Origin of the sequence: Agromyces sp. NPDC060279 (assembly GCF_042726785.1) — a bacterium.
GTDB lineage: Bacteria > Actinomycetota > Actinomycetes > Actinomycetales > Microbacteriaceae > Agromyces.
In genome coordinates this window covers 105,766-162,479 of record NZ_JBHXBK010000007.1, presented here as the reverse complement: position 1 = coordinate 162,479, position 56,714 = coordinate 105,766, and the positions used below count along the sequence as shown (strand labels likewise).

Below are 56,714 nucleotides of genomic sequence, written 5' to 3'. Positions count from 1 at the left end.
CGAGCGGCGAGAGCTTCTCGTTGCGCGAGAGCGGCAGCACGGCGGCCTTCACCGGGGCGAGGCGCGGGTCGAGCTTCAGCACGGTGCGCTGGTCGGTGCCGCCCTTCGCGTTCTGCACCTCCTCGACGTGGTACGCGTCGACGAGGAACGCCATGAGTGCACGCGTGAGGCCGAACGCCGGCTCGATGACGTAGGGCACCCAGCGCTCGTTCTTCGACTGGTCGAAGTACGAGAGGTCCTTGCCGGAGTGCTTCGAGTGCGTCGACAGGTCGAAGTCGGTGCGGTTCGCGACGCCCATGAGCTCGCCCCACTCGCCGCCGGCGAAGCCGAAGCGGTACTCGATGTCGATCGTGCGCTTCGAGTAGTGGCTGAGCTTCTCCTGCGGGTGCTCGTAGCGGCGGATGTTCTCGGGGTCGATGCCGAGGTCGGTGAACCAGTCCCAGCAGTGCTGGATCCAGTAGTCGAACCACTCCTCGTCGGTGCCGGGCTCGACGAAGTACTCCATCTCCATCTGCTCGAACTCGCGCGTGCGGAAGATGAAGTTGCCGGGCGTGATCTCGTTGCGGAAGCTCTTGCCGATCTGCGCGATGCCGAACGGGGGCTTCATGCGCGCCGCCTGCAGCACGTTCGCGAAGTTCACGAAGATGCCCTGCGCGGTCTCGGGGCGCAGGTAGTGCAGGCCCGACTCGTCGTCGACGACGCCGAGGTAGGTCTTCAGCAGGCCCGAGAACGCGCGCGGCTCGGTCCACTGGCCGCGGGTGCCGCAGTTCGGGCAGACGATCTCGGCGAGGCCGCCCTCGGGCTCGCGCCCCTTCTTCGCCTCGAAGGCCTCGACCAGGTGGTCCTCGCGGAAGCGCTTGTGACAGCTGAGGCACTCGATGAGCGGGTCGCTGAAGACCTCGACGTGGCCCGACGCCTCCCAGACCTGCTTGGGCAGGATGACGCTGGAGTCGAGGCCGACGATGTCGTCGCGCTGCTGCACCATGTAGCGCCACCACTGGCGCTTGATGTTCTCCTTCAGCTCGACGCCGAGGGGGCCGTAGTCCCACGCCGAACGCGAGCCGCCGTAGATCTCGCCGGCTTGGAAGACGAATCCACGATGCTGGGCGAGGGTGATGACGGCGTCGAGCGTGCTGGGTGCGGCCACGGTGGCTCCAATGGTCGGTGAAGGGGTTCACCTGCAATCCTACGGAAATCCGTGGCGCCTCGGCCCCTGCCCGCTACCCTGTGGTCAACGCCGGGGGCTGGGGGGGTCGCATGCTGGACGCGCTGCTCGAGGTGAGCGTGGTCGACGGCTGGTTCCCCATCGCCCTCGCGGTGCTCGCGGTGCTCCTGCTGCTCTACCTGCTCGGCCGCGAGCGCAGCGGCGGCTGGGTCATGACGGCGTTCATCGTGCTCATCGTTGGCGGGCTGATCGGCGGCGCGGTGCTGTGGCTCTGCGCCAACTTCCTCGACCTCTTCGGCGGGCCGGTCGCCGACGCCGCCTGGCTCTGGGTGCCCCTCGCCTCGGGCGCGATCCTGCTGGCGATCTGGAACCTCTGGCGGTCGCGCTGGTGGCGCAAGCTCGTCGCGATCCTCGCCATCCCGGTGTTCGCCGTCACCGCGGCGGTCGGCGTGAACGCCGCCTACGGCATCGACACCACGATCGGCGCGATGCTCGGCATCTCGACGGCGGATCCGATCGACATCCCGCCGCCGGACCCGGCCGAGACGAGCGATCCCGCCGAACCGCTGTACGCCACCTGGCAGCCGCCCGCCGATCTGCCGGCGCACGGGGAGACGGGGCTCGTGCCGGGCGGCATCCCGACCACGAACTCCGGCTTCGACGCGCGCGCCGCGCAGCTCTACCTGCCGCCGGCCGCCCTCGTCGCGGACGCGCCGCGGCTGCCGCTCGTGATCATGATGATGGGCCAGCCGGGCGACCCCGACCCGCAGTTCATCGCGAAGGTGCTCGACGAGCACGCGGCGGCGCACGGCGGCCTCGCCCCCATCGCCCTCGTCATCGATCAGCTCGGCGATCCGGCCGACGATCCCATGTGCCTCGACACGGACCTCGGGAAGGTGGAGAGCTACGTGATGCAGGATGTCGTGCCCTGGGCCCGCGAGCACCTCGACGTGCTGCGCAGTGCCGCGAGCTGGACCGTCGCCGGCTACTCCAACGGCGGCGGCTGCGCCGCCTACTTCGGCGCGAAGTACCCGGAGGTCTTCGGCAACATCCTCGCGGTCTCTCCCGTCGAGTACGCCGGCGCCGAGCATCCGCAGGACACGCTGCGCGACGTCTTCGGCGGCGACCAGGCCGCCTACGACGCGGTGAAGCCCGCGAACATCATGGCGGCGAAGGCGCCCTACCCGGACTCGACGGCCGTCTTCACGGCGGGCGAGAACGACCCGGCCTACGTCGCGAGCGCCGAGGCGCTGGCGGATGCCGCGACGGTGGCCGGCATGGCGACGACGACGTTCATCGTTCCCGGTGCCGACCACGGCGTCTCCGCCCTCCTCGGCGGCCTCGACGAGGGCTTCGACGTGCTGTACCCGCGACTCGGGCTGGTGGCGCCGTGAGCGCGGGTGCGGGTGCGGGCGCGGGGGCGGCGGCTGGCGGGGCCCAGCACCGGGGCGACGGCGGTGGAGCCCAGGCGGTGCTCGACGCCGAACCCGTCGGGCGGCTGAGGTCGACCGGCGAGGCGCTCGGGCAGTTCGCCCGACGCATCCCCTTCAGCCTCGGCTTCGCGGCCCTTCTGATCGTGACGGCCGTGCTCGCCGGCACCGCCGGCGGCCCGCCCTCGCACGTGACCGAAGCCCAGTGGGCCGCCGGCGTGCTGACGACGATCGACGCCGGCCGGTGGTGGACCGTGCTGAGCGCGCTCGTGATCCCGTGGGACCCGTTCCAGCTCGTCGCCGGGGTGCTCGCGAGCGTGCTGCTCCTCGGCATCGCCGAGCGCCGGATGGGCACCGCCCGCACGGCGCTCGCGCTCCTCGTGACCGGCGCGATCGGCGTGCTGCTCGGCGTGGTGCTGCAGTGGATCGGCTCGCTCGCAGGGGAGTGGTGGGCGAGCGGCACCTCCGTCGACCTCACGCTCGACCCGCTGACGGGTATCGCCGGGGCGCTGATCACGGCGACCGCGTTCATGGGGCCGCTGTGGCGGCGGCGGTTCCGGGTCGTGACCCTCGCGTTCCTCTGCATCTTCGTGCTGTACGACGGCGACTCCTCCGACGTGTACCGGCTCATCGCGGTGCTCGTCGCCGGCCCCTTCGGGGCGCTGCTCGCGCGCGACGCCTCCGTGCTCCGCATCCCGCGCAGCTCCCATCGCGAGACGCGGACCCTCGTCGCCGCCATCGTCGCCGTGACCGGACTCGGCCCGGTCGTCGCGTTCGCGACCCGCACCGAGCTGACCCCATTCGCCTTCGGCTCCTTCCTCTTCGCCGACCAGCCCGTCGACCTCGACACCGTGGAGCGCAGCTGCGGCGACGCGGCCCCGCTCGCCGAGGACTGCCTGCGCCAACTCACCCTGCTCTCGGCCCAGGGCGTCGGCATGTTCCTGCTGTCGTTCCTGCCGGTCGTGCTGCTGCTGCTCGCCGCCTGGGGGCTGCACCAGGGCCGGCGCTTCGCGCTCTGGCTCGCCATCGCGGTGAACGCGGCGGTGCTGCTCTTCGCCCGGCCCGCCTTCGAGGTCACGAACGAGCTCGGCGACCTCGATTCGGGCGACTGGTCGGTGTTCGACCTCGGCGAGCTGCTGGTCTGGCTCGCGGCGATCGCCCTGCTGCCGATCGCGGTCATCGTGCTGCTCATCGTGACCAGGCGGCACTTCCGCATCCGCCTGGAGCGGCGGGCGCTCGGCCGCTTCGTCGCGATCGTCGTCGGCTCGTTCGCGGTGCTGGCGGTCGGCTACTTCGCCGTCGGACTCGCGACCATCCACGAGTACTGGCCCGCGGCGACGCCCGGCGACGTCGCGCTCGACACCCTCAAGCGCTTCGTGCCGCCGCACTTCCTCGCCGCCACCGACCCGATCGTGCTGCCGGGGCACGACTTCGCGAGTTTCCTCTACGAATGGGTCGGGGTGGCGTTCTGGACCGTCTTCGTCGTCGCGGCGATCCGCGTCATGCACCGGCCGGCCGGTCCCGCCGCCGACGGCGATGCGGCGCGGCTGCGGGCGCTGCTGCACCGCCACGGCGGGGGCACGCTCGGCTTCATGACGACGTGGCCCGGCAACACGCCGTGGTTCAGCGCCGACGGCGACGCGGCCGTCGCCTACCGCGAGATCAACGGGATCGCCATCACCATGTCCGACCCGATCTGCGCCCCCGAGCGCCTCGCCGACACGGTTCGCGAATTCGCGGCCTTCTGCGACGCGCGCAACTGGAGCCCCGTCTTCTACAGCGTGCACGACGAGCTGCTGCCCGTGTTCGACGAGCTCGGCTGGCAGCACATGTCGGTCGGCGAGGAGACCGTCGTGCGCACGACCGGCCTCGAGCTCACCGGCAAGCCGTGGCAGAAGGTGCGGCAGGCCCTGAACCGCGGGATCAAGGAGGGGATGACGACCGTCTGGGCGAGCTGGGACGAGCTGCCCCGGCCCACGATCGCCGAGATCACCGCCATCTCGGAGGAGTGGGTCGCCGAGAAGGAGCTGCCGGAGATGGGCTTCACCCTGGGCGGGATGGCGGAGCTGAAGGACCCCGAGGTGCGGCTCATGCTCGCCGTCGGCCCCGACGGCCGCCTGCAGGCGGTGACGAGCTGGCTGCCGGTGCACCGCGACGGCGACGTCGTGGGGTGGACGATCGACTTCATGCGCCGGGCCGACGGCTCGATGAACGGGATCATGGAGTTCCTCATCGCCTCCGCCGCGCTGCACATGAAGGAGGCCGGGGCCGAGGTGCTGAGCCTGTCGGGCGCGCCGCTCGCGACGAAGCCGCTCGCCCCGGGCGAGGAGCCGCCCCCGCCCACCGCGATGAGCCGGCTGCTCGAGTGGCTCGGGCGCACGCTCGAGCCGGCGTACGGCTTCTCCTCGCTGTTCCGGTTCAAGGCGAAGTTCAACCCCGAGTACCGCACGATCTCAATGAGCTACGCGGACCCGCTGATGCTGCCCGCGATCGGCATCGCCGTCGGCAAGGCGTACCTGCCGGAGGTGTCGCCGAAGGAGGCGATGGCGCTCGTGCGCACCCTCACCCGCGCGGAGTGAGCGCGGGTGTGGTTCGCTGAGCTCGTCGAAGCGCTTCGACGAGCTCAGCGAACCAAGGCTCGCTTCGACAGGCTCAGCGAACCAAGGACGCTTCGACGGGCTCAGCGGGCCAGGGGCGTCAGGGCTTGCCGAACAACCCGACGCCGTAGTCGTGCAGCAGCTCGTACGCCTCGGCGTAGGTCTCGGGCTGCTCCTGGTCGGGCGCGCCGTACTTCGCGAGCAGGATGCCGAGCAGCCCCCGCGCCGGCGGGCTGAGCGGCTTGTCCTTGTGCGTGTGGGCCGGATGCGGGGCATCCTTCTCGGGATTCGGCGGCGTGTACTGCGGGCGCGTCGTCGGCCAGTCGGACGGATGCCTCGGCTGCTCGAGGTTCACGACGTCGAAGAGATCGTTCACGCCGACGTCCCGCCGGGTGAGCGGCTTCAGCCCGTGCAGGCGGCTGAGGGTCGACACGACGGAGGCGTGCTGCATCTCGGTGTTCACCACGGTGCCGGAGCGCGTGTAGGCGGAGACGGCGATGGCCGGCACGCGGCATCCGAGCCGGTCGAACTCGAAGCCCATCTCGCCCGGCTTCGCATCCTCCTGGGGCGGCACCGCCGCGGGCGGGGGTACGTGATCGTAGGTGCCCCCGTGCTCGTCGAAGGTGATCAGCAGCATCGTGTTCACCGCGTTCGAGCCGTTCGGCGAGGCGCTCTGCTTGATCGCGGTGTAGATGTCGTGGATGAGTGCCTCGCCGGCGCGGACGTCGGAGACGGCGCTGTCGAGCACCTCCTGCCCGTCGACGTCGCTCTCCCGCAGCACGCCGAACGGCGGGTGGAAGTCGTTGTGGTTGTAGATCATCCGCGGCTCGATGAAGGCGTACGCCGGCAGGGTGCCGCGCTTCACGTCCTCGTAGAAGTCGGCCATGGTCGCGAAGCGCTCGGTGCGCCAGTACTTCTCGAGCACGGGCGCGTGCAGTACGCCGGTGAAGGACACGATCTGCAGTTCGTCGAAGTAGACGCGCCACGGGATGCCCGCCTCCTCGAGCCGGTTGAAGATCGTCGGCGAGGCCGGGGCGTCGAGCCACTTGCGGTAGCCCCCGCCGCCCTGGTTCGTGACGAAGCCGTGCGAGGTCGAGGCGTGGAAGAAGGAGCGGTTGCAGAATGTCTGTGACGGCACCGCGCAGTACCAGTGGTCGAACACGGCGAACTCGCTCGCGAGGGTCGAGAGCACGGGCAGCATCTCGGGCGAGAAGGAGCCCATGATCTGCCGGGCCTCGGCGGCCGTCGGCTCGGCGCCCTTCTTCAGCCGGCGGTAGTTGACGTGGTAGTCCTTCAGGAAGCCGCTCATCTTCGGCTGCTCGCCGCGCTTCGGGGCGTTGTAGGGCGGCAGCATCTCGTCGACGAAGAGCTCGGCGTTCGTCGCCGGGTCGATCGTGTCGAAGATCTGGGTGTTGACGTGCGGGTACTCCTCGCCCGGGTCGGGGTCGGGCTTGCTCATGATCTCGTCGGTGGGGCCGTCGTAGACGTGGGCGGCGACGCGCGTGCCGTCGGGGCCGACGTTGCCGTAGTCGCCGAAGGCGAGGCCGTCGAAGTCCTGCCCGGCGGGCAGCGTGTCCGGCGTGTAGAGCCAGCCGAGCAGGTTGTCGAAGGAGCGGTTCTCGCCCATGACGACGACGAGGTGGTCGAAGCCTGGCTCCGAGCGCGGCACGAGGCCGGCGAAGTCGTCGGTGCCTTCGGCGAAGCCCGCGCGGTGCCCGATCGCCGCGCCGATCGCGGCCCCCGCGCCGCCGCCGACGACGGCGCCCGCCGCGGCCGCCCCGCCGAGCTTCAGGAAGTCGCGTCGCGACCGGCGGCGCTCGCCGGGTGAGGACGGGGTGGATGCCGCGGCGCCCGTGTCGGTGCCCGCGCCCGGTTCGTCTCGTTCGGTCATCGGTGCCCCCTCGTCGAACGCGGCGGCGGCGCCGCGTGCTTGCGAGTGTAGCCAGGGCGGGCGTGCGCGCCGGCGCGGGACTCGGCGTTCAGCCCGCGAGGCGGGCGGCGGCGTGCTCGCGGCGCAGGATGCCGTAGAAGGCCATGTCGAGCCAGCTGCCCTCGTCGCGGTCGTACTCGTGCTCGACGAAGGTCGCTTCGTGCCGCATGCCGAGCCGCTCGCAGAGCTTCGCGGAAGCGGTGTTGGCGGCCACGAGCTCGGCGATCACGCGATGGGCTTGAAGCGTGTCGAAGCCGAAGGCGAGCACGGCGCCCGTCGCCTCGGCGGCGAAGCCGCGCCCCTGAAACTCGGGGTGCAGCACCCAGCCGAGCTCGAGCCGCGCGTGCTCGACGCTCGCCACCCGCACCATGACGTCGCCGATGACCCGGTCGCGCCCGGGGGCGCCGGGGGAGGGCTCGCCGGTGAGGACCATCGCGAAGTGCACGTTGTCGCCGTCTTCCGCCAGGAGTCGGCTGCCAACACGGCGCATGGTGTGCTCGTGCGCCTCGTCGCGGCTGCGCTCGGGCCAGGGGATGTAGCGGAGCACCTCGGGCAGGCGCTGGTACTGCCACACGTCGTCGCTGTCGTCGGCGGTGAGCGGGCGGATCAGCAGGCGCTCGGTGACGATCGGCCGGCGCTCGATCGCCTCGACGTCGAACGGCAGGGCGAGGGCCGGCCGCTCGCTGGGCAGTGCTGAGGTGGAACTGGCGGCGGCGTCGTCGGTCATGGCACGACGCTACCCGCAGCAGGCGACATCGGCAGCGGCCGGGGGCGGGCGAAGCTCAGTGGGCGCAGCTCAGCGGGCGTCGTCGGCGCGAACGCCGAACAGCGCGTCGAGCGCCTCGATCCAGGCGCGCTGCTCGCCCGAGCGGGCGAACTCGCGCGAGCGCACCATGGGCGTGTGCAGCAGCACGCCGGCCATGTGCCGCAGCGCCTGCTCGACACGACCGTCGGGGTCGCCCGCGCCGCGGCTCTTCGCCCGTTCGATCTCGGCGTCGAGGATGCCGCCGACGTGCGCGCGCAGCGCGACCACGGCGGGCGCGAGGTCGAGCTCCTCGCCCACCGCGCCGAAGTTGCGCGCCGCGCTGTTGACGAGCTCGCGGGCGGCCTCGGTCGCGCCGAGCTCCTCGAGCGGGGCGTGCCGGCGGATCGTCTCGAGGTCGAGCAGCTCGACGCCCTCCACCTCGACGACGTCGGTCGCGACATTGCGGGGCATGCCGAGGTCGACGACGAGCTGACGGGCGCTGCGGGCGGCGCCGGGCACGGGGCACCAGGCGCGGAACTCGGCGAGCACGGCGGAGGCCTCGGCATCCCTCGGCGCGACGTGCGAAGCGGCGAGCGTCGCCTTTCCGCCCGCGAGCAGCACCCGGTCGACCACGTGGTGGTCGGCGGTGGTGCAGGTGATGATGACGTCGGCGGCCGCCGCGGCCACCGCGTAGCCGGCGTGGCTCACAGCCTCGATGCCGTGCGTGCGGGCGAAGCGCTCGGCGCGGCCCGAGGGGGAGTACACGCGCACGTCGTGCGCACCGCGGTCGCGGAGCGCCGCGAGCGAGGCGCCCGCGTACTGGCCCGTGCCGACGAGCAGCACGCGCGCCTTGCTCCAGTCGGCCACCCGGGAGGAGGCGAGCTCGAGTGCGAGGCGCACGAGCGAGCGGCCCGCGCTGCCGACCCCCGTGCGGTTCTTCACCGTCCGCGAGGTCTGCGAGGCCCGCTGGAAGAGGCGCTCGAGCTCCGGGGTGGTCGTGCCCTCGTCACGGGCGCGCTCGAGCGAGCGGCGCACCTGCCCGGCGATCTCTCCCTCGCCGACGACGACCGACTCCAGGCCCGAGGCGACGGAGAACAGGTGCCCGGCGACGGCGTTGCCGTGGGCGAAGTCGAAGGTGCTGCGCAGCTCGTCGGGCTCGAGGCCGGCGACGTCGCCGACGGCGCGGATCGCCTCGTGCACGATGGGCACGGGCGACTCGCCCTCGGGGGCGGCGAGGTCGAGGTAGGCCTCGAAACGGTTGCAGGTGGCGACCACGACGGCGCCCTGCAGGGCGGCGTGGCCGTCGATGATGCGGCCCGCCGCGGCGTCTGCGGAGGCGGAGAGCCGTTCGAGCATGTCGAAGCCGGCGTTCTTGTGGCTCGCGGAGAGGCAGATGAGCACCAGAGGATTCTACCCGCCGTAGAGTGCCCGCCGGACTCGCCGCGACATACGGTGCACGAGGGGGCGGCTCGTCGCCCTCGTGCTAGTGCCGCGCCGCACGACGCGCGGCTCGGCGCGGCGAGGTCGCGACGTCGACGAGCGCCGCGGTGCTCGCGGTGACGACGGGGATCGGGGTCGTGCTCGTCGGCGGCTCCAGGCCTTCGTGCTCGAGCGCGGTGCGGTGCAGCGCCTTCCACGACCGCACCACCGCGTAGAAGGGGGCGTCGGTCACAGCGAAGACGCCGGGCTGCTCGCCCGCGAGCAGGAGCGGCAGGGCGATGCTCGTGCCCTGGCGGCGCACCCGCACGATGACGACCGGCGCGGGTCGGGAGCCGGCGATCAGCTCGTCGGGCCGGATGCTGCGCACTTCGCGCCAGGCGACGTGCGCGGCGCGGCGCGGGCGTGCGCCGCCGTTCCAGAACGACAGCCCGGCCTGGTCGGCGACGATCGAGTAGCGCGTCGCGAGCGGCACCTCGCAGCCGGGCAGCTCGGCCAGGGCGTCTTCGAGCTCGCGGTGGCGCAGGCCGCAGGAGATCCCGCCCTCGAAGCGCGCCTCGAGCGCGCGGCGCCTGGCACGGTTGCGGGCGAGCAGCGCGAAGCGCAGCGCGATCGTCGCGAGCGCCAGCACGCCGACGGCGGCGAGGAAGACACCGGCCGCCGCCGGCCCGTTCACCGAGGGCAGGGTGTCGATCAGCTCCTCGAGCATCGGCCCGGTGGCCGCCAGCACCGCGACGACCGCGACGGTGGCCGCGGCGACCGTCATGGTGAGCGCGAGCCGGTGCTCGCCGGGGCGGTCGTCGGCCGGGGTCGGGAAGGCGGACTGGGGCGTGACGATTCGGGACACGTCGTCTCTCTCCGTGGGGCGCGGAGGCGCGTCGACGTCGCGGTCGACGCGTCGTCGCACCACTGGGGGATGGCGCAACGGCACCGATGCTAGCGCGGACCGCCCGGAAAGGTAAGGGCTCCTTGCAAAACTCCTCACCCGGGCGGGCGAGTGGGCGGGCCGCCGCGGGTCAGGGCGCACGCTCAGCCCGGTGCGGGACAATGGCGGGGTGATGCTCGACACCACCCACCCCCTGCAGGCCGGCCTCACCGCCGATTCCCGTCTCGTCCGCGCCTACGGCGGCGAGCGCCCCGAGACGACGCCCGTCTGGTTCATGCGCCAGGCCGGTCGGTCGCTCCCCGAGTACCGCGAGCTCCGCGTCGGCACCCGCATGCTCGACGCCTGCCTCGACCCCGAGATGGCGGCGGAGATCACGCTGCAGCCCGTGCGCCGGCACGGGGTGGACGCCGGGATCTTCTTCAGCGACATCGTCGTGCCGCTGAAGCTCGTCGGCGTCGACGTCTCGATTGAGCCCGGCCGCGGCCCGGTCTTCGCCCGCGGCTACGCCGACGCCGAGGGCGTCGCGGAGCTCACCAAGATCGACCCCGCGCTCCTCGACGAGCGCGCCGAGCCCATCGCCGAGGCCGTGCGCCGCACGGTGGCGGAGCTGAACGAGACGGCGCCGTCGGGCGCCGAGTCGGGCGCGACCCCGCTGATCGGCTTCGCCGGTGCCCCCTTCACCCTCGCCGCGTACCTCGCCGAGGGCGGCCCGTCGAAGGACCACCTCGCCGCGCGCACCCTCATGCACGCCGACCCCGGCGCCTGGCGGGCGCTGATGGACTGGACCGCCGAGCTCACCGGCCGCTTCCTGCGCACGCAGGTGCTCGCCGGCACCTCCGCCGCGCAGCTGTTCGACTCGTGGGCCGGCGCGCTCTCGCTCGCCGACTACGAGCGCCACGTCGCGCCCGCCTCGGCGAAGGCGCTCTCCTTCGTGCACGACCTCTCGTACGAGCGCCGGCTCGGCGACGGCACCGGCAGCAGCACGACCGTGACCCGCAGCGTGCCCGTCGTGCACTTCGGCGTCGGCACCGGCGAACTGCTCGGCGCCATGCACGACATCGGCGTCGACACCGTCGGCGTCGACTACCGCATCCCGCTCGACGTCGCCGCGGAGCGCGTCGGCGGCGACGTCCCCCTGCAGGGCAACCTCGACCCCGCCCTGCTCGCGGCACCGTGGCCCGTGCTCGCCGACGCCGTCCGCGACGTGCTGCGCCGAGGCCGCAGCGCGCCCGCCCACGTGTTCAACCTCGGCCACGGCGTTCCGCCCGAGACCGACCCGGCCGTGCTGACCCGCGTCGTCGAGCTCGTGCACGAGGCCGGAGCGTGAGCAGCGATCCCGCCGGGCTCGACCCGGCCGCGGCGGCGGGCGAGCCGGTCGAGCCCGAACAGCGGCGCAGCGACGTCGTGGTCGTGGGCGGCGGGGTCGCCGGGCTCGTGGCCGCGCTCGAGTGCGCCAAGATCGGCCTGTCGGTCACGGTCGTCGAGCGTCAGGACGAGCCGGGCGGATGCGTCGGCCGCATCGAGCTCGATGGGCTCTCGCTCGACTCCGGCGCCGAGTCGTTCGCCACCCGCAACGGCTCCGTCGCCGAGCTGCTCGAGTCGCTCGGCCTCGCCGACGACATCGTCACGCCGAACCGCGCCGGCGCGTGGCTCGTCTGGGGCCCCGGGCTTCGGGCGGCGCCGCTGCCGAAGACGGGCGTGCTCGGCATCCCCGCCAACCCGCTCGGCGACGACGTTCGCGCCATCATCGGCTGGGGCGGGGCGATCCGCGCATATGCCGACCGGCTCATGCCGATCCTCCGCATCGGGCGAGCCGACAGCGTCGGCAAGCTCGTGCGGTCCCGCATGGGCGCCGCCGTGCTCGAGCGCCTCGTGACGCCGATCTCCTCCGGCGTCTACTCCGCCGACCCGATGGATCTCGACCTCGACCTCGTCGCCCCCGGCCTCAACGCGGCGATGACCCGCGCCGGCTCGCTGTCGGGCGGCGTCGGCGAGCTCGTGGAGACCCGCCGTGCCGGCAGCGCCGTGCTCGGACTCCGGGGCGGCATGCATCGGCTGGTCGACGCGCTGCGCGCCGAACTCGCCCGCTTCGACGCGGTCGTGGAGACGGGCCGGGAGGTCGTCGAGCTCGAGCGCAGCGGCGCGACGGACGACGCGGGTTCGAACTGGCGGGTCCGCGCCCTCGGTCCCGAGCGCGACCTCGTGATCGACGCGCGCTACGCGATCCTCGCCGCCCCGGCGCAGACCTCGCGCCGCCTACTCGGTCAGGCGGTCGAGGGGTGGGCGGATGCCTCGGACTGGCCGAGCGCCGCCTCCGTTGAGATCGTCACGCTCGTGCTCGACGCCCCCGCGCTCGACGCGGCGCCCCGCGGCACCGGCGTGCTCGTCGCGGCCGACGCCGAGGGCGTGCAGGCGAAGGCCCTCACGCACTCCTCGGCGAAGTGGCCGTGGCTCGCCGCCGCGGCGAACGCGAGCGGCGGCAGCGGTTCGCGCCACGTCGTCCGACTCTCGTACGGCCGCGCCGGCGCGGCGAACCCCCTCGAGGGGCTCGACGACGAGGCGGTCGCCCGCCTCGCCGTCGCGGATGCCTCGGCCCTCCTCGGCGTGCAGCTCGATGCCGCAGCGCTCGTGGCATCGGGCCGCACCGCCTGGCGCGACGCGCTCTCGCACGCCGCACTCGGCCAACGCGCCAGGGTCGCCGAGTTCGAGGACGCGCTGGCCGCGGAGCCCGGCATCGAGGCGACCGGTTCGTGGGTCGCGGGCACCGGGCTCGCCTCGGTCGTGCCGCACGCCGTCGAGGCCGCCGCTCGCATCCGTCACCTGGCGGTGCAGGAACGGCAGTAGCCGGACGGCCTCGCCGGAACGGCGACCCGGCTCAGGCGCGGGTGGCGGCGAGCTGCGCGGCGGTGAGCTCCCGATCGGCGTAGACGAGCCGGATGGCCGAGGCATCCGGATTGCCCGCGTCGGGGGCGCGGTGCCTCAGCGTCAGGCCGACCTTCTCGGCGACCCGGGCCGAGGCCGTGTTGTGCTCCAGCAGGTAGGCCACGATCGGCAGCTCGGGCCGGCGCAGCCGGGCCGCCTCGACCGCGGCCCGCGAGAGCTCGGTCGCGAGCCCGCGGCCCTGCGCCTCGGGGCGGAAGCGGTAGCCGAGGTTCCAGTACGCCCCGTCGTCGCGCCCGCGGACCGCGCAGCCCCCGTGCCCGATGACGAGTTCAGGGTCAGTCGCCTCGCGGATCGTCCATGCCCCGAAGCCCTCCGACCGCCAATCGTCGAGCCAGCGTTCGAGCACCTCCGCCGTGCGCCCGAGGTCGCGATGGCGGCCGGAGGGCAGATGGGTCCAGGTGCGGGCGTCGCCGTAGATCTCGTGCAGGGCGTCGAGGTCGTCGGCGGCCGTCGGGTCGAGCAGGAGGCGTGCGGTGCGCTGCGGCATGCCTGGAGTGTAGGCATCCCGACCGACACGGCGAGTTCATGACCGAAACGGAATATTTGCGTCAACCCCCCTTGCGCCCATCTGCTCGGGGTCTACCCTGGGAAGGGTCGCCGTGCCGAAGGCGGCAGAACATGGGGTGGAAATGAAGGGCAAGATCCTCTTCGTCGTCGGCCTTGGTGTGGGCTACGTGCTCGGCACCCGAGCCGGCCGCGAACGGTACGAGCAGATCAAGCGCGCGGCTGAGGGCGTCTGGAACCAGCCGGCCGTGCAGCAGGGCGTCAGCACCGTGACCGACTTCGCCAAGGACAAGCTCGGCGACGTCTCCGACACCGTGCTCGACGCCGCCAAGTCGTTCATCGGCAACGCGACCCGTGGTTCGGGCGCCACGAAGTCCGAGGTGCGCCAGGCCGCCGAGGCCGCCAAGCGCGGCGTCTCGAAGACGGCGAAGGCCGCGAGCTCGGCCGTCGAAGACGCCGCCGACGCGGTCGGCGATGCCATCGACGCGGCCGCGGAGACCGCCGAGAAGGCGGCGAAGCCCGGCACCCAGAAGCGCACCGCGGCCAAGAGCGGCGCAGCGAAGAAGCCGGGCGGCACGAGCGGCCGTTCGGCGGGCTCCGACTCCTAGGAGGGCGGCACGATGACTGCACCAACAGAAGACGAACGCTCGCTCTTCACCCTGATCGGGCAGCTGCCCGACACGGTGTCGAGCCTCGTCCGGGCCGAGGTCGACCAGGTCAAGGCCGAGTTCAGCTACAAGGCGAAGCACTTCGGCATCGGCTCCGGGCTCTTCGTGACGGTGCTGGTGCTGCTGCCGTTCCTGGTGTTCTGCCTGCTCGCGGCGGCGATCTTCGCGCTCGCGCTCGTCATGCCCGCGTGGGCTGCGGCGCTCGTCGTCGCCGGTGCGATCCTGCTCGTGATGGCGATCCTCGTGGGCATCGGCATCCTGAACTTCAAGCGCGGCGCGGAGCCGCTCGAGTCGATCGACAGCCTCAAGGCCGACCTCGATGCACTGAAGGGAACGGGTGACTATGACCGCCGCTACTGACGCGCACGGCGCCGGCTCCAAGCGCGAGCAGAAGACCCGCGAGCGCAACCTCGGCCGAGTCCAGGCCCGAGCGGCCGTCGTCGACGCCCGTGCGGAGTTCGCCAGCACCCTCAACGCGCTCGAGGACAAGCTCAACGTGCCGAAGCAGCTCGGCATCCGCGTCGACCGCGCGAAGGTGAAGGCCAGGGCGTTCGCCGACCGCAATCCCGCCGGGGCCGTCGCCGTGGCGATCGGTGCGGTCGTCGTCGTCGCGGGCGTCGTCGCCCTCGTCGTGCGCGCCGCCGTCAGCGACGACTGAGCCGCGGCGTCATGCCGGCGCCCACCGCCGTCGAGCGGATGGCCGATGCGCTCCGCGACGAGATCCTGAGCGGCGCGCTGCCCTCGGGGGCTCCGCTCCGCGAGGAGCAGGCGGCCGAACGCTTCGGGGTGTCGCGGCACACGGTGCGCGCGGCGTTCCAGCGGCTCGTGGCCGAGCGGCTCGCCGAGTCGGCGCCCTACCGCGGGGTGCGGGTCACCGAGTTCGACCATGCGCAGGTGCTCGCGCTGCAGCAGCTGCGCGAGGCGCTCGAGGTCGAAGCCGTGCGCATCGCGGGCGACCGGTTCGGTGCGCACTGGCCCGAGGCGGCGCTCGCCCCGGCGATGCTCGCCCTCGACGAGCTCGCCCGGCTCGCCGTCACCGAGGAGGCGCTGCGTCCGCCGGGGGAGCGCGAGACGACGCCGGCCTGGCTCGAGGCCGAGCGGCTGCACCTCGAGGTGCACCGGGCGATCGTCGCCGCGAGCGGCAGCCCCAGGATCGTCGAGGCGCACGCCGCGCTCGGGGCCGAGCTGCGGCTCTTCCTGCTGCACATCCGGCGGCACTACAGCCTCGCCGAACTCGTCGTCAAGCACCGCGAACTGCTCGCCGAGGTGCAGGCTGAGGGCGTCGAGGCGATGCGGCGGCACATCGCCCACTCGACCGGGCTCCTGCTGGGCTCGCCGCCGCTCGACGGGGAGTGACGGCCTCGACGGGAGTGACGGCCCCGACGCGGAGCGGACGGCTCAGGCCGTGAGCAGCGCGTACCAGATCAGCAGCATCGTCGCCGCGAAGCCGACGCCGTAGTTGATCGCGAGGAACCAGCGCCAGCCGCCGTTCGCGCGCGCCGACTCCGCGTCGCTCACCGAGCGGTACGGCCACGCCGCGACGAGGTACGGCACGGCGAGCACGGCGGCGAGCGGCCCCGGCCACGAGGTGCCGAGCATCAGCACCCCCGCCAGCAGCCAGAACCCGATCGCCAGCCGGGTGGTGCGGCGGGCACCCAGCGCGGTCGCGATCGAGCCGATGCCGGCCTCGCGGTCGGGCACGACGTCCTGCACCGCGCCGAAGGCGTGGCTCGCGACGCCCCACACGAAGAACGCGAGCAGCAGCAGCACGAGCTGCGGGGTCACGGTCGCCCCGGCGAGGGCGAGCCCGTAGCAGGCGGGCGAGACGAAGTGCGTGCTCGAGGTGAGGGAGTCGAGGCCCGGGATCTCCTTGAACCTGAGGCCGGGCGCCGAGTACGCCACCACGGCGAACAGGCTGAGCGCCAGCCAGGCCCACGACCACGGACCGCCGAGCAGCACGAGCCACACGACGAACGGCAGAGCGAGGGCGACCGCGGCGATGAGCACGGCGCGATGCCGGGCGCGCGGCAGCAGGGCGCCCTCGACGCCGCCCTTGCGCGGATTCCTCGCGTCGGACTCGAAGTCGAAGACGTCGTTGATGCCGTACATCGCGAGGTTGTAGGGCACGAGGAAGAAGACCGTGCCGACGACGAGGGCGACGTCGATCTCCCGCACGGTCAGCAGGTACGCGGCCGCGAACGGGAACGCCGTGTTGATCCAGCTGAGCGGGCGCGACGCGGTGAAGAGCGCGGGGAGCAGGCGCTGGCCGGATGTCTCGGCGCCGACGGCGCTCATCGGCGGCCTCCCCGGGGTGCGCGGGCGGGCCGGTCGCGGGGCGCCGAGGCATCCGCCCGACCGAGCAGCGTCCACAGCGCGGAGCAGAGCAGGAGCGCGGCGATCGGGTAGGCGAAGTCCTCGATCGGGGCGAGCCCGAGCCGCGGGCCGAGCAGGGGGGCGTCGGCGTAGTCGAACAGGCCCGCGGCGATCATCAGCGAATCGAACACGGCGGTGAGCAGCACGAGGCCGCCCGCCGTGAGCGCGAGCGCGGCCGCATGGCCGGCGGGCGCCCGGCGCCACGCGATCGCGGCGAGCACCGCCGAGACGGCGAGGAACGGCAGGCACAGCACGGCGTAGCTCATCGGCGGGCCTCCTCGGCGGCGGAGTCGGCGGAGTCGGCGGAGTCGGCGGGCCCGGCGGCGGGATGCACGGATCGGTGTGCGCGCAGGCGCAGCAGGCCCGTGTAGCCGACCATCGCGAGCTGGCAGAGGAAGACGAGGAACACGGGCTCCTCGATCGGCAGGTGCGGCGCGAGCAGCAGGCCCGTCGAATAGGCGTTCGGTTCGCGGAAGAAGATGCCGAGCGAGATGCCCCACAGGTCCCAGGCGAGCAGCATCGCGACGCCGACGGCGACCACGACGGTCGCCCGCAGCGGCGCCCGCCAGAAGAACAGCCGGTAGCGCGCGTCGACGAGCGCGACGCAGGCGATCGAGGCGAGCAGCAGCCCCAGGTGGAGGAAGCTCATCCGGTGCGCTCCCGGTCGAGCGGGTCGGCGTGCAGCGGGTCTGGGTGCAGCTCCTCGCTCGGCTCCGGGAGCGGGCCGGGGGCGTCCTCGCCACGGACGGCCTTCGCGACGAGCTCGGCGCTGATCAGGCACATCGGCAGGCCGATGCCCGGGATCGTCGTCGCCCCCGCGAAGTACAGCCCCTCGACGCTCGGCGACACCGTGCGGCCGCGGAACATGGCGCTCTGCCGCAGGGTGTGCCCCGGGCCGAGCGCCGAGCCGCGCCAGGAGTGGAACCAGTCCTCGAAGTCCGCGGGCCCGATCGTGCGGCGCACGAGGATCCGCTCGGCGAGGTCCGGGATGCCGGCCCACTCGGCGAGGGTCGCGATCGCCCGGTCGGCCGTCTCCTCGACCGCACGGTCGCCCCGGCCGTCGACGCCGCCGGCGCCGATCGCGGGATCGGCTGGCACCGGCACGAGGAGGAAGAGGTTCTCGCAGCCGGGCGGCGCCACGCTCGGATCCGTCGCGCTCGGCCGGCACACGTAGAACGACGCCGGGTCGGGGATCGCCGGGCGCGAGCCGAACACCCGCTGGAAGTTCGTGCGCCAGTCCGCCGTGAAGCACAGCGTGTGATGGGCGAGCTCGGGCAGCCGTCCGTGCACGCCGAGCATGACGAGCACCGCACCGGGGCCGGGGTCGCGGCGCGACCAGGATGCCTCGCTCCGCGTCCGCGCTCGGGGCGGGAGCAGCTCGGCATCCGTGTGGTGCAGGTCTGCGGCGGAGACGACGAGCTCGGCCTCCACGAACTCCTCGGTGCCGGTGCCCGGCCCGCCGGCCGGGCCGTGGTGCTGCACCCGCACGCCCGTGGTGCGCCCCCCGGCCGTCTCGATGCCGAGCACGCGCGCGCCGGTGACGAGCTCTGCACCGGCCCGGCGCGCCAGTCGGGCGACGCTCGCGATGATCTCGCCGAAGCCGCCCATCGGGTAGAAGACCCCGTCGGCGAGGTCGAAGCGGCTCATCAGGTGGTACATGCTCGGTGCCCGCTCGGGCGAGGTGCCGAGGAACACCGCCGGGTAGCCGAGGATCTGCCGCAGCCGCACGTCGTCGAAGGAGCGCCCCACCATGCGGTCGAGCGGTTCGAGCAGCAGCTTCGCGAGCCGGCCGAGGCGCCGCCGGACGGGCGCGGCGAGCAGCGCCCCCGGGCGGGCGAAGTCGGTGTAGAGGAAGTGCGTCATCGCGAGCCGGTACGTCTCGTCGGCGGAGTCCAGGTGCCGGGCGAGCGCGGCGCCGGCGCCCGGTTCGATCGACTCGAAGAGGGCGATGGATGCCTCGCGCTCGGCCCGCACGTCGACCGGCTCCGCGTAGCCCTCGAAGTACACCCGGTAGCCGGGGTCGAGGCGCACGAGGTCGAGCTCGTCCGCGGCGGTCGTGCCCATCAGCCGGTAGAAGTGCTCGAACACCTCGGGCATGAGGTACCAGCTCGGCCCGGTGTCGAACAGGAAGCCGTTCGCCCGCCAGCGCCCGGCCCGGCCGCCGAGCTCGTCGCGGGCCTCGAAGAGCCGCACCTCGTGGCCGTCGCGGGCGAGCAGCGCCGCGGTGGCGAGTCCGGCGATGCCGCCGCCGATGACGACCGCGCGGCTCACGGCCGGCCTCCGCGGGCGATCACGCGGGCGACGATGGCGAGCTTTCGCGGCGCGGGCACCCGGACCCGCCGGGTGACGAGCTCGGCCGCGGGCGTACGGCGGAGCCGGGCGGAGAGCTCACCGAACAGCCCGTGGGCGGCGGCGACGGCGACGCGGCAGCCGCGCGGCAGCTCGGCGATCACGGCGGCCGCCTCGGCGAGTTCCGCATCGATGCCGTCGAGCAGGCGCAGCTGCTGGGCCTCCGAGAAGTGCGCCGGGTCGACGCCCGGGAAGTAGCGGCGGCCGCGCAGCGAGGCATCCTCTCCGAGGTCGCGCAGGAAGTTGACTCGCTGGAACGCCGAGCCCAGCGCCCGCGCACCGCGCTCCCAGCGGGCGTCGCGCGCGGCGTCGGGGGCGAGGCCGAGCGCGAAGCCGCGCAGGCACATCAGGCCCACGACCTCGGCCGAGCCGTAGACGTACTCGTCGAGCTCGCGCTCCTCGGTGAACGCGATGGGCTCGAGATCGCGTCGCATCGACGCGAAGAACGGTCGGGTGAGCTCCTGCCCGAAGCCGCTGCGGCGCGCCGCCCGGGCGAAGGCGTGCACGACGAGGTTGGCGCTGTAGCCGCTCTCGAAGGCGGCCTCCGTCTCGGCCTCGAGCGCGTCGAGCAGCTCGCGGCGGCGCTCGCACGGCAGGCCGGCCTCCTCGGCCGGGCCGTCGACGAGCTCGTCGGCGATGCGCACCAGGGCGTAGACCTCGGCGAGGTGCTCCCGCACGGCGGGCGAGCAGAGGCGGCTGGCGAGGCCGAAGGAGGTCGAGTACGCCCGGATGACCCGGGCGGAGCCCTCGGCCGCGGTGCGGTCGTAGAGGGCGAGGCCGGTGGCCGGGGCGGGCGGCGCAGCGGTGCGCTGGGCGGTGCGGGTGCTCACCTGGACCTCCTGGTGGCTTCGGCGGCGAGGCCGAGGAGCTCGGCCTCGAGCGCGGCGGGCAGGTTCGCCGAGGCGATCGCGGTGCGCGCCGCGGCCGCCTCCTCGGCGATGCGCGACTCGACGCGGGCGCGGGCGCCGCTCGCCTCGATCGCCGCGCGCAGCGGGCGGGCGCCCGCCTCGTCGAGGTCGGGCCTGCCGAACGCGCTGGAGGCCGCGACCCACGCCGCGTGCCCGCGGGCGTAGGCGATGAGCAGCGTCTCCTTGCCCTCGCGGAGGTCCCCGAGTGCGGTCTTGCCGGTCACGCGCTCGTCGCCGTAGACGCCGAGCACGTCGTCCTGCAGCTGGAAGGCGACGCCGAGTCGACGGCCGATCTCGCCGAGCCGCTCGACTGTCGCGCGCGGGGCGCCGGCGAGCAGCGCCCCCGCCCGGAGCGGCGCGCTGAAGGAGTAGCAGGCCGTCTTGTCCTCGATCATCGCGAGGATGTCCGCCTCCCCGGGCCGTACCCCGGCGGCGTGCCGCACGTCGGCGTGCTCGCCCGCCGCAGCGGCGAAGACGCACTCGTCGAGCACGGCGAGGATGGCGCGCCGGCGCTCGGCCGGCACGTCGAGGCCGGCCACGACGGAGTGCGCCGCCGCGATCAGCAGGTCGCCCGCGAGGATCGCCGAGGCCTGGCCGTAGGCGTCCGCCCGCTCCCGCTCGAGTCCGCGCAGTGCGGCGTCGAGCGCGAAGCGGCCGGCGACGTTGGGCTCACCCCGGCGCACCAGGTCGCGGTCGATCACGTCGTCGTGGACGAGGAAGGCGGTGTGCAGCAGCTCGAAGGCGGCGGCGAGGGCCACGGCCTCGGCGGCGCACGCCGGACCGGCGTCGGCCGGCTCGGCGACGGGCGCGAGCGCGTCGTAGGCGCCCAGCACGAGCCGGGGGCGGATGCGCTTGCCCCCGCTCGCGGCATCCCGCGCCGCCGCCCAGAGCCGCCGGTAGTCGGCGGCGTGCGCGTCGGCGCGCACGATCGCGTCGTCGAAGAAGCCGCCCAGGTAGCGCTCGACCTCGGCCTGCCTCGGCGGGGTCGCCACGGTCGCCACGAGGCTCACGAGACGAGCGCTTCCGTGCGCAGGCGGGCGTCGGCGTGGCCGCCGAGGAAGGGGAGGAGCTGGGCCTGCAGCACCAGCCAGGGGCTGAACGCCCAGGGCGCGGCGCGGACCGCGGTGGCCAGCTCGGCCGGCTCGACCCAGGCGAGGTCGAGGACCTCGTCGGGATGCGGCGTCGGCACCGAGCTCGTGCGTGCGGTGTAGACCGGGCAGATCTCGTGCTCGACGATGCCCGAGGCATCCGTCGCCCGGTAGCGGAAGAACGGCAGCACCGGCTCGACGTCGCGGAGCTCGAGACCGAGCTCGAACTCGGCCCGCCGGCGCACCGCGTGCGGCAGTGGCTCGGCCGGGGCCGGGTGCCCGCAGAAGGAGTTCGTCCACACCCCGGGCCACGCGACCTTGCCGAGCGCGCGCCGGGTCACGAGGAGCCGGCCGTCGTCGTCGAAGACGTGGCAGGAGAAGGCGAGATGGAGGGCCGTGTCGGCGCCGTGCACGCTCGACTTGGGGGCGGTGCCGATCTGGTTGCCGGCCTCGTCGAGGAGCACGACCTGCTCGACGGGGGCCCCTGGCGCCTGGATCGGCGTGATGCTGAGGTCGGTCATGTCGGCTCCTTCGACCACTCCGGTGGCGAGGTGCCCGGTCGAACCCCTCGCCTCGGCGAATATCTCGCCTGGCTAATGAGTAGCTTAGCAAGAATCCTCTTGCCTGGCTAGAATCTCGATATGGCAGATGAGCGTGAGCGCAGCCGGCGCGTGGAGTCGGCGATGCACGACCCGCGCATCGTCGACCGCGACGAGGAGCTCGTCGACCGCAGCGGCCTCGCCGACGAGGAGGTCGACCAGGTGGTCCGCGTCATGCAGGCCCTGCGCGGCTGGCACGCCGCCGCCGAACGCATGAGCGAGGCCTCCCGCCGCTACATGCAGCTCAACCAGACCGACATGCGGGCCATCCGCTTCCTCATCGCCGCACGCAACCAGGGCATCGTCGTGACGCCCGGCGCGCTCGCCGAGCACCTCGGCATCTCCAGCGCCTCGACCACGAAGCTGCTCGACCGGCTCGAGCGCGGCGGCCACGTCACCCGCTCGCCGCATCCGAGCGACCGCCGCGCCCTCGCGATCGCCGTCACCGAGCACACCCGGCAGGACGCCCGCGAGACCGTCGGCCGCCAGCACGCCCGTCGCTTCGCCGCCGCAGCCGCCCTGGCACCGGCGGAGCGCGAGGTCGTCATCCGGTTCCTCGACGCGCTCGCTGCGACCGGGCAGGACTGAGCGGCCCGGAATTCCGCGCCGTCCGGCGGAGCCAGGGCCTCCCTTTTGGACCTTCCGGGGGAAAGAGGGAGACTGGGGGTATGTCTTCCCCCGCTGCCGAAGGGGCAGCCGACGAGCTCCGTCACGCGTCCGAACCCGAGCAGTCGCCCGAGGGCTACACGCTCTTCGCCGTGCTCCGAAAGGACCCCGCGCGCCCCGATGACCTCGACGGGCGCGATGTGCCGCGCTTCGTCAGCGAGCTCGACGGCGTGATCGCGCTCGTCGAGAACGAGGGCGTCACGGTGCGCGGGCTCTACGACGTCTCCGGCCTCCGTGCCGACGCCGACGTCATGATCTGGCTGCACGGGGCCACCGCCGAGGGTCTGCAGTGGGCGCTGCGCGAGCTGAAGCGCAGCCGCCTGCTGCGCGCGCTGCTGCCGACGTGGAACGCCATGGGCGTGCACCGCGACGCCGAGTTCAACAAGGCGCACGTGCCCGGCTTCCTGCGCGGCATCGAGCCCAAGGCGTGGATGACGATCTACCCCTTCGTGCGCAGCTACGAGTGGTACCTGCTCGACCCCGCCGAGCGCTCCCGCATGCTCGCCGAGCACGGCCGCAAGGGTGCCTCGTTCCGCGGCGCGATCGCGAACACCGTGAGCGCCTTCGCCCTCGGCGACTACGAGTGGCTGCTGCCGATCGAGTCCGACGAGCTCACCGAGCTCGTCGACCTCATGCGCGAGCTGCGCGCCACCGACGCCCGCATGCACGTGCGCGAAGAGGTCCCGTTCTACACCGGTCGACGCATCTCGACCGCCGAGCTCGTGGAGGTGCTGCAGTAATGGCCGCGACGAACCTGGGCTCGACGGGAGCCGCAGCGCCCGAGCGCGAGGCCGCCCGCGGCCGCAAGCCGGCCCCCGCCGCCGAGGCGTACTGCGCCTCGGGTGCGTGCGTGCCCGGCGCGACCGAGCCGGCCCAGTCGGGCCCCGAGCACGTCACCGAGCCCGTCGCGTACGACGCGATCCTGCTGGCCGGCTTCGGCGGGCCCGAGGGGCAGGACGACGTCATCCCCTTCCTGCGGAACGTCACGAGCGGCCGAGGCATCCCCGACGAGCGCCTCGAAGAGGTCGCGCACCACTACCGCCACTTCGACGGCATCAGCCCCATCAACCAGCAGAACCGCGAGCTGAAGGCCGCCCTCGAGGCGGAACTCGCCCGACGTGGCGTCGAGCTGCCCGTGATCTGGGGCAACCGCAACTGGGACCCCTACCTCAACGACGCGTTGAACGAGGCGAACGAGCGCGGCTTCACCAAGCTCATCGCGATCGCCACGAGCGCGTACAGCTCGTATTCCAGCTGCCGCCAGTACCGCGAGGACTTCGCCGACGCGCTCGCCGACACCGGCCTCGGCGAGACCATCCAGATCGACAAGGTGCGCCAGTTCTTCGACCACCCCGGCTTCGTGCAGCCGTTCATCGAGGGCGTGCGCGACGGCCTCGCCGAGCTCGAGCGCCGGGTGGCCGACCTCGACCGCACGAGCGGCGTCGAGGTGCTCTTCGCGACCCACTCGATCCCGTCCACCGACGCGGCCAAGTCCGGCCCGGCCGAGCGCGGCTTCGGCGAGGGCGGCGCCTACGCGGCCCAGCACCGGGCCGTGGCGGAGGTCGTCATGCGCGAGGCCGGCGCCAGTGACGTGCCCTGGCAGCTCGTCTACCAGTCCCGCTCCGGCCCCCCGTCGATGCCGTGGCTCGAGCCCGACATCAACGACGCCATCGCCGAACTGCCCGGCACGGGCCGCAAGGCCGTCGTCATCGTGCCGCTCGGCTTCGTGAGCGACCACATGGAGGTGCTCTGGGACCTCGACAACGAGGCGCTCGAGAGCTGCGAGGAGCACGGGCTCGAGGCGGTCCGCGTGCCGACGCCGGGCACGCACCCCGCCTACGTCGCGGGCCTCGTCGACCTCGTGCTCGAGCGCGTCAACGGCACGCCGACCGAGGAGCGCCCGGCGATGACCGAGCTCGGCCCCTGGTACGACGTGTGCCGCCCGGGCTGCTGTGAGAACGTCCGCCTCGGCTTCCGCCCCGCACTCGCCGGGATCGCGCCGTGACCGAGGTCATCCGTGTCGGCACCCGGGGCAGCGCCCTGGCCGTGGCCCAGACCCGCTGGATCGCCGAGCGCATCGCGAAGGCCGCCGGCGGCGCCGAGATCGAGCTCGTCGAGGTCACCACGCACGGCGACACCTCGCGTGCCTCGCTCAGCGAGATCGGCGGCGAGGGCGTCTTCGCCGCTGCCCTGCGCGAGTCGCTGCTCGCCGGCGACTGCGACGTCGTCGTGCACTCCCTGAAGGACCTGCCGACGTCCGAGCACGAGGGGCTGCGTCTCGGCGCGGTGCCCAAGCGCGCCGATCCACGCGACGCGCTCTGCGCCCGCGACGGCCTCACCCTCGCCGAGCTGCCCGAGGGCGCCCGCGTCGGCACCGGCTCGCCGCGCCGCATCGCGCAGCTGCGCTCGGTGCGCCCCGACCTCGAGGTCGTCGACCTGCGCGGCAACGTCGACACCCGGCTCGGCAAGGTGGCGAGCGGCGAGCTCGACGCCGTCGTGCTGGCCGCCGCGGGGCTCGGCCGGCTGGGCCGGCTCGAGGCGGCGACCGAGCTGCTCGAGCTCTCCGACTGGCCCACCGCGCCCGGCCAGGGCGCCCTCGCCGTCGAGGTCCGCCGCGAGCGCGGCGAGCGGGTGCTGGAGCGCGCGCTCGAGGGCGTCGACCACCGCTCAACCCGGGCCACCGTGCTCGCCGAGCGGCTCGTGCTCGCCGGGCTCGAGGCCGGCTGCTCCGCGCCGATCGCCGCGAACGCCTTCATCGAGGACGAACTTCTCTTCCTCACGGCCACCGTGTACAGTGCCGACGGGGCGCGCAAGCTGACGAGTTCTCACGCTGCGACCCCCGAAAGCCGCTCGACCGCCGACCTGGCCGAGGCGGCCGGCGACGTCGCCGAGCGCGTCGTCGCCGAACTCCTCGGCAACGGTGCCGCAGACCTGGCAGCACTCGAGGAGCCGCGGTGAGCGAATTCGAACCGATGACGGGCACGATCAACGTGTCCGTCTCGGGCGACGGCAAACCACTCGCCGGCTGGCGCGTGCTCGTGCCGCGCGGCGGGCCCTGGGGCGACGCGGTCGCCGCGGCGCTCCGCTCGCGCGGGGCCACCCCGGTCATCGCCCCCATGATCAACTTCGCCCCGGCCGACGACCAGGCCGCCCTGGAGTCCGCGCTCGAGAAGCTCGGCCGCGGGGAGTTCGACTGGGTCACGCTCACGAGCGCGACCACGGTCGACGTGCTCTCCACCTACGGCGCCACCATCCCGGCGTCGACGAAGGTCGCGGCGGTCGGCGAGACCACCGCCGCGGCGCTCACCGCCGCCGGGTACCACGTCGACATCGTCCCCTCCGAGGAGAACTCAGCCCGTGGCCTGCTCGAGGAGTGGGAGGCCGCGACCGAGGGGCAGAAGGGCCTGCGCGTGCTCGCCCTCCGCTCGGCGATCGCGAAGCAGGTGCTCTCCGTCGGCCTGCAGCGCATCGGCCACCACGTCGAGGCGGTCGTCGCGTACCGCACCGTCGGGGTGCCCATCGCGGAGAAGGTCGTCGACGACGTCCGCGCCGGCAACGTCAGCGCCGTGCTCGTGACCTCGGGCAGCGTCGCCGAGCAGGTGCAGCAGCAGCTCGGGCCGATCCCCGAGCAGACGCTCGTCGCGGCCATCGGCCCGCAGACGCAGCGGGATGCCGCGAAGCTCGGTCTGCGGGTCGACGTCGTCGCCGTCGAGCGCAGCGCCGAGTCGCTCATCGACGCGGTCGTGAACGCCGCGCTCGCGCGGGCGTAACGGCCGCGCGAGCGGTCGGCGACACAAGGGCTGCCGCTGCCCGTAGTCTCGGCTCATGACTTCGAGCGGGCCAGGCGAGCGCACCGTCGACGACGGCTCCCGCGGCACGCGCGCGGCCCGCATCGTCGGCATCGACTACGCGCGCTTCCTCGCGCTCGCCGGCATGATGGCGACCCACCTCTGGACGTGGCAGGCCGACGGCGGCACGCCCGCCCTCTCCGCCGCGCTGCAGGGCAAGGCGGCCGCGCTCTTCGCCGTGCTCGCCGGCGTCGGCATCGCGCTGTCCACCCGCCGAGCCATCGCGGGGGGCCGGGTGGCGTCGGCACGCTGGGCGGTGTTCGGCCGCGGGCTCGCTCTGCTCGTGATCGGGCTGACCCTCGGCCTGTTCCCGGGGAGCATCCTCGTCATCCTCGCCTACTACGCGCTGACGTTCTGGGCGATGATCCCGTTCCTGCGCGTGCCGAGCCGGGTGCTGCTGCCCATCGCCGTGGGCTGGGCGCTCGTCTGGCCGCCGCTGCTGCAGCTCGCCCGGGCCGAGCTCGTCGTGCCGTTCGAAGTCGGCAGCGCGAGCTGGCTCGACCTCGAGGACCCGCTGCGACTCGTGCGGGGCCTCCTCGTCACCGGCGTGTACCCGGTCGGCACCTGGCTCGTCTACACGATGGTCGGGCTCGTGGTGGGGCGTGCCGTGCTCGCCGTCGTGGCGGAACCCGCCCGGCTCCGCGCCCTCGGCATCCGACTCGCGGTGATCGGGGCCGGCCTCGCCGCCGTCGCCGTCTCGCTCAGCTGGCTGCTCGCGGTGGTGTTCGGCGGCCTCGAGCGTCTCGCCGAAGCCCGGCCGGAGCTCGGTGCGGCCGGCGTCGCCGAGCAGTTCCTCGCCGAGCAGTACGGCGGACCGCCCGGCGGCAGCCTCTGGTGGCTCGCCTCGCCCGCGCCGCACACGGGCACGAGCTTCGACCTCGCGATCACCTGCGGCACCTCGCTCCTCGCGCTCGGGCTCTGCCTCGCGCTCGGCGCGAGCCTCGGACCCCGGATGCGCCGCGTGCTCGCCCCGCTCGGGGCCGCGGGCGGCGCCCCGCTCACCGTCTACACGGCGCACGTGCTGGCCGCCGGGCTCGTCGACGCCCTCGCCTCGCTCGAGCCGTGGGACGACGGCATCCCCTGGCAGGTGTCGAGCCTCCAACTGTGGCTGCTGCACGTCGCGGGCGCGCTGCTCATCGGGCTCGTGCTCGCCCTCCTCGACCGGCGCGGACCGCTCGAGGCCGTCGTCGCGTGGGTCGCCCGCCGCTTCGCGCGGCTCGGGCGTCGTCCCCGCGGGATGGACTAGTAGACGTAGTAGTAGGCCTTCGCGCCGGACTCGCCGCCGAACACCTTGCCAACCTTGGACCAGTAGCCACCGCTTACATCGACAGAACGAAGACAATTCGTATATGCGCTGCAGGCGGTTGTGCGGTGCTTCTTTGATTTGTGGAAGTAGTGCGACTTCACGATCCAGGTGTTCCCGCCGAACTTCTCTACGCCGTACTCGAAAGTCCCGCCCTCGGCCGACACCGAGGTCAGCGCATGCGCCGCAGTCGCGCTACTCAGAACCAGTGCGGCACCCGCGGCGACCGTCATCAGGCCAGCCGCGATCTTCGACATCTTGGTCATGTTCACTCCCGTCGTGTGTGGTTTACCTACGCATCATCGGGTACGTATCGGCTAGTCTTGGTATCCTGTAACTTGCCTGTCAAGTGTTCGGTGAGGTTCGTGGTCGCGGCATGGCGCGACAACCGGGGAGGGAGCCTCGATGAAAATAGCTGGGCTCGGGGTGGTGGCCGCGCTGCTTTCGATAGCGCTGTCAGGTTGCACCGGAGGTATCCCAGCAGGCGACGAGGCGGTCGAGGCCCCTGACTTCGAGGGTCCGTGGGCTGCCGAATTCGCGTCCGCGTATGAGGAAGCCACCTCGCAGGATGCTCGAGATGCGCTCGAGGACGGTGAGATCACCGAGCTGGAGTTCGCCGAGATGGAACAGCGCTACGGCGAGTGCCTCGAAGCCGCGGGAATCGAGTTCGGCGGGTTCAACGACGACTTCTCGCACGGCTTCAACTTCCCTGACCACATGACCTACGAGGACGCGGATGCCTTGCTGAACGAGTGTTCAGAGCAGACCGGAGAACGGCAGATCAGCTCCCTATACAGCTCGATCGCTCAGAATCCGCAGAATGTGAATCCGGGCGAACTGCAGGTGGCGTGTCTCATCGAGAAGGGGCTGGTGTCGCCGGACTACACGGTCGAGCAATGGGAGCAGGACGTGCCGAACCACAGTTATCCGATCATCGAGTCGCCGACGAGCGAGAAGGACGTCGCCGCGTGCGAGAGTGACCCGCTCGGCGCGTCGGTGGGCCCGTGAGACTCAGCCCCGTGCAGTACTTGAGCGGCGAGTAGGCCAGGGATGCGGGTTTCATCATCGGTCGGCCTCGGTGTCGTCTGCACCGTCAGCGCCCTGGCACTGGGGGCGTTCGGCGCTGCGCTCTATCTGGCCCCGGCCACGCCGCCCGCCCTGGCGGATCCTACGGCCGTCAAGACCGTGCCGGTGGCGACAGTGCCGTTCGCCGATGAGCGGCCAGTCGAGCTGCAACTGACGTTCAACGCGCCGGTGCAGATCACCTCCCCCGTCGATGGGGTCGTCACCGCATTCCGGTGCACGCCGAACGGCGCGCTCGACTCCGCTTCCACCTCGTTGTCGATCGACGGGATGCCGCTTCTCACCATCGCGACACCGACGCCGCTGTGGCGTGATATCTCGCCGGGCGATACGGGCGCCGACGTCCAAGGCGTACAAGACTTCCTCAACGGCCGCGGGGGCGACCTGACCGCCGACGGGACCGCAGGGCCGCGAACGATTGCGGCGCTGGTGAAGCTCGCTCGTGCCACGGGCCAGCCGGATCCGTCGACGACCACGGTTCAGCGGGCGGCGTTGCTTTGGATTCCGTACGAGGGGGCCCCGGTCTCCAAGTGCTCCGCAGCCCTCGGCCAGGCGGTCGCAGCCGGCACCGAAGTCGCGACGGTTGCGGGCGGACTTCGCGGCGCCGATGTGGACCTTCGTGGTCAGGAACTCCTCCCGGGAGCACGCGAAATCAGCGTCTCGGGCGAGTCGTTCCCTCTGGACGAGGACAGCCGAGTTCGTGATCCTGAGGTCCTGGCGCGGATCGTCGAGACGCCCGCGTACCGGGAAGCGCTCGCCGACGGCGCGTCGAGCCTGAAGGTGACGATGGCGTTGGTCGAACCCGTCGAAGCTGCGTCGGTGCCCCCGTCGGCGCTTGTGAACGTCGGACCAGGAACGGGGTGCATCGTGACGGCCGATCACGGCGCGGTCGCGGTGGAGATTCTCGGCTCGAAGCTTGGCCAGACACTGATCCGGGCGAGCGACGGCGAGCTCCCCGGCGAGGTCGACATCCGGCCAGGGAACGACGTCACGTGCGACTGACCGTCGATGCGGTGGGGCATCGCTTCGCTTCGGACCCGTGGCTCTTCCGATCCGTCTCCGTGACCCTTGAACCCGGACATGTGTACGCGCTGACCGGTCCGTCCGGATCGGGGAAGAGCACCCTGCTCGGGATTCTCGCCGACTGGATCCGCCCGGCCGAAGGGGCCGTCGAACGAGACTCCATCGACCGGGTGACGTGGGTCTTCCAGAACCCCCACGGCGTGCCGAAACGGCGTGCGCTCGACCACGTCGCTCTCCCCCTCCTCGCACAAGGGTGCACGCCGCCCGAAGCCGACGAGATCGCACGTGGGCTGCTCAGCCGGTTCCGGCTCGAGCATCTGGCCGACCGGCGATTCAGGGAGCTCTCCGGCGGCGAGGCGCAGCGACTGATGCTGGCTCGCGGAGTCGCCGCGAAGCCCGATCTCTTCCTCATCGATGAACCGACCGCGCAGTTGGACCGCCTGAGCGGAGCAACGGTGAACGCGGTGCTCGCTGCGACAGCCCAGGAGCACAGCATCGTCGTGGTGGCGACCCACGACGCGCAGACGCGTGAGGCGTGCACCGACCACATCGACCTCGGTCAGTTCGCCCCCGAAACCAGCGAGGCGGGGAGGACGGCGCCGGCATGAGGCTTTCAGCTCTTGTCCGTGAAGCGTTCCGCAACCTCCGCTCGGGAACCACTCGCGTGGGGCTGCTCTTCGGCGTGTCCGCCGCGCTCATCTCGGGCCTGTGCGCAGCAGAGGGCACGACTGTCCTGGCGATCCTCGAGGACTCGGAGCGGTACCGCGATTCCGGCGCTTCAGTAGTGATCGTCACCGCCGAAGGCCAGATCTCCGGATCCCTCTGCGAGCAGCTCGCCGACGTCGATGGGGTGCGAGCCGCCGGGGCAATCCGAGAGGCGGACGAGAAGCTGATCGCACTCACTCTGCCGGATTCGCCGATCCCGTTGTACGAGGTGAGCCCGGGATTCCCACCGCTGCTCGCTCGTCATGATCCGACCATCGCTGGTCTCACCCTCGGCGAAGACGCGGCGACCGCGCTCGGGGTCGGGCCCGGGGATTCGGTCGATTCGCTCCAGGGCGGTGCGATCGTCGCTGAGACGTATGCCTACCCAGTCGACGGGAGGCGAATCGGCTATTCGTTCGCAGCCCTCGAGCCGTCGAGCGACGAGCGGGCGTTCGACGAATGCTGGGTCGACGCGTGGCCTCCGCTCGACGGCCTCGACAACCTGCTGCTGACAGCGGTCCAGCCCTCCGCGGCGGAGTCTGGGGAGCCGCCGCAATTGAGCAGGCTGAACGCCCGTATGGGGGACGCGTTCGACGGGCCGAGCCGGTTCGCCGCTCGCCTGACTGGCCTCTCGGCACTGCTGGCGGGGATCCTCGGGTTCGCCGTCGGCTGGCTGTCGGTGCGGCTGCGCCGGCTCGAGCTCGCCTCCGCTCTGCACAGCGGTGTCCGGCGAGGGGCGTTGACGGGCATACTCCTTCTTGAAGCGGCCTTCTGGATCGTTCCCGCGAGTCTGGTCGCACTCACCGTGAGCACGCTTGCCGCGAGCGCCGCGCCCGATGGACTCAGCATGCCCGTGCTCGTCCTGGGCCTCAGGATCCTCTACTGCGGAGCGGTCGCCGCGTTCGCGGGGACCGCCTGCGGCATGGCGACGGTGCGAGAGCGGCACCTGTTCCGCTACTTCAAAGAACGGTAGTCGGCCCGACCGGGCTTCAGCCGTCGGCGCAGTCCGATCGCGAGGACGGGAACCCGGGGCCAGGCGACGTCCAGCCGGGCCCGCGTAGGCTTGACGGGTGAGCTCCGCGCCAGCCATCCGCCCCCGTCGTCTGCGGCAGAGTCCCGCGCTCCGCCGCCTCGTCTCCGAGACCCGGCTGCACCCCGCCGACCTCGTGCTGCCGATCTTCGTCCGCGAGGGCGTGTCCGAGGCCGTGCCGATCGTCTCCATGCCCGGCGTCGTGCAGCACTCGCTCGAGAGCGTCAAGGGCGCCGTCGCCGAGGCGGCCGAGGCCGGCATCGGCGGCGTCATGCTGTTCGGCGTCCCCGAGACCCGCGACGCGATCGGCTCGGGCGCGACCGACGCCGACGGCATCCTGAACGTCGCGACCCGCATCGTGCGCGAAGAGGCCGGCGACGCGCTCGTCGTGCAGACCGACCTCTGCCTCGACGAATTCACCGACCACGGCCACTGCGGCGTGCTCGACCCCTCCGGCGCCGTCGACAACGACGCCACCCTCGACCGCTACCGCGAGATGGCGCTCGTGCAGGCCGCCTCCGGCTCCCAGCTGCTCGGCCTCTCCGGCATGATGGACGGCCAGGTCGCCGCCGTGCGGCACGCCCTCGACGCGGCCGGCTTCGCCGACACCGCGATCCTCGCCTACTCCGCGAAATACGCCTCGGCGTTCTACGGGCCCTTCCGCGACGCCGTCGAGTCGACGCTCGAGGGCGACCGGCGCAGCTACCAGCTCGACCCCGGCAACCGCCGCGAGGGCCTGCGCGAGGCGACCATCGACATCGAGGAGGGGGCCGACGTCGTCATGGTGAAGCCCGCGGGCGGCTACCTCGACGTGCTCGCCGACGTCGCCGCCGTGTCGGAGGTGCCGGTCTGGGCGTACCAGGTGTCCGGCGAGTACGCGATGATCGAGGCCGCCGCCATGCACGGCTGGATCGACCGCCGCCGCGCGATCGTCGAGTCCGTGCGCTCCATCCGCCGCGCGGGCGCCGACGCCGTGCTCACGTACTGGGCGAGCGAGCTCGCCACCTGGATCCGGAACGGGGACGAGGCATGAGCGCCCTTCGACGAGCTCAGGGGACCAACGAAGCCCTTCGACGAGCTCAGGGGACCAGCGGGGCTCAGGGGACCAATGCCGAGCTGTTCGCGCGCGCGCAGGCCGCGATCCCCGGCGGGGTGAACTCGCCCGTGCGCGCCTTCCGCTCCGTCGGCGGCACGCCCCGCTTCCTCGTCTCCGCCCGCGGGCCGTACGTCACCGACGCCGAGGGCCGCGACTACGTCGACCTCGTCGCCGGCTGGGGCCCCGCCATCCTCGGCCACGCCGACCCGCGCGTCGTCGAGGCGGTGCAGGCGGCCGCCGCCCGCGGCCTCTCCTTCGGCTCCTCGACCCCCGCCGAGACCGAGCTCGCCGAACTCGTCGAGGCCCGCGTCGCCCCCGTCGAGCAGCTGCGACTCGTGTCCACCGGCACCGAGGCCACCATGAGCGCCATCCGCCTCGCCCGCGGGGCGACCGGCCGCGACGTGCTGGTGAAGTTCGCCGGCCACTACCACGGCCACTCCGACGGCCTGCTCGCCGAGGCCGGCTCCGGCCTCGCGACCTTCGCGCTGCCCGGCTCCGCGGGCGTGCCCGCCGACATCGCCGCGCTCACCCTCGTCGTGCCGTACAACGACCTCGACGCGCTCGCCGCGGTCTTCGCCGAGCACGGCGAGCGCATCGCCGCCGTCATCGTCGAGGCCTCCGCCGCGAACATGGGCGTCGTGCCGCCGCGACCCGGCTTCAACCGGGCGCTCGTGGAGCTCGCGCACGCGCACGGCGCGCTCGTCATCAGCGACGAGGTGCTCACCGGCTTCCGGGTCTCCGAGGCCGGCTGGTGGGGCCTTGAGGCGCGCTCGGCCGACACCGCGTACACGCCCGACCTCATGACCTTCGGCAAGGTCATCGGCGGCGGGATGCCGGTGGCCGCCCTCGGCGGTCGCGCCGAGCTCATGCAGCAGCTCGCGCCGCTCGGACCGGTCTACCAGGCGGGCACCCTCTCCGGGAACCCGGTCGCCGTCGCCGCGGGCATCGCGACGCTCCGCGCCGCCGACGCCGAGGTGTACGGGCGGCTCGACGCCACGGCCGCGACGATCTCGGCTGCCGTGTCCGAGGCGCTCGCCGCCGAGGGCGTGGCGCACGCCGTGCAGCGCGCGGGCAACCTGTTCAGCTTCGTCTTCGGCGCGGAGCTCGCGGGCGGCGCCCACGACTACGCGACCGTGCAGCGGCAGGAGGCGTGGCGCTACGCCCCGTTCTTCCACGCCATGCTCGACGCCGGGGTCTCGCTGCCGCCGAGCGTCTTCGAGGCGTGGTTCGTCACCGCCGCGCACGACGAGGCGGCGATCGGCCGCATTCTCGACGCGCTGCCGGCCGCGGCGCGCGCCGCGGCATCCGCCCGCCCCGCCTGAGCCCGCCCCGCCTGACCCACACAACTCAGGAACGCGCTGGCGCAGCGCGCCGCCGCGCCCCGCCCTGACGGGAACCGGACGCGTCCGCGCCGGATTGTTCCTGAATTGTCAGGGGTGATCGGGCAGGATGGAGGGCATGGCGAAGCTCCGCGTGCACAGCGACCGCGTCGAGGTGCAGCTCACCCCGACCGAGAAGTCGCTCGCCCTGCGCGGCGACGACATCGTCGTGCAGCAGGGGGACATCCGCTCGGCCATCATCACCGACGACCCGTGGATCTGGATCCGGGGCATCCGCCGCCGGGGCACCGAGGTCCCGCTCGTCGTCGCGGTCGGCGTGTGGAAGTACCACGGCGGCAGCGACTTCGTCATCGTCAAGGGCAAGCGCCAGGCGGTCGTGCTCGAGCTGTCCGGCGGCGAGTTCGCCCGGCTCATCGTCTCCACGAACCACGCGGCGCAGCTCATCGAATCGCTGCGGCTCACCGCGGCGGCCGCCGACGAGGCGGAGCCCGCCGCACCGGGCGAGTAGCCGCGGGTTCGTCACCCGAGCGCGGGTCATCTAGGATGACTCGCGGACGCCGCAGGCAGGCGTCCGCGGGATCCGGGGGCCGCGACGGCGGCGGCCGGGCTCGGAGAACGGAACGGGGTGCGCCTGTCGGCGGTCCGATGACGAGCTGGCAGGGAGGGGCCGCGTGGCGAAGCGATTGCCCTCTGCGCCGCCCGTCCTCGCGGGCTACAGCTACGTGCGCCCGCTCGGCACCGGTGGCTTCGCCGATGTGTTCCTCTACGAGCAGGACCTGCCGCGCCGCGTCACCGCGGTGAAGGTGCTGCTCGCCGACGTCGTCGACGCCGAGGCGCGCCGCTCCTTCACGGTCGAGGCCGACGCCATGGCCAGACTCAGCGCGCACCCCTCGATCGTCACCATCCACCAGGCCTCGATCTCGGCGGACGGCCGTCCGTACCTCGTGATGGAGTACTGCCCCGATTCGCTCGGCGCGAAGGCCAAGCGGGGGCCGATGCCCTACGACGAGGTGCTCGACATCGGCGTGCGGATGGCGGGCGCCCTCGAGACGGCGCACCGCACCGGCCTCCTGCACCGCGACATCAAGCCCAGCAACCTGCTGCTGAACTCGCTCGGCGCCCCCGTGCTCGCCGACTTCGGCATCGCCGCCGCGATCGGCGACGGCCAGGGCGAGGCGTTCGCCATGTCGATCCCGTGGAGCGCGCCGGAAGTGCTCGGCGAACAGACCACCGGCACCGTCGCCTCCGAGATCTGGGGGCTCGGCGCGACCCTCTACACGCTCCTCGCGGGCCACAGCCCCTTCGAGCTGCCCGACCGCGCCCGGAACACCGTCGACCAGCTCTCCCGCCGGGTGCTCTCGGCGAGGTACACGCCGCTCTCGCCGCGCGGGGTGCCGCCCCGCATCGACGCGGTGCTCGCGACCGCGATGCAGCGCGACCCCTCGCGCAGGTACGCCTCGATGAACGAGTTCGGCGAGCAGCTGCGCTGGGCCCAGTACGAGCTCGGTCTCACCCCGACGACGCTCGAGGTCGCGGCCCCGGAGTGGGCCGCCGCCGCCCCGATCGACTTCGCCGACGCCTCGACCCGCGGGCCCGTCGTCTCCACCGTGAAGCCCGACGGCCGGCTCGCCGCGCGCACCGCGTCCGCCGCGACGCCCCGTGGGCGCGTCGTCGACGACGGCGGGCTCGCCGCCGCCCCGGCGCGCAACGGATGGCTGAAGCCGACGCTCATCGGCGTGGGAGCCGGCCTCGGGGTGCTCCTCGCGGGCGCCGTCGCCCTGAACCTCACGGGGATCCTCTGATGGCCGCCGCGCAGCGGGAGCGCAGCGGGCGCCGACCCACCCGCGGGGCGATCATCGGCGCCGTGGCCGGCGTCGCCGCCGTCGCGACCGTGGTGACCCTCGCGGTCACGGCGAACGGCTACGAGGCGCAGCAGGTGCCCCGGCTCGAGACCTCGGTGTGGGTGAGCCGCGACGCGGGCCAGTACGCCCGGGTGAACACCGACCTCGCCGAGATCGACGTCGTGCGCGACGTCGACGACCCCAGCGCGATCGTGCAGTCCGGCTCGCGCGCCTCGGTCTACAGCCAGGGCCTCGGGCAGCGCTGGCCGGTGAACGTGGCCGACCCCGTCGATCTCGTCGGCGACGAGGGCGTGGGCGGCACCCCGACCCCGGTCGGCACGCGCGAGGTGCAGTCGGCGGGCGACTGGATCGCCTATCGCACCGACACCGGCACTGTGCACGTCGGCCGGATCGAGAGCGAGCAGCCGGTGCCGGTCGACCCGTTCGCGGGTGAGGAGCAGGGCGCCGGCGACGACGAGACGTACGCCGCCAACGCCATCGGCATCTCGCCCGACGGGCAGCTCGTCATGTACTCCGCCCGCGAGGGCGCGGTGCGCGGCTATGACGCCGAGGGCGGCCGCTTCACCGATCCGACGCCCATCGAGTCCCCGCCCGCGGCGGACGCCGGGGTGCAGCTCGCCGTCGTCGGCGAGCACTGGCTGCTCGTCGATGCGGCCGACGGTCGCGTCTGGGTCGACGGCGGCGCGCCCGAGCAGCTCGACGTCGGCGCCGACGCGCTGCTGCAGCAGAGCGCGGCGTCCGGCGACACGGCCTACGTCGCCGACGCCGAGGGGCTGCTGTCGATCCCGCTCGACGGCGCCGACCCCGAGCGGGTCGCGAGCGACGCGGGCACGCCCGCGCGCCCCGTCGTGGCGGGCAGCACCGTCGTGGCGGCCTGGCTCGCGCCCGACGGCGGCAGCGCCTGGTTCAGCGACACGGGCGAGTCGGTGGCGCTCGCCATGCCGGCCGGCGAGACGGATGCCTCCGCCTCGCTCTCGCCCGTGCTGCGCACGAACGGCGACCGGGCGGTGCTGAACGAGACCGCGGGCGGCTTGCTCTGGACGCTGCCCGACGGCCGGCTCGTGCCCCTCGAGCAGTGGAACCTCGACGACGAGGTGGAAGACAAGGTCGGCACCCAGCAGGTGGAGGACCTCGCGCGGCAGGAGCCGCCCGTCGCGGTCGCCGACTCCTTCGGGGTGCGCGCGGGCCAGCAGGTCGAGCTGCCCGTGCTGCTGAACGACCACGACCCCAATTCGAAGGACGTGTTGACGGTCGACCGCGCCTCGATGGCCGGCGGCCTCGCCGATCCGGGCTTCGGCGAGCTCTCGCTCGTCGCGAACGACCAGACGCCCACCGTCCGCGTGCGGGCGACGAGCGGCTCGACCACCTTCAGCTACGCCGTCACCGACGGGCAGGCGAGCTCCGCGCCCGTGACCGTCACGCTCACGGTCGTGCCCGACGACCAGAACTCCGCGCCGGTCTGGTGCGGCGTCGAGGGGTGCGTGCAGCAGTGGCCGTCGCCGCAGCTGATGCCGGGCGGTACCGCGATCGTCGACGTGCTGTCGGGCTGGGTCGATCCGGAGGGCGACGCCTTCGTGCTCGCCGGCGCCGAGCCGCTCGACCCGGCGGCCCCGGTCACGGTCGTGCCGATGGGCAACGGCCGCGTCGCCATCCGGCACACCGACCCGAACGCCGCCGGCACCTCCGTGCCGGTGAAGATCACCGTCGCGGACGTGCACGGGGCGAGCGCCGAGGCCACCCTCGACGTGCGGGTGACCTCGAGCGCCGCTCTCGACGTCTCGCCGGTCGCGGTGACCGCGGGAGCCGGGCGTACCGCGATCGTCTCGATCGCCGACCATGCCTCGGGCGGCTCCGGTTCGCTGCGCCTCCTCGACGCCGTGCCGACCGCCTCGGCGGAGGGCGCGGGCCTCGAGGTCGTGCCGAACGCCGCGGCGGGCCAGGTCGAGCTGCGCGCGGCCGAGCCGGGGGCGTACACCGCCACCTTCACGGTGCAGGACCTGGTGACGCGCGCCGAGCAGGCCGCGACCATCCGCGTCACCGTGGCCCCGCCGGGCGCGCCGATCGCGATCGCGCCGATGACCGCCTTCGTCCGGCAGGGCGAGGACACCATGGTCGACGTGCTCGGCGCCGTGCAGAACACCGGCGGCCGGGTGCTCATGGTCACCGACGCCGTCTCCGTCTCACCCGAGCTGAACATCGGGCTCGTCGGCCAGTCCCAGGTCCGGGTGGCCGGGGCGACGCGCGACGGCCAGCCCGGGCTCGTCGGACGCGCGCGGGTCACCGTGTCCGACGGCGCGGGCGGCACCGCCGTCGGCGACCTCAGCGTCTTCCTCGTCGCCCGCACGGCCGGGCTCAGCCCGATCGCCATGCCCGACACCGTGACGATGCGCGCGGGCGAGCTCGTCAGTATCCCCGTCACCGCGAACGACGTGAGCCCCCGCGCCGAGCGGCTCGTCGTGCATCCCGAGGTCACGGGCTCCGGCACCGCGGGCGAGCTCGTGTTCGCCTCCGGCAGCAGCATCCGCTACCTGGCGCCGAAGACCCCCGGCACCTACGAGCTCGGCTACGCCGTCGGCCTGGAGCAGGCGCCCGATCGGCTCGACCACTCCACGGTGACCGTGACGGTGCTGCCCGACGGTGCGAACCGCGCGCCGCAGCCGCGCTCGCTCGTCGCCCGCGTGCTGAGCGGGCAGAGCGTGTCGATCCCCGTGCCGGCCGCCGGCATGGATCCGGACGGCGACCGCACCGTGCTCACCTCGGTGACGCAGCCGGGCAAGGGCCTCGGCGTCGCGACGATCTCCGCCGAGGGCGACGCGATCGTCTACACCGCCCCGGCCGACGGCACCGGCGACACCCAGCCGAGCTTCGAGTACACGGTGCGGGATGCCTCGGGCGCCACGGGCAGCGCGGCGGTGCGCGTCGGCGTGCTGACCGCCGCGGTCACCGACGCGGCGCCCGTGACGTTCAGCGACTACGTGCGCGTGCAGCGCTCCTCCGACTCCCCGGTGACCGTCGACCCGGCCGGCAACGACCTCGACCCGGCGCAGGGCGCGCTGCGGCTCGTGAAGCTCGTGCCGAACGCGCCGGAGGGCACCCCCGAGTACCAGCGCCTCCTCGCGCTCATCGACGACCAGACCTCCCTCGGCGACCGCCGCGTGGTGCTGCGCGCCGGCGACGTGGTGGGCACCAACTCCTACCGCTACACCGTCGCCTCCGAGCGCACCTCCTCGACGGCCGAGGGGCTCATCGTGGTGAACGTCACGGAGTCCGCCTCGACCGAGGTGCCGGTCGTGAACGACACCGTCGTCACCGCGCGCACTCGGCTCGATCTCGAGCAGCGCGGCCTCGACGTCGTCAGCGGCCGGGTCGTCTGGGCCTCCGGCGACGCCCGCACGCTGAAGCTCGAGCTGTGGGGCAAGGCCGCGGCGTCGGCCGGGTACACCGTCGAAGGCCAGCGCATCCGCGGTCCGCTGCCGAAGGACGGCGCCCTCGTGCCGTTCCGCCTGAGCGGCGAGAACACCGCCGGCGGCGAGGTCGAGGCGTTCGGCTTCCTCATCGTGCCCGCGGCCGACGAGCTGCGCGTGCAGTTGCGCGGCGACGTCAGCCCCGTCGAGGTGAAGGAGGAGGGCTCGAAGACCTTCGACGTCGCGAAGCTCCTCGACCTCGCCTCGGGCGACGCCGTCGAAGTGGCCGGCGACGGCGAGTTCCCCGTGCAGCGCAAGGCCGCGAGCTGCACGCCCGCGGGCGGCACGAACGTCGAGTACCGGGCCGGCGCCGGCGCCCCCTGGTCGGACCTCTGCCTGGTCGGCGTGCGGCTCCCCGGCCAGCGCGCGTGGTCGCAGGTCGCCGTGCCCGTCGCCGTGATCCCGAAGGACCCGCAGGCCATCCTCTCCGCCGTCTCCCGCACGGTCGCGCCCGGCGCGAGCGAGACCGTGCGCCTCTACGACGAGATGACGAGCTGGGAGGGCGGCCGCGAGGGCGACCGCAGCAAGCTCGACTACGCCGTGACCTACCAGGGCAGCGCATTCACCGTCACCCAGCAGGGCTCGAAGGTCACCGCCGAGGCCAGGGCGGATGCCCGGCCGGGCACCCGCGAGACCGTCACCATCGGCGTGAGCGCCTTCGGCGGGCTGACCTCGGCGATCACCCTCGTCGTCGGGCAGGCGCCCGCCGACCAGCCGCGCGGCGCGGTCTTCACGAAGCAGTGCTCGGTCGACCAGGGCAGCTCCTGCTCGATCCCGGTCGTCGGCGTCTCCGGCGAGTACGACCCGTTCGCGGGCAAGACCGGCTCGGGCCTGAAGCTCCGCTCGATCGGCTCGACGTCGTGCCCCGTCGCGGGCATCGGCATGCAGGGTGACACCGCCATCACCGTCACCTGGCCGAGCGGCCAGAACGCGTACGGCGGCGAGTGCGTGGTGCCGTTCACGGTCGTCGACGCGCAGGGCCGCACCGGTGAGGGCCGGGTGACCGTCGACCTGCTCGGGCTGCCGCAGGCACCGGCGTCGATCGCGACCGCCGACTACACGAAGAACTCGGTGACGATGGAGGTCTCGCTCGGCGAGGCGCTGCGGGCGCACCCGGCGGTGACGGGCGTCGAGATCCTCGAGGGCGGGCGCTCCGTCGGCGCCGACTGCCGCCCCGGCGCCCCCGGGGTGTGGCTGTGCGTCGTCGGCGGCCTCGTGCCCGGCGAGCGGCACTCGTACTCGGCGCGCGCCGTGAACGGCGTCGGCGCCTCCGCGGCGACGAGCTCGGTGGAGGCCTGGGCCTACGAGGCGCCCACCGTCGACGGCGTCGTCGCGACCCCCGTCTACCGGCCCGGCACGACCTCGCAGGGCACCGGCGTGGTGCAGCTCACGATCACGGCGGATGCCGACGCACGCTCGTTCCGTGTGCAGGAGACCGGGCAGACCATCGACCGCACCGGCAAGCAGACCACCGCCGATCTGACGCTCGCTCCGGGCCCCCAGACGATCACGCTCGTGCCGATCAGCGTCTACACGCCGCCCACCGGGCGCGGCAACAACGAGGGCGGGCAGACTGCGACGCCCGTGACGGTCGCCGGCGCGCCGTTCTTCGACCCGAATGGCATCGCGGCGACGGCGACGACGAACTCCTCCATCCGCATCTCCGGCGTCGGGCTGCAGCAGAACCACAGCGCCAAGGCGGCCGAGATGGTGTACTTCGCGTGGCGTTCGGGCAGCGAGCCGCAGTGCTCCGCCGACGGCAGCGGGGCGCTCACGTACAGCTCCGGTTCGGCGAAGGTGTCCAGCTCGCCCGACATCGACGGTCTCGACGAGCGCAAGCGCTACTACATCAAGGCCTGCGGCTCGAACGGCTTCGGCGTCGTCGCCTCCGGCGTCGGCGAGGTGCGCGTCTACACGAGCGCCGACACCCCGACGGGCGAGGCGAGCTACACGGTGGCGACGTCGCCGGCGCAGAGCGGCCGGCACTACCGCTACGAGGCGACGGGCCCGAGCCTCGCCGCGATCGAGGACTTCCACGTCGAGTACCGCTCGAACAGCAGCAACTGGACGAGCGACTTCGGCGCCGCCGTGAACGACTGGTCGAACCCGGGGCAGGTCTTCGCCCGGCAGTGCCACAACACCTGGGGCGGGCTGTACTGCTCGAACGAGATCCAAGTGACCGCGAACACCGCGCCGGCCCCGGTCTCGGTCGACTTCAGCGGCTCCTGCGTGGCGATCCCGCCGAACGAGTCGAACGTCTCGCTCGCCGAGGCGGGCGTGACCGTGACGAACGCCGGCGCCGGCTCGGCCGTGCTGCGCAGCTGGAGCCGCGACGCCGCGAACTCGCCGACGAAGGCGACCGTCGTCGTCGGCTTCGACGGGGCCTACGGCGATCTCGCCGACATCAGCCGAGAGATCGACGTCTGCCCGGCGCCCGATCCGCCGGACCCCGAGCCGGATCCCGATCCGACCGTCCCCGACCCGGGCACCGGCGGATGACCCGCCCCGCCTTCCCCAGCACCGATCCCCGCCGAGAGGACCACCGATGACCATCGCCCCGGAACAGGCCGCCTGGTTCCACGAGACGTTCGGGCTCATCGCCGACAACGTCGAGCAGGCGCTGCTCGGCAAGCGCCACGTGATCGAGCTCGTGCTCGCGACCGCGGTCTCGGGCGGCCACGTGCTGCTCGAGGACGCCCCGGGCACCGGCAAGACCGCGCTCGCGCGGGCGATCGGGCAGACGATCCACGGCACCAGCTCGCGCATCCAGTTCACGCCCGACTTGCTGCCCGGCGACGTCACCGGCATCACCGTGTTCGATCAGAAGTCCGGCGAGTTCGAGTTCCACGCCGGGCCGGTGTTCGCGAACATCGTGCTCGCCGACGAGATCAACCGGGCGAGCCCGAAGACGCAGTCGGCGCTGCTCGAGGTGATGGAGGAGGGGCAGGTCACGATCGACGGCGTCACCCGCCCGGTCGGCACCCCCTTCCTCGTGATCGCCACGCAGAACCCGATCGAGCAGGGCGGCACCTACCGCCTGCCGGAGGCGCAGCTCGACCGCTTCTCGATCAAGACCTCGATCGGCTACCCCGACGAGGCCGCGACCATGCGCATCCTGCAGGGCGTCGGCACGCCGAAGGGCGAGCTCGAGGCCATCGTCGGCACCGACACGATCGTCGCGATGACGGAGCTCTCGCGCAGCGTCTACGTGAACCCGCTCGTCTCCGACTACATCATGCGGCTCGTCGACGCGACCCGTCGCGCCTCCGAGGTGCGCCTCGGCGTGAGCGTCCGCGGGGCGATCGCCCTGTCGCGCCTCGCGATGACCTGGGCGGCCGCCGCGGGGCGCAGCTACGCGACGCCCGACGACGTGCGCGAGCTCGCCGTCGCCGCTCTCGCCCACCGTCTCGTGCTCGAGCCGGAGGCCGAGTTCGACGGGGTTACCCAGAACGCGGTCGTCAACCAGATCCTGCTCGACGTGCCGGCACCGAGGGAGAACGGGGTGGCGTGAGCGCACCCGAACGCCTGCTCCGCGAACCCGCGGGCCACGACACCGTCACCTCGACGCGCGGCGCCAGCGTCACGCGTCGTTCGGCGACCCGTCTCGGCGGCATCACGGGCGGCGCGGTGCGCCTGCGCCGCGGCTGGCGGCGCGCGGGGGATGCCGCGGGCCGAGCCGTGCGCTGGGTGCGCGAGACGGTGTCGCCCGCCGGCGTGCTGCTCGCCGTGCTCACGGTGGGCGGGGTCGCCGCGGGGTGGGCGTTCGGCTGGATGGAGGCCTGGGTCGTCGCGGCCATCGCCGGCGTGCTGCTGCTCGCCTGCGTGCCGTTCCTGCTCGGCGCGCACGACTACCGGGTGCGGCTCGAACTCGACCGCGACCGGGTGGTCGCGGGGTCCGAGATCCGTGGCGGCCTCGACCTGGTGAACGAGGGGCGCCGGCTGGCGCTGCCCGGCGTCGTGGACCTCCCGGTCGGCCGGGGCCTCGTCGAGGCCCACGTGCCGCTGCTGCGCGCCGGCGCGCACCACCACGAGGAGCTCGTCATCGCCGCCCAGCGCCGCGGCGTGATCGACGTCGGACCGATGACGGTCTCGCGCGGCGACCCGTTGCGCATCCTCCGCCGCGAACTCAGCTGGCCCGAGGTGCAGCGCGTCTACGTGCACCCCGTGACCGCGCAGCTGCCGCCGTCGAGCGCCGGACTCATCCGCGACCTCGAGGGCGCGCCGTCGAGCCAGCTCGTCGACGCCGATCTCTCCTTCCACGCCGTGCGCGAATACGAGCCCGGCGATTCGCAGCGGCACATCCACTGGAAGGCGACCGCCCGCACCGGCACCCTCATGGTGCGCCAGTACGAGGAGTCCCGGCACGCCCGCATCGCGGTGCTGCTCGACCTCGACCTCGACGGCTACCGCGACGAGGACGAGTTCGAGCTGGCCGTGAGCGCCGCCGCCTCGCTCGGGGTGCAGGGCGTCCGCGAGGGCCGCGACGTGCTCGTCGGAGTCAGCGCCGAGCTCGATCCCGCCGATCGCGGCAGCGTGCAGGCCATGCGCTCCCTGCCGACGGTCTCGCCGCGCGTGCTGCTCGACGCGACCTCCGCGATCGAGGGCGCCTCCGCCGAGGGCGCCGACGCCCGGGTCATCCGCCTCGAGTCGCTCGCCGCGCTCGTCGCGCGCTCCTTCGCCGACCTGTCGATCGCCTACCTGGTGACCGGTGCGGAGGTGCCGACGGCCCGGCTGCGCCGCGCCGCCGTCGCCCTGCCGCCCGGCATCGCGATCGTCGCGGTGCGCTGCGAGCCGGGCGCTGAGCCGGGGCTCCGCCGCTCGCGCGAGCTCGCCGTGCTCACGATCGCCGAGCTCGCCGACCTCGGCCAGCTGCTCGCGAGAGGAGCGGCCCGATGAGCGCGCCCGAGGCCGCGCCGGCCCGGGGCCGTCGCGCCGACCGAGCGGAGCGCTTCGATCGCGGCCCCTCGCCGTTCGACGAGCGGAGCCTGCTCGGCCTCGGCTACGTCGTCGTCGCCGTCGTGCTGGCGACGATCGCGGCGTGGCCGGTCTACGGCTCCCCGCGCATGGTGCTCGTCGCCGCCGTCGGCCTCGTGCTCGGCCTCGGCCTCGCGGTCGTCGCCCGGCTGCTGCGCTGGCGCGGCGTGGTCGGCGCGCTGCTCGTCACCGCGTTCGCCGTCGTGGGCTACGCGCTCGTCGTGGTCCCCGTGGCCATCCCCTCGGCGCTCGGCAGCCCGATGCGCATCGTCGAGGGCGTGCGCGACGGTTTCGTCGGCGTGATCGTCGGCTGGAAGCAGTTGCTCACCCTCGCGCTGCCGCTCGGCGAGTACCAGGCGGTGCTCGTGCCGTTCCTGCTCGTCATCCTGCTGGGCTCCCTCTTCGGCGGCCTGTTCGTCCTGCCCGATCGCGGCTGGTCGCCGCTCGCCGTGCTCGTCGGCTTCGGCATGACGGCGTTCGGCATCGTCTTCGGCTCGAGCGCGCTGAGCGCCCCGCTCGTGCTCGGCCCCGTGCAGGTGCCGGCGCCCAGGGAGCTCCTCGTCGGCGTCGGCGGGCTGCTCGCCGCGGTCGGCTGGCTGCTGCTCCGCTCGCGCTCCGCGCGCCGGATCGCCCTGCAACGGGCCACCGCCGGCACCGTGCAGCGGGCCGGGCTCTCCGGCTGGGTCGCGGTGCGCCGCCGTGCGGTCGCCGCCGGGCTCGTCGCCGTCGCCCTCATCGCCGGTGCCGCCGTCGCACCCGCCGCCGCGGAGCTCGCCGACCGCAGCGCGCTGCGCGACCGCATCGAACCCGAGCTCGCGGTGCGGCAGGCGCCGTCGCCGCTGTCCGGCTACCGCGCCGCGTTCACGAGCGAGCGCATCGACGAGCCCTGGCTCGAGCTCGACGGGGAGACGACGGGCGTCGAACGCGTGCGCATCGCGACCCTCGACGAGTTCGACGGCGAGATGTTCCAGGTCGCGGCGGACCCCGCCGACCCGAGCACCCGGTTCACCCGCCTGCCTCGCGCCGCGGGAGCCGGCGACGCCGTGTTCGAGCTGACCGTCGGCGACGGCTACCGCGGACTCTGGGTGCCGGCGCCCGCCGGGCTGCAGGCCGCGCCCGACTTCTCCGGCCCCCGCGCCGTCGCGCTCGAGGACGGCTTCCACCGCTCGGCCGACGGCGCCACCGCGATCACGATCGCCCCGCTCCCGGGCGCCACGGGGCGCGACGCCGAGCGCGGTCTCACCGCCGGCGACCGCTATCGCGTCGTCGCGGACGCCGACGAGCTCCGCGGCCTGGAGACGCTCGGCAGCCCGGCGACGCAGTCGGGCATCGACGAGGAGCGCTATCCCGCGCTCACGGCCTGGGCCGAGCTGCAGGCGCAGCCGCGGTCCGCCGAGGGCCTCGCGACCCTCGTGGAACGGCTCCGCGCCCGCGGCTATCTGAGCCACGCGGCCGGCGACGGCGAGGCGGCGGCCGGCTGGATCGAGCGGATGGGCTCCGGCTACGCATTCCTGCCGAGCTACTCCGGCCATTCGACGGCCCGGATCGAGGCCCTGTTCACGCAGCTCGTGGACCAGCAGCGGCTCGCGGGGGAGCAGGCCGGCGACGCCGAGCTCGTCGCCGGTGTCGGCGACGACGAGCAGTTCGCCACCGCCGTCGCGCTGCTCGCCCGCTACCTCGGCTTCGAATCGCGGGTCGTGCTCGGCTTCCGGCTCGCGGGTGCCGAGGAGGTCGACGGCGTCGAGCGCTGCACCGAGGTCTGCCCCGGCGGTGCACTCGCCGCCTGGGTCGAGGTGCGTTCGCCGAACGGCGACTGGGCGACGGTGGATGTCACGCCGCAGCACGAGGTCGCGCCGAGCTTCATCAAGGAGGGTGAGCAGCTGCCGCAGCATCCCACCCGTCCCGAGCGTCCCGACACCGACACGCTCGACCCGCCGCCCGCGCAGAGCGACGCGAGCGAGTCGGAGGCGGCCCCCGCCGAGGAGGGCGGGCCCGACCTGGCACTGCTCTTCGCCGTGCTGAAGTGGACGGGCCTCGCGCTCGCCGCCCTGCTCTGCCTGCTCCTGCCGGTGCTCGTGCTGCTGGCGGCGAAGCGCTGGCGCCGTGCCGCGCGCCGTCGTGAGCCCGCGCCCGAGGTGCGCATCGTCGGCGCCTGGGACGAGCTCGTCGACCGCTACGTCGACGAGGGCGTCCTGAGCGGCGAGGCCGGCACGCGCTCCGCGACCGCGCGGGCCAGCGGCCGGCCCGCCGCCGTCGCGCTCGCGGCACTGGTCGAGCGGGCCGTCTTCGCCGGCGACCCGCCGAGCCCTGCCGACGCGGATGCCGCGTGGGCCATCGTCGATCAGGAGACCGAAGCCCTGCGCGGCCGCGACGGAGCCCCCCGTCGTCTCGGCGTGATGCTGTCGTTCGCGTCATTCCTGCGTACAATCCGACCCGCACGTGTTCTCACGGAGGAGCCCGCCAGATGACCCCCGCCGATTCCCAGCAGTTCGCCGTCGTCATGCTCGTGACGACGCTCGTCTGGTTCGTCGTCGCGCTCGGACTCTACGTCTGGTACGCCGCGATGCTCGCCCGGGTCTTCGAGAAGTTCGGCCTGCCCGCGTGGTCGGCGTGGGTGCCGGTCTACAACGAGATGCAGCTCTTCGGCCTCGGCGGGCAGCCGAAGTGGGCGGCCATCCTGCTGTACGTGCCGATCGTGCAACTCGTCGGGCTGTACTTCCGCATCCTCGCGGTGCACCGGGTGACGACGCAGTGCTGGCGCGGGGTCGGCACGACGGTCGTCGGCATCCTGCTGCCCCCGGTGTGGGCGACGATGCTGGCCCTCGGCGCCGCGCCCGACCCCGAGCGCGGCCGGCTGCCGAAGCCGTTCGGCACGAACACCGGACCTTCGCCCGTCGCCCAGGGGCCCCTCGCCGCCGGCCAGCCCGGCGTCATCCCGCCCGTCGCCCCGCAGGGTTCCGCGTTCCTGCCGTCGCAGGAGCCCTTCGCGGCAGGCGGACCGGGCCACGCACCGGCGCACGCGCCGTTCTCCGCACCCGCGCCGGCGACCGCTCGCCCGGCGCCCGCCGCTCCGGCCGCGGCGCCGATCGTGCCGCCGAGCTTCGCGGTGCCGCCCGTCACTCCGCCGGCCGGCGGGACGCTGCCGCCGGCTCCGCCGCAGCAGCCGGCCGCTCCCGTCGCGCAGCCCGCCGCGCCGGTGTTCGCACCGCCCGCTGCGCCTGCTGCTCCGCCCGCTGCGCCTGCTGCTCCGCCGGCCGCGTCTGCCCCGGCCGCGCCTGCCGCGTCCCCGGCCGCGCCTGCCGAGCCGAACCGCATCGAGCCGATGCCGCCGGGGCCGGCGTTCGTGGAGTCCGCCTCCGCCTTCGCCGACTCGGCCTCGATGTTCGCGGGAGCGGCCTCCGCGTTCGCGGCCTCCGCCCGCGCCGAGCCGGCCTTCAGCCCGCCGGCCGACGACGAGATCGCCGACGCGGCCACCATCATGGTCGCGCCCGCCGACGAGGACCCGATCGACCGCACCGTCGTCGTCGAGCGCCGCCCGCGCATCACCTGGATCCTGGTCACCGACGAGGGCGCCCGCCTGCCCCTCGACGCCGCCCTCGTCGTGCTCGGCCGCAACCCGCGTCAGGTCGGCGAGGGCGAGCAGCGGCTCGTCGTGCCCGACTCCAGCCGCACGCTCTCGAAGACGCACGCCGAGCTGCGCCGCGACGGCGAGCAGTGGACCGTCGTCGATCTCGGTTCGACGAACGGCGTGCTCGTGCCCGACCGCTTCGGCGAGGAGCAGCTCATCGACCCCGGTGTGCCGACGCCGGTCGCCGAACGGCTCGTGCTCGGCACGCTGGGCCTGCGGATCCTCCGCGCCGAGGCCGAGAGGACCGGCCCCGTATGACCGACCCGCACGCCGTCACCGTCGCCTCCGCCGTCGCCACCGACGTCGGCCTCGTCCGCCGCGCGAACGAGGACTCCGCCCTCGCCGAGTGGCCGGTGTTCCTGGTCGCCGACGGGATGGGCGGGTACGAGGCGGGCGACCGGGCGAGTGCCGCGGTCGTAGAGGCGTTCCGCCGCCACGTCGTCGGCCGGTCCGCGGCGACCGTCGGCTCCGTGCGCGACGCGCTGACCGCGGCCGCGGACGAGGTCGCGAAGGTGGCGGCCGAGACCGACCGGGGCGCGGGCAGCACGGTGACGGGCGTCGTGCTCATCGAGGACGAGGGCGAGCCCGCGTGGCTCGTGTTCAACGTCGGCGACTCGCGCGTCTACCGCCACCACGGCACCGAGCTGGAGCAGCTCACCGTCGACCACTCGCTCGGCCAGGAGCTCATCGACCGCGGCGCCATGCGGCGCGAAGACCTCGCGAGCTTCGACCGCCGCAACGTCATCACCCGGGCGATCGGCGCCCCCGACAGCACCGCGGACAGCTGGCTGCTGCCCGTCGTGAACGGCGAGCGGCTGCTGCTCTGCTCCGACGGGCTCACCGCCGAGGTGAGCGACGAGGGCATCCGGGCGACCCTGACCATGAGCGGCCGGCCGGAATCCGCCGCGCAGGCGCTCGTGCAGCGCGCCCGCCAGGCGGGCGGCCGCGACAACATCACGGTCGTGGTCGTCGACGTCATCTCCGGCGGCATCGAGGAGCTCGGCGACGGCACCACCTCGATCCGCCCCGCGGCGGACGGCGAGGAGGCCGACGACCACACGACGATCCCGGTGCGTCGGGCGGCCTCGTGAGCGAGGAGCGCGCACGGAGCGAGGCGATGTCGCACGGCGGCGTCGGCGCGCACGACGAGGTCGAGGACGCGACCGTCATCGTCGAGCGCACCGCCGAGCGCCTCGCCGGCGCCTCGCTCGACCAGGTTCCGGACTGGGACCCGGCGGATGCCGACACGGCCGACCGGCCCGAGGAGGCGACCGTCGTCGTGGACCGCACGGGCGGCGGCGAGTTCGACGAGACCCGCGTCGTCGACCGAGGTGCCTCCGCCGAGCGCGCCGAGCGCGCCGAGCGCGCCGAGCGCGCCGAGCCCGGCACGGCGGCCGAAGCGGTCGTGACCCCCGCGGAACCGGTGCTGAAGACCCCCGATCGGCGCCGCCGCCGTCGTGAGCCCGTGCCCGCGCCGGTGTCGGACGAGGTGCTGCGCACCGCCGAGCACGGCCCGGGCGTCGGTGTGCTCGACCGCTATCCGGCGCGCACCGGGGAGCCGCTGCGGATGCCGATCCCCGATCTCGGCGAGGCCCCGGGCCCGACCCGGGACGCGTCGGCCCCGCTGCCCTCGGTCGCCCGGCGCAGCCGCCGCTCGGCCGTCGGCGCACTCGTCGCCGTCGTGGTCGCGGGGGCGCTCGGCCTCGCCGGTCTCATCGCCGTCGGCTCGATCCTCTGGCGCTCGCTCTTCGGCTGACGCGCGCCGCGGCATCCGACCGAGGTCAGGACACGTCGCGGCGCCAGCTCGTCGCCCCGCCGATCACGGCGAGCACGACCGCGATGCCGAGCAGCACGAGTCCGCCCTGCCACCACACGAGCATCTCCGCGGCGCCGCCCGGCGTCGCCAGCGAGTAGAACGAGGCGCCGACGAGGGCGTCGCTCGCCGAGCCGGGCAGGAACTTGCCGATGGCGGCGGTCGCGTCGGAGAACGAGGTCGCGAGGCGCAGCAGCGGCTCGACGAACTGGGTGAAGGCGAGCACGATGACGATCGCCGCGACCTGGTTGGGCACGACTGAGCCGAGTGCAGCACCGATGGCGGCCCAGAGCGCCATCGCCAGGATGCCGCGGCCGATCATCGCCCAGGTGTCGCTCTGGTCGAGCAGCGTGTCGAGCCCGAACACGGCGAGCATCGCCGCCCCCGCCCCGACCGAGGCGAGGAACGCGATCACGCCGAAGCCGGCGCCGATCGGCAGCTGTGCGAGGAGCTTCGCCCCGAGCACCGTGGTGCGCTGCGGCGTCGCGAGGAACGTCGCCGTGAGCGTGCGGTGCCGGAACTCTCCGGTGACGGCGAGCACGCCGATGATCACCGCGAAGACGTAGCCCATCGAGGTCGCGAAGCTGTAGATGAGCGGCGCCAGGGGGGTGTCGCCGAGCGAGGGCGCCGACGCGCCGGTCGCGGCGGCGGCGTCGGGGTTCGCGATCGTGAAGCCGAAGAGCGCCGCCAGGCCGCCTGCGATGAACGCGAGGTAGGCGAACATGATGATGGCGAGCAGCCACCACATGCGCGTGGTCGTCACCTTCAGGAACTCGGATGCCAGGACGCGCATGCCGTTCACCCCTCACCCTCGCCGACGAGCGCGAGGAAGGCGTCCTCGAGCTCGGACTTCATGCGGTGCAGCTCCGAGAGCTCCACCCCGCCGACGAACGCGGCGTGCCCGATCCGACCCGGTTCCGGCTCGTCGACGATGAAGCCGTTGCGGCCCTCGGCGTAGGCCAGGCCCGCGGCGCCGAGCGCGGCCGCGAGCGCCGGCCGGTCTGGCGAGTCGACGATGGTGCGCGGCGCGCGGTCGAGCTCCAGGCTCGCGAGCGTGCCGGTGCGCATGAGCTTGCCGCGCGCGATGATGACGACCTCGTCGACCGACTGCTGCACCTCGCTCAGTAGGTGCGAGCTGATCAGCACGGTGCGGCCGTCGGCGGCGAGCTGCTGCAGGAAGCCGCGGATCCAGCGGATGCCCTCGGGGTCGAGGCCGTTGATCGGCTCGTCGAGCACGAGCACGCCGGGATCGCCGAGCAGCGCGGTCGCGAGCGAGAGGCGCTGGCGCATGCCGAGGGAGTAGCCGCCGACGCGTCGCCCGGCGTAGTCGCTCATGCCGACCTGCTCGAGCACGGCGTCGACCCGCTGTCGGGGCAGCCCGGCCGCGGTCGCGTACACGCGCAGATGGTCGCGTCCCGTGCGGCCGGGGTGGAAGCTGGCGTCGAGCGCGGCGCCCACGGTCTCGAGCGGGCGCTCGAGCTTCGCGTAGGGCGTGCCGCCGAAGGTCGCGGTGCCGGTGTCGGCGCGAACGAGGCCGAGCAGCATGCGCAGGGTGGTCGTCTTGCCCGCGCCGTTCGGCCCGAGGAAGCCGGTCACGACGCCCGGGCGCACGGTGAAGCTCAGATCGTCGACCGCGGCGACCTGGCCGAACCGCTTGCCGAGTCCCGAGACCTCGATGGGGATGCCGCCGGTCATGCGCTCTCCTCACATGGCGTCCAGGCGGTGCTGCCGCCTGCCATCACCCTAGCGACGGATGCCGTTCGAGGCATCCGTCGCGCGGGGGAGATGCGCGCCCGCCCCTGCCTGCCCGCCCGCCCCTGCCCCACGCCCGCTCCGCCCGCCCACCCCTGCCCCGCGAGGGGGTCGAATTCCGGCATCCGCGTCGGCCGGCCGCAGCATCCCTGTCGGAATACGACCCTCTCGGCGGGCGATCGCTAGCATGACCGCATGGGGGCGACGACGGCGGGCGGAGGCAGGCGGCTCTCCGTCAACGCGCTGCTCGACGGCGCGGTCTTCGTCTACGCCGGCATCGCGGCGATCTGGCTCGCGTGGCTCGTGCTCGGCGAGTCCTTCGGCTTCGGCTGGTTCGGCATCCTCTTCTTCGTCGCCTTCTGGCTGCTGCTCGCGTACCTCGTGCTGCCCCGGCTGCACCGCATCCTCACCACGATCTACGTGCCCGACTACTTCATCGGCCGCGCGCGCACGAGCGACGGCCTGCTCGGCGACCCCGTGAACCTCGCGCTGCTGGGCGAGGAGGCCGCGGTGCACGAGGCGATGCGCCGGGCGGGATGGACGCGCGCCGACGACGTGGACGCGGCATCCAGCTGGCGGATCATCCTCTCGACCATCACCCGCCGCAGCTACGACGAGGCGCCGGTGAGCCCGCTCTTCCTCTTCGGGCGGATGCAGGACTTCGCCTACCAGCAGGAGGTCGAGGGCAACCCGGCCAAGCGGCACCACGTGCGCTTCTGGCGCACGCCGGAGGGATGGCTGCTGCCGGGCGGACGCCGCGTCGACTGGCTCGCCGCCGGCACCTTCGACCGGGCCGTCGGGTTCTCGCTGTTCACCCTGCAGATCACGCACAAGATCGACGCCGACACCGACGTCGAGCGCGACCACATCGTACGCACCGTGGTCGAGTCGGGCGTGCCGGCCGCGGTCGACGTGATCCGGGACTTCTCGACCGGCTATCACTCGCGCAACGGCGGCGGCGACACCATCACGACCGACGGCGACCTGCCGGTGCTCGCGCTCGGTTCCGCGGTCGAGGCGGCGGATGCGGCGGCGACGGCGGATGCGGAGGCGGGCGCCGAGGCATCCGGATCCCGCGCCGCGGCACGCGCGGCGCACCTCGCGCCGGCCGAGCACCTCGCGACGGCGAAGCGCGCGGCGTTCGAACCGCTCACCCGCCTCGCCGAGCGCGACGCGGAGCGGGCCGCCCTCGCCCGCGTGCAGCGCCGACCGGTGGCGACCTCGCTCGGGGCGCTGCTCATCGTCGTCCGCGTGCTGCTCGGCGTGATCTGGCTGATCGGCCTGTCCATCCAGTGGCCGACGATCCTGCGCGACCTCGACCTCGTGGCCGACGGCGTCTCCGAGGCGGAGCTGTCGTCGTTCCTGCTCGGCACGATCCTCGTCGGCGGCGCCATCGTGCTGCTCGCCGAGCTGGTGTTCGCGTGGCTCGTGTTCCGTGGCAGCAACTGGGCGCGCATCACCGTGATGGTCGTCGCGATCCTCAGCACGCTGGTGTCGGCGGTCGACTACTTCGGCGGCGACGCCGAGATCACGATCCGCACGACGCTGCTGACGCTCGCCGTCGACATCCTGGTGCTGCTCGCCCTATCGAGCCGCTCGGCCCGCGCCTACGCCCGCCGCCGCCGCGAGCCCTGACACAACTCAGGAACATCTGGCAGTTATGCGCGTCGAGGATCGGCGGATGCCCCGAAATCACGCGCATCGCGCGGTGGCCGTTCCTGAGTTGTCTCAGTGCGGCGCGTGGTACTCGGCCTCGTCGCGACGCCAGTAGCCCTTCACGACGACCTGCTCGGGGGAGAGGCCCCAGCGGTCGAGCACGAGCGCCCGCCCGGGCTTCACGACGGCGTGCTCGGCGGCGACGAAGGCGAACACCTCGCCGGCGGGCCGGTCGTCGGCGGTGAGCGCGTCGAGGGCGGCGACGAGCGCCTCGCCCTCCTGGCGCCCGTCGCGATGCACCCAGCGCAGCTCGGTGCCGGCCGGGGCCTCGAACGCGGGCCGGTGCGCAACGTCGGGCACCTCGACGAGCACGAGGCCGCGCGGCGTCGCGTCGCCCTCGCGGGAGAGCCGGGCGAGGAAGCGGCGGATCGCCGGCAGCGCCGTCTCGTCGCCCGCGAGCAGCCAGCCGTCGGGCTCGCCCGTGATCACCATCGAGCCGCGCGGCCCGCCGACGCCGATCACGGAGCCGATCGGGGCCCGGTCGGCCCAGCGCCCGGCGATGCCGTGCTCGCCGTGCACGACGAACTCGATCTCGAGCACGCCGGCCTCGGCGTCCCAGGCGAGCGGGGTGTACTCGCGGCTCGGTGACTCGCGGAGCGCCGCGACCTCGACGGCCGCGACGTCGGCGGCGCTGCCGTCGGCCGGTCGCTCGCCCGGGAAGAACAGCCGGATGTGGTCGTCGCTGCCGAGCGAGTCGAAGCCGCGCAGCGCCTCGCCCTCGAGCCGCAGGCGCAGGTAGTGCGGGGCCAGCCGCTCGCGGGCGGTCAGCGTCACAGGGCGGAAGACGAGCTCGCGGGGCACGCGGTCGAGGGTGAAGGGCATGGCGGGTCCTTTCGGTGGGCCGGTCGGTTCAGCGTCTCAGAACTCAGGAACGGATGCCTCGGCGGGCGCGTGATTCCGGGGCATCCCGTTCTCCTCGCCCGGCGTAACGGCCACATGTTCCTGAGTTGTGGGAGCGGGGCGGTAGTAGACGGCGAGGCGGTGGCCGCGGTGCCGCACGACGTCGACGGGGGTGTCGAAGACGGCCGAGAGCACCTCGGGTCGCATGATCTCCTCCGGCGTGCCCGAGGCAACGATCCGGCCGTCGGCGAGGGCGATGATCCGGTCGGCGTAGGCGGAGGCGAAGTTCACGTCGTGCACGACGAGCACGATCGTCTTGCCGAGCTCGTCGGCGGCGTCGCGCAGCCGCTGCATCATCGCTGCCGCGTGCCGCATATCGAGCGCCGCGAGCGGCTCGTCGAGCAGCACGACCTCGGTGTCCTGGGCGAGCACCATCGCGACGAAGGCGCGCTGGCGCTGCCCGCCGGACAGCTCGTCGAGGTAGCGCTCCTCGAAGCCCTCGAGGTCGAGGAAGGCGAGCGCCCGGTCGACGGCCTCGCGGTCGGCGGCGCTCAGCCGGCCCTGCGAGTGCGGGAACCGGCCGAAGGAGACGAGCTGGCGCACGGTGAGCCGGGCGACGAAGTGGTTTTCCTGCTTCAGGATCGAGACGACCTTCGCGAGCTCGCGCGGCTTCGCCGTCACGACGTCGAGGCCGCCGACCCGCACCCGGCCGCTGTCGGGGTCGAGCAGCCGCCCGACGATCGTGAGCAGCGTCGACTTGCCGGCGCCGTTCGGGCCGACGAGCGCGGTGAGCCCGCCCGAGGCGATCTCGAGGTCGACGGGTCCGAGCGCGCGGGTCGCCCGGTAGTGCTTGTCGACCGCTTCGATGGTGATCAACGCAGCCCCTTCCTGAGGATGACGATGAGGAACGCGAGCCCGCCGACGAACTCGATGACGATGCTGACGAGGCCCGCGGCGGCGAAGACGTGCTGCATGACGAAGTACGCGCCCAGCAGGGTCGCGAGGCCGAGCAGCACGGCGACGGGCAGCACCTGGCCGTGCCGGTCCGAGGAGACGAACTGGTAGCTCATGATCGCCACCAGGAAGCCGAAGAACGTCATCGGCCCGACCATCGTCGTCGACACGGAGACGAGCACGGCGACGACGACGAGGAGCACGACGATCTCGCGGCGGTAGCGCAGGCCGAGGCTCGTCGCGGCATCCCGCCCGAGCGCGATCACGTCGAGCGCCGCGCGTCGCCGCCACGCCCACACCGCGATCGCCGCGACGATGAGCGCGGCCCACGGCAGCACCTCGGGGTTGCCGCGGCCGATGCTGCCGTACAGCCGCGCGGAGAGCACGTCGAACTCGCTCGGCGTGAGCAGCCGCTGCAGGAAGGTCGAGACCGAGCCGAAGCCCACGCCGAGCACGACGCCAACGAGCAGCAGCACGTGCAGGTTCGCCCGCTTGCCGGAGAACAGCCAGCCGTAGAGCAGCGTCGCGAAGAGCACCATGAGCGCGCTCTGCGCGACGATCTTGCCGACGCCCTCGACCTGGGTCGCCGCCATCCCGAACACGAAGACGAGGGCCGTCTGCATCAGGGTATAGAGCGCGTCGAAGCCGAGGATCGAGGGCGTCAGGATGCGGTTCCCGGTCGCCGTGTGGAAGAGCACCGTCGCGAGCGCCTGCGCGGCGGCGACGAGCGCGATCGTGGCGACGGCGATCGAGCGGCTCTGCACGATCACCCAGAAGCCGGGCTGGTCGGCCGGCACCGGGTTGCCCCAGACGAGCAGGCCCACGGCGAAGAGCACGGCGGCGGCCCCGGCGACGATCGCGGCGGGCGGGACGCGCCGCTCGCGCGGCGTGGCCGGGGCGGCAGAGCGGCCGGAGGCCTCGGCGCCGACGGAGGGGGCGGATGCCTCGGCGCTCACGAGCGCACCGCCCGCTGCCGGAGGAGCAGCGCGATGAACACCGCGCTGCCGACGATGCCGAGCACCATCGACACGGGCACCTCGAACGGCATCCGCACCGTGCGCCCGACGAGGTCGCAGGCGGTGACGAGCACGACGCCGCCGACGCAGACCCACGGCAGGTTCGAGCGGAGGTCGTCGCCGCGCACGAGGGAGACGATGTTCGGCACGACGAGTCCGAGGAACGGCAGGAAGCCGACCACGACGACGGTCACGCCCGTGGCGACGGCGACGAGGCTCGTGCCGAGCAGCACGACGGCCTCGTAGCGGAGGCCGACGGTGGTCGCGACGTCGCGGCCGAGCCCGGCGACCGTGAGCCGGTCGGCGACGACGAAGACGAGGATCGTGACGATCGCGACCGCCCAGAGCACCTCGTAGCGGCCGCGGACGACGCTCGTGAAGCTGCCCATGAACCAGGTGCCGAGCAGCTGCAGCGCGTTGTTCGTCGCCGCGAGGTAGGTGGTGACGGCGCTCACGACGGCGCCGAGCATGATGCCGATGAGCGGCACCACGAGGGTGGAGCGGAGCGCGATGCGGCGGAGCACCGCCAGGAAGACGAGGGTGCCGGCGAAGGCCGCGAGGGAGGCGATGAGCATCTGTACGGGCAGCGGCGCGGTCGGCACGACGAGGAGGGTGACGAGGAGGCCGAGCGCGGCCCACTCGGTGGTGCCGGAGGTGGTGGCGTCGACGAAGCGGTTCTGCGTGAGCATCTGCATCACGAGCCCGCTCACGGCCATCGCGCAGCCCGAGAGCACGAGCGCGATGGTGCGCGGCACGCGGGTGATCCAGAACATCTCGCCGCCGCCCTCGGCACCGACGACGTCGTACACGCCCACGAAGAGGGAGGCCGCGAGCAGCGCGATCGCGAGGGCGATCGCGGCGGGCAGGGCGAGCACGCGGAGGCGGGGGGGGGGGGAAGGGGGGGGAAGCCTGCGGGGGCGGGGGGGGGGGGGTGCGTTACGGGGGGTGGCGGTTGTGCGGGAAAGTAGCCCCAAAAACC

Annotated in this window: 50 protein-coding genes (1 of these 50 running past the window's edge); 30 read left to right on the top strand and 20 right to left on the bottom strand. The window is 73.4% G+C overall.

The window, feature by feature from the left end; all coding sequences use genetic code 11:
• Positions 1-1,147, bottom strand: the 5' portion of a protein-coding gene (locus ACFWE1_RS16290) for a glycine--tRNA ligase (protein ID WP_376934453.1). Its footprint begins 239 nt before the window's first position; only the first 1,147 of its 1,386 coding nucleotides appear in the window; it begins with the start codon at positions 1,145-1,147; the stop codon falls past the left edge of the window.
• Positions 1,148-1,257: 110 nt separating this feature from the next.
• Here ACFWE1_RS16290 and ACFWE1_RS16285 point away from each other — a divergent pair, with 110 nt between their 5' ends.
• Both ACFWE1_RS16285 and ACFWE1_RS16280 read left to right on the top strand, forming a co-directional pair.
• Positions 1,258-2,559, top strand: a complete 1,302-nt coding sequence (locus ACFWE1_RS16285; protein WP_376934452.1) for an alpha/beta hydrolase — start codon at positions 1,258-1,260, stop codon at positions 2,557-2,559.
• A 77-nt stretch (positions 2,560-2,636) separates the two neighbouring features.
• Positions 2,637-5,174, top strand: coding sequence for a bifunctional lysylphosphatidylglycerol flippase/synthetase MprF (locus ACFWE1_RS16280; RefSeq protein WP_376934451.1), 2,538 nt, complete (start codon positions 2,637-2,639; stop codon positions 5,172-5,174).
• 118 nt (positions 5,175-5,292) lie between these two features.
• Here the strand turns inward: ACFWE1_RS16280 and ACFWE1_RS16275 are convergent, their stop codons facing one another.
• From ACFWE1_RS16275 to ACFWE1_RS16260, 4 genes are all read right to left on the bottom strand, one after another.
• Positions 5,293-7,083 carry an alkaline phosphatase family protein gene (locus ACFWE1_RS16275; protein ID WP_376934450.1) on the bottom strand — a complete coding sequence of 597 codons (1,791 nt, stop codon included), beginning with the start codon at positions 7,081-7,083 and terminating at the stop codon, positions 5,293-5,295.
• Between the two features lie 88 nt (positions 7,084-7,171).
• Positions 7,172-7,849 carry a GNAT family N-acetyltransferase gene (locus ACFWE1_RS16270; protein ID WP_376934449.1) on the bottom strand — a complete coding sequence of 226 codons (678 nt, stop codon included), beginning with the start codon at positions 7,847-7,849 and terminating at the stop codon, positions 7,172-7,174.
• Between the two features lie 69 nt (positions 7,850-7,918).
• Positions 7,919-9,268 carry a glutamyl-tRNA reductase gene (locus ACFWE1_RS16265; protein WP_376934448.1) on the bottom strand — a complete coding sequence of 450 codons (1,350 nt, stop codon included), beginning with the start codon at positions 9,266-9,268 and terminating at the stop codon, positions 7,919-7,921.
• Between the two features lie 82 nt (positions 9,269-9,350).
• Positions 9,351-10,151 carry a hypothetical protein gene (locus tag ACFWE1_RS16260; protein WP_376934447.1) on the bottom strand — a complete coding sequence of 267 codons (801 nt, stop codon included), beginning with the start codon at positions 10,149-10,151 and terminating at the stop codon, positions 9,351-9,353.
• A gap of 211 nt (positions 10,152-10,362) precedes the next feature.
• Between ACFWE1_RS16260 and hemE the strand changes: the two genes are divergently transcribed.
• Entirely contained in the window at positions 10,363-11,517 is a 1,155-nt protein-coding gene (gene hemE / locus ACFWE1_RS16255; RefSeq protein ID WP_376934446.1) for a uroporphyrinogen decarboxylase, read from the top strand.
• Positions 11,514-13,034, top strand: coding sequence for a protoporphyrinogen oxidase (gene hemG / locus ACFWE1_RS16250; protein WP_376934445.1), 1,521 nt, complete (start codon positions 11,514-11,516; stop codon positions 13,032-13,034). Before hemE ends, hemG begins: the two co-directional genes overlap by 4 nt.
• A gap of 31 nt (positions 13,035-13,065) precedes the next feature.
• Here hemG and ACFWE1_RS16245 read toward each other — a convergent pair whose 3' ends face one another.
• Positions 13,066-13,620, bottom strand: coding sequence for a GNAT family N-acetyltransferase (locus ACFWE1_RS16245; protein ID WP_376934444.1), 555 nt, complete (start codon positions 13,618-13,620; stop codon positions 13,066-13,068).
• Positions 13,621-13,762: 142 nt separating this feature from the next.
• On the opposite strand from ACFWE1_RS16245, the gene ACFWE1_RS16240 reads away from it, so the two are divergent.
• From ACFWE1_RS16240 to ACFWE1_RS16225, 4 genes are read left to right on the top strand one after another with little or no spacing between them, the layout of a single operon-like run.
• Complete coding sequence (locus ACFWE1_RS16240; RefSeq protein ID WP_376934443.1) at positions 13,763-14,245, top strand: YtxH domain-containing protein; 483 nt, start codon at positions 13,763-13,765, stop codon at positions 14,243-14,245.
• A 12-nt stretch (positions 14,246-14,257) separates the two neighbouring features.
• Complete coding sequence (locus ACFWE1_RS16235; RefSeq protein WP_376934442.1) at positions 14,258-14,665, top strand: phage holin family protein; 408 nt, start codon at positions 14,258-14,260, stop codon at positions 14,663-14,665.
• Positions 14,649-14,963, top strand: a complete 315-nt coding sequence (locus ACFWE1_RS16230) for a hypothetical protein (protein WP_376934441.1) — start codon at positions 14,649-14,651, stop codon at positions 14,961-14,963. Before ACFWE1_RS16235 ends, ACFWE1_RS16230 begins: the two co-directional genes overlap by 17 nt.
• Before the next feature lie 11 nt (positions 14,964-14,974).
• Positions 14,975-15,661, top strand: coding sequence for a GntR family transcriptional regulator (locus tag ACFWE1_RS16225; RefSeq protein ID WP_376934440.1), 687 nt, complete (start codon positions 14,975-14,977; stop codon positions 15,659-15,661).
• 42 nt (positions 15,662-15,703) lie between these two features.
• On the opposite strand, the gene ACFWE1_RS16220 is transcribed toward ACFWE1_RS16225, so the two are convergent.
• Genes ACFWE1_RS16220 through idi form a run of 7 tightly spaced genes read right to left on the bottom strand, consistent with a single transcriptional unit; the run spans position 15,704 to position 21,544 of the window.
• A complete protein-coding gene (locus tag ACFWE1_RS16220; RefSeq protein ID WP_376934439.1) occupies positions 15,704-16,600 on the bottom strand; it encodes a prenyltransferase in 897 nt (298 codons plus the stop codon).
• Positions 16,597-16,944: a lycopene cyclase domain-containing protein gene (locus ACFWE1_RS16215; protein ID WP_376934438.1), complete on the bottom strand. Its 348-nt coding sequence runs from the start codon at positions 16,942-16,944 to the stop codon at positions 16,597-16,599. The genes ACFWE1_RS16220 and ACFWE1_RS16215 overlap by 4 nt, the downstream gene beginning before the upstream one ends.
• The gene (locus tag ACFWE1_RS16210) at positions 16,941-17,327 is read right to left on the bottom strand and encodes a lycopene cyclase domain-containing protein (RefSeq protein WP_376934437.1); all 387 of its coding nucleotides are present in this window, start codon (positions 17,325-17,327) and stop codon (positions 16,941-16,943) included. Before ACFWE1_RS16210 ends, ACFWE1_RS16215 begins: the two co-directional genes overlap by 4 nt.
• Positions 17,324-18,949, bottom strand: a complete 1,626-nt coding sequence (locus ACFWE1_RS16205; RefSeq protein ID WP_376934436.1) for a phytoene desaturase — start codon at positions 18,947-18,949, stop codon at positions 17,324-17,326. Before ACFWE1_RS16205 ends, ACFWE1_RS16210 begins: the two co-directional genes overlap by 4 nt.
• Complete coding sequence (locus ACFWE1_RS16200) at positions 18,946-19,857, bottom strand: phytoene/squalene synthase family protein (RefSeq protein WP_376934435.1); 912 nt, start codon at positions 19,855-19,857, stop codon at positions 18,946-18,948. Before ACFWE1_RS16200 ends, ACFWE1_RS16205 begins: the two co-directional genes overlap by 4 nt.
• A complete protein-coding gene (locus tag ACFWE1_RS16195) occupies positions 19,854-20,945 on the bottom strand; it encodes a polyprenyl synthetase family protein (protein ID WP_376934434.1) in 1,092 nt (363 codons plus the stop codon). The genes ACFWE1_RS16200 and ACFWE1_RS16195 overlap by 4 nt, the downstream gene beginning before the upstream one ends.
• A complete protein-coding gene (gene idi / locus ACFWE1_RS16190) occupies positions 20,942-21,544 on the bottom strand; it encodes an isopentenyl-diphosphate Delta-isomerase (RefSeq protein ID WP_376934433.1) in 603 nt (200 codons plus the stop codon). Before idi ends, ACFWE1_RS16195 begins: the two co-directional genes overlap by 4 nt.
• A gap of 120 nt (positions 21,545-21,664) precedes the next feature.
• Between idi and ACFWE1_RS16185 the strand changes: the two genes are divergently transcribed.
• From ACFWE1_RS16185 to ACFWE1_RS16160, 6 genes are all read left to right on the top strand, one after another.
• Positions 21,665-22,210 (top strand): MarR family winged helix-turn-helix transcriptional regulator, encoded by a 546-nt coding sequence (locus ACFWE1_RS16185; protein ID WP_376934432.1) that lies wholly within the window; start codon positions 21,665-21,667, stop codon positions 22,208-22,210.
• An 80-nt stretch (positions 22,211-22,290) separates the two neighbouring features.
• On the top strand, positions 22,291-23,028 hold the full coding sequence (gene hemQ / locus ACFWE1_RS16180; protein WP_376934431.1) for a hydrogen peroxide-dependent heme synthase: 738 nt from the start codon (positions 22,291-22,293) through the stop codon (positions 23,026-23,028).
• Positions 23,028-24,293 carry a ferrochelatase gene (locus ACFWE1_RS16175; RefSeq protein WP_376934430.1) on the top strand — a complete coding sequence of 422 codons (1,266 nt, stop codon included), beginning with the start codon at positions 23,028-23,030 and terminating at the stop codon, positions 24,291-24,293. The genes hemQ and ACFWE1_RS16175 overlap by 1 nt, the downstream gene beginning before the upstream one ends.
• Entirely contained in the window at positions 24,290-25,246 is a 957-nt protein-coding gene (gene hemC / locus ACFWE1_RS16170) for a hydroxymethylbilane synthase (RefSeq protein ID WP_376934429.1), read from the top strand. Before ACFWE1_RS16175 ends, hemC begins: the two co-directional genes overlap by 4 nt.
• A gap of 14 nt (positions 25,247-25,260) precedes the next feature.
• Positions 25,261-26,058, top strand: coding sequence for a uroporphyrinogen-III synthase (locus tag ACFWE1_RS16165; RefSeq protein WP_376934457.1), 798 nt, complete (start codon positions 25,261-25,263; stop codon positions 26,056-26,058).
• 55 nt (positions 26,059-26,113) lie between these two features.
• Positions 26,114-27,382 (top strand): hypothetical protein, encoded by a 1,269-nt coding sequence (locus ACFWE1_RS16160; RefSeq protein WP_376934428.1) that lies wholly within the window; start codon positions 26,114-26,116, stop codon positions 27,380-27,382.
• On the opposite strand, the gene ACFWE1_RS16155 is transcribed toward ACFWE1_RS16160, so the two are convergent.
• Positions 27,379-27,705: a lactococcin 972 family bacteriocin gene (locus ACFWE1_RS16155; protein WP_376934427.1), complete on the bottom strand. Its 327-nt coding sequence runs from the start codon at positions 27,703-27,705 to the stop codon at positions 27,379-27,381. The two genes, ACFWE1_RS16160 and ACFWE1_RS16155, sit on opposite strands and share 4 nt — an antisense overlap.
• Positions 27,706-27,868: 163 nt before the next feature.
• Here ACFWE1_RS16155 and ACFWE1_RS16150 point away from each other — a divergent pair, with 163 nt between their 5' ends.
• The 15 genes from ACFWE1_RS16150 (at position 27,869) to ACFWE1_RS16080 (ending at position 49,400) form a co-directional block, all read left to right on the top strand.
• Positions 27,869-28,447: a hypothetical protein gene (locus ACFWE1_RS16150; protein ID WP_376934426.1), complete on the top strand. Its 579-nt coding sequence runs from the start codon at positions 27,869-27,871 to the stop codon at positions 28,445-28,447.
• 42 nt (positions 28,448-28,489) lie between these two features.
• A complete protein-coding gene (locus ACFWE1_RS16145) occupies positions 28,490-29,524 on the top strand; it encodes a peptidoglycan-binding protein (protein ID WP_376934425.1) in 1,035 nt (344 codons plus the stop codon).
• Positions 29,515-30,153, top strand: a complete 639-nt coding sequence (locus ACFWE1_RS16140) for an ATP-binding cassette domain-containing protein (RefSeq protein WP_376934424.1) — start codon at positions 29,515-29,517, stop codon at positions 30,151-30,153. Before ACFWE1_RS16145 ends, ACFWE1_RS16140 begins: the two co-directional genes overlap by 10 nt.
• 56 nt (positions 30,154-30,209) lie before the next feature.
• Entirely contained in the window at positions 30,210-31,223 is a 1,014-nt protein-coding gene (locus ACFWE1_RS16135; RefSeq protein ID WP_376934423.1) for an FtsX-like permease family protein, read from the top strand.
• A gap of 97 nt (positions 31,224-31,320) precedes the next feature.
• Complete coding sequence (gene hemB, locus ACFWE1_RS16130; RefSeq protein ID WP_376934422.1) at positions 31,321-32,313, top strand: porphobilinogen synthase; 993 nt, start codon at positions 31,321-31,323, stop codon at positions 32,311-32,313.
• Positions 32,314-32,432: 119 nt separating this feature from the next.
• A complete protein-coding gene (locus ACFWE1_RS16125) occupies positions 32,433-33,698 on the top strand; it encodes a glutamate-1-semialdehyde 2,1-aminomutase (RefSeq protein WP_376934421.1) in 1,266 nt (421 codons plus the stop codon).
• A gap of 136 nt (positions 33,699-33,834) precedes the next feature.
• Positions 33,835-34,224, top strand: a complete 390-nt coding sequence (locus ACFWE1_RS16120) for a hypothetical protein (protein ID WP_376934420.1) — start codon at positions 33,835-33,837, stop codon at positions 34,222-34,224.
• 163 nt (positions 34,225-34,387) lie between these two features.
• Positions 34,388-35,518, top strand: coding sequence for a serine/threonine-protein kinase (locus tag ACFWE1_RS16115; protein ID WP_376934419.1), 1,131 nt, complete (start codon positions 34,388-34,390; stop codon positions 35,516-35,518).
• Positions 35,518-41,541, top strand: a complete 6,024-nt coding sequence (locus ACFWE1_RS16110; RefSeq protein ID WP_376934418.1) for an Ig-like domain-containing protein — start codon at positions 35,518-35,520, stop codon at positions 41,539-41,541. Before ACFWE1_RS16115 ends, ACFWE1_RS16110 begins: the two co-directional genes overlap by 1 nt.
• A 46-nt stretch (positions 41,542-41,587) precedes the next feature.
• Positions 41,588-42,553, top strand: coding sequence for a MoxR family ATPase (locus ACFWE1_RS16105; protein WP_243569752.1), 966 nt, complete (start codon positions 41,588-41,590; stop codon positions 42,551-42,553).
• Positions 42,550-43,938, top strand: coding sequence for a DUF58 domain-containing protein (locus ACFWE1_RS16100; protein ID WP_376934417.1), 1,389 nt, complete (start codon positions 42,550-42,552; stop codon positions 43,936-43,938). Before ACFWE1_RS16105 ends, ACFWE1_RS16100 begins: the two co-directional genes overlap by 4 nt.
• Entirely contained in the window at positions 43,935-46,484 is a 2,550-nt protein-coding gene (locus ACFWE1_RS16095) for a transglutaminase domain-containing protein (protein WP_376934416.1), read from the top strand. Before ACFWE1_RS16100 ends, ACFWE1_RS16095 begins: the two co-directional genes overlap by 4 nt.
• On the top strand, positions 46,481-47,902 hold the full coding sequence (locus ACFWE1_RS16090) for a DUF5684 domain-containing protein (RefSeq protein ID WP_376934415.1): 1,422 nt from the start codon (positions 46,481-46,483) through the stop codon (positions 47,900-47,902). Before ACFWE1_RS16095 ends, ACFWE1_RS16090 begins: the two co-directional genes overlap by 4 nt.
• A complete protein-coding gene (locus tag ACFWE1_RS16085) occupies positions 47,899-48,735 on the top strand; it encodes a PP2C family protein-serine/threonine phosphatase (protein ID WP_376934414.1) in 837 nt (278 codons plus the stop codon). Before ACFWE1_RS16090 ends, ACFWE1_RS16085 begins: the two co-directional genes overlap by 4 nt.
• Positions 48,732-49,400, top strand: a complete 669-nt coding sequence (locus ACFWE1_RS16080; protein WP_376934413.1) for a hypothetical protein — start codon at positions 48,732-48,734, stop codon at positions 49,398-49,400. The genes ACFWE1_RS16085 and ACFWE1_RS16080 overlap by 4 nt, the downstream gene beginning before the upstream one ends.
• 25 nt (positions 49,401-49,425) lie before the next feature.
• On the opposite strand, the gene ACFWE1_RS16075 is transcribed toward ACFWE1_RS16080, so the two are convergent.
• Together ACFWE1_RS16075 and ACFWE1_RS16070 are read right to left on the bottom strand one after the other, a co-directional pair.
• A complete protein-coding gene (locus ACFWE1_RS16075) occupies positions 49,426-50,250 on the bottom strand; it encodes an ABC transporter permease (RefSeq protein ID WP_376934412.1) in 825 nt (274 codons plus the stop codon).
• Between the two features lie 5 nt (positions 50,251-50,255).
• Positions 50,256-51,152, bottom strand: coding sequence for an ATP-binding cassette domain-containing protein (locus ACFWE1_RS16070; RefSeq protein WP_376934411.1), 897 nt, complete (start codon positions 51,150-51,152; stop codon positions 50,256-50,258).
• A gap of 252 nt (positions 51,153-51,404) precedes the next feature.
• Between ACFWE1_RS16070 and ACFWE1_RS16065 the strand changes: the two genes are divergently transcribed.
• Entirely contained in the window at positions 51,405-52,844 is a 1,440-nt protein-coding gene (locus ACFWE1_RS16065) for an LssY C-terminal domain-containing protein (RefSeq protein WP_376934410.1), read from the top strand.
• 93 nt (positions 52,845-52,937) lie between these two features.
• Here the strand turns inward: ACFWE1_RS16065 and ACFWE1_RS16060 are convergent, their stop codons facing one another.
• From ACFWE1_RS16060 to ACFWE1_RS16045, 4 genes are read right to left on the bottom strand one after another with little or no spacing between them, the layout of a single operon-like run.
• Positions 52,938-53,747 carry a siderophore-interacting protein gene (locus ACFWE1_RS16060; protein WP_376934409.1) on the bottom strand — a complete coding sequence of 270 codons (810 nt, stop codon included), beginning with the start codon at positions 53,745-53,747 and terminating at the stop codon, positions 52,938-52,940.
• Positions 53,748-53,783: 36 nt separating this feature from the next.
• Entirely contained in the window at positions 53,784-54,641 is an 858-nt protein-coding gene (locus tag ACFWE1_RS16055; protein WP_376934408.1) for an ABC transporter ATP-binding protein, read from the bottom strand.
• The gene (locus tag ACFWE1_RS16050) at positions 54,638-55,675 is read right to left on the bottom strand and encodes an iron chelate uptake ABC transporter family permease subunit (protein ID WP_376934407.1); all 1,038 of its coding nucleotides are present in this window, start codon (positions 55,673-55,675) and stop codon (positions 54,638-54,640) included. The genes ACFWE1_RS16055 and ACFWE1_RS16050 overlap by 4 nt, the downstream gene beginning before the upstream one ends.
• A complete protein-coding gene (locus tag ACFWE1_RS16045) occupies positions 55,672-56,610 on the bottom strand; it encodes an ABC transporter permease (protein WP_376934406.1) in 939 nt (312 codons plus the stop codon). The genes ACFWE1_RS16050 and ACFWE1_RS16045 overlap by 4 nt, the downstream gene beginning before the upstream one ends.
• Between the last annotated feature and the right edge of the window lie 104 nt (positions 56,611-56,714).

Excerpts from the sequence above, each read along its gene's own strand:
- ACFWE1_RS16285 (WP_376934452.1), top strand. The coding sequence starts at position 1,258 with ATGCTGGACGCGCTGCTCGAGGTGAGCGTGGTCGACGGCTGGTTCCCC.
- ACFWE1_RS16275 (WP_376934450.1), bottom strand. The coding sequence starts at position 7,083 with ATGACCGAACGAGACGAACCGGGCGCGGGCACCGACACGGGCGCCGCG.
- ACFWE1_RS16270 (WP_376934449.1), bottom strand. The coding sequence starts at position 7,849 with ATGACCGACGACGCCGCCGCCAGTTCCACCTCAGCACTGCCCAGCGAG.
- hemE (WP_376934446.1), top strand. The coding sequence starts at position 10,363 with ATGCTCGACACCACCCACCCCCTGCAGGCCGGCCTCACCGCCGATTCC.
- ACFWE1_RS16245 (WP_376934444.1), bottom strand. The coding sequence starts at position 13,620 with ATGCCGCAGCGCACCGCACGCCTCCTGCTCGACCCGACGGCCGCCGAC.
- ACFWE1_RS16240 (WP_376934443.1), top strand. The coding sequence starts at position 13,763 with ATGAAGGGCAAGATCCTCTTCGTCGTCGGCCTTGGTGTGGGCTACGTG.
- ACFWE1_RS16235 (WP_376934442.1), top strand. The coding sequence starts at position 14,258 with ATGACTGCACCAACAGAAGACGAACGCTCGCTCTTCACCCTGATCGGG.
- ACFWE1_RS16230 (WP_376934441.1), top strand. The coding sequence starts at position 14,649 with ATGACCGCCGCTACTGACGCGCACGGCGCCGGCTCCAAGCGCGAGCAG.
- ACFWE1_RS16225 (WP_376934440.1), top strand. The coding sequence starts at position 14,975 with ATGCCGGCGCCCACCGCCGTCGAGCGGATGGCCGATGCGCTCCGCGAC.
- ACFWE1_RS16220 (WP_376934439.1), bottom strand. The coding sequence starts at position 16,600 with ATGAGCGCCGTCGGCGCCGAGACATCCGGCCAGCGCCTGCTCCCCGCG.
- ACFWE1_RS16215 (WP_376934438.1), bottom strand. The coding sequence starts at position 16,944 with ATGAGCTACGCCGTGCTGTGCCTGCCGTTCCTCGCCGTCTCGGCGGTG.
- ACFWE1_RS16210 (WP_376934437.1), bottom strand. The coding sequence starts at position 17,327 with ATGAGCTTCCTCCACCTGGGGCTGCTGCTCGCCTCGATCGCCTGCGTC.
- idi (WP_376934433.1), bottom strand. The coding sequence starts at position 21,544 with ATGACCGACCTCAGCATCACGCCGATCCAGGCGCCAGGGGCCCCCGTC.
- ACFWE1_RS16185 (WP_376934432.1), top strand. The coding sequence starts at position 21,665 with ATGGCAGATGAGCGTGAGCGCAGCCGGCGCGTGGAGTCGGCGATGCAC.
- hemQ (WP_376934431.1), top strand. The coding sequence starts at position 22,291 with ATGTCTTCCCCCGCTGCCGAAGGGGCAGCCGACGAGCTCCGTCACGCG.
- ACFWE1_RS16175 (WP_376934430.1), top strand. The coding sequence starts at position 23,028 with ATGGCCGCGACGAACCTGGGCTCGACGGGAGCCGCAGCGCCCGAGCGC.
- ACFWE1_RS16165 (WP_376934457.1), top strand. The coding sequence starts at position 25,261 with ATGACGGGCACGATCAACGTGTCCGTCTCGGGCGACGGCAAACCACTC.
- ACFWE1_RS16160 (WP_376934428.1), top strand. The coding sequence starts at position 26,114 with ATGACTTCGAGCGGGCCAGGCGAGCGCACCGTCGACGACGGCTCCCGC.
- ACFWE1_RS16155 (WP_376934427.1), bottom strand. The coding sequence starts at position 27,705 with ATGACCAAGATGTCGAAGATCGCGGCTGGCCTGATGACGGTCGCCGCG.
- ACFWE1_RS16145 (WP_376934425.1), top strand. The coding sequence starts at position 28,490 with ATGCGGGTTTCATCATCGGTCGGCCTCGGTGTCGTCTGCACCGTCAGC.
- ACFWE1_RS16120 (WP_376934420.1), top strand. The coding sequence starts at position 33,835 with ATGGCGAAGCTCCGCGTGCACAGCGACCGCGTCGAGGTGCAGCTCACC.
- ACFWE1_RS16110 (WP_376934418.1), top strand. The coding sequence starts at position 35,518 with ATGGCCGCCGCGCAGCGGGAGCGCAGCGGGCGCCGACCCACCCGCGGG.
- ACFWE1_RS16105 (WP_243569752.1), top strand. The coding sequence starts at position 41,588 with ATGACCATCGCCCCGGAACAGGCCGCCTGGTTCCACGAGACGTTCGGG.
- ACFWE1_RS16095 (WP_376934416.1), top strand. The coding sequence starts at position 43,935 with ATGAGCGCGCCCGAGGCCGCGCCGGCCCGGGGCCGTCGCGCCGACCGA.
- ACFWE1_RS16090 (WP_376934415.1), top strand. The coding sequence starts at position 46,481 with ATGACCCCCGCCGATTCCCAGCAGTTCGCCGTCGTCATGCTCGTGACG.
- ACFWE1_RS16085 (WP_376934414.1), top strand. The coding sequence starts at position 47,899 with ATGACCGACCCGCACGCCGTCACCGTCGCCTCCGCCGTCGCCACCGAC.
- ACFWE1_RS16075 (WP_376934412.1), bottom strand. The coding sequence starts at position 50,250 with ATGCGCGTCCTGGCATCCGAGTTCCTGAAGGTGACGACCACGCGCATG.
- ACFWE1_RS16070 (WP_376934411.1), bottom strand. The coding sequence starts at position 51,152 with ATGACCGGCGGCATCCCCATCGAGGTCTCGGGACTCGGCAAGCGGTTC.
- ACFWE1_RS16065 (WP_376934410.1), top strand. The coding sequence starts at position 51,405 with ATGGGGGCGACGACGGCGGGCGGAGGCAGGCGGCTCTCCGTCAACGCG.
- ACFWE1_RS16060 (WP_376934409.1), bottom strand. The coding sequence starts at position 53,747 with ATGCCCTTCACCCTCGACCGCGTGCCCCGCGAGCTCGTCTTCCGCCCT.